The sequence below is a fragment of the Shewanella sp. 0m-8 genome (genome assembly GCF_052977265.1).
Genome location: NZ_JBRIMB010000034.1, coordinates 1 through 47,640, shown reverse-complemented (window position 1 = coordinate 47,640; position 47,640 = coordinate 1). Strand labels below are relative to the sequence as shown.

Below are 47,640 nucleotides of genomic sequence, written 5' to 3'. Positions count from 1 at the left end.
GGCTGTGAAGGATTCGAACCTTCGACCAATTGGTTAAAAGCCAACTGCTCTACCGACTGAGCTAACAGCCCCCTTGGTATAACTAACATCTTAGCTTGAATAACTTACTTACTCGGTAAAGATGCCCTCAAACGACTGTGTCGCTCTGAGGGCGCCTATAATACCTTTTTCATCTTCGCATGCAAGTGCAATTTTACCATTTCACCCTGTTTGCATGAAAAACAATCTAAGAGATTGTTTTCTGAATAAATCAGCATCAAAGTGATGAAAGTTGCTGCACAGCAATTCTTGCAGCTGCGCTATTAGCATATTCCTGAGTAACTTTTTGATAGTAAGCCTTTGCTTTAGCCTTATCGCCAGTTTTCTCTGCAATCATGCCAAGCTTGACTAAACTTTCGCCACGCTTACCCGAATCTTTGTATTTTTCAACAACCGTCGTAAATGCTTTAGCAGCGCCAGCAAACTCACTCTTATTATAGAGAAGCTGCCCTAACCAGTAATTTGCGTTAGGCGCATAGCTCGAATTTGGGTAACTTTCAATAAATTGAGCGAAAGCCGGAATAGCGGCCTCATACTTTTTATCTTTCAATACCAAGTTTACAGCTTGCTCATAGCTCGCTGTTTCACCAAGGCTTGAAGAAACGGTTGATGCAGAGTTGGGAGTATTAACGGCAACTGGCACGGCGGGTTTTGAAGAAAGATTAGCAATATCTTCATATAACTGACGCTGCCTTTGTAGCATCTGTTCTATTTGATAAGACTGCTGTTCACTCAAACCTCGTAGATCCAATACTTCCTGCTGCAAAGTTTCTAAACGCTGCTGCATTTGAAATTCGCTTTGTTGCTTAGCTTTGATGACTCGTTCTAAACGAGCTACTCTATCATCTGTAGAGCCACCAGCAATATCCTCAACAGGAGCAGGCGCTGCATATGCAGAACCTACTACAAGGAATATTGCCGCTGATAAAACGGCGTGTTTCATAGGGTAAGCCTTTTGCCTGTAATATTAATAAACAAGCACAGCGCGACGGTTTTTAGCAAAACCTTCATCGCTACGAGTGAAATCCATTGGCTTCTCTTCACCATAACTTACAATACTCATTTGGCTAGGTTGTACACCCATGCCTTGTAAGTACTTAGCAACGGCTTTCGCTCGGCGCTCACCAAGTGCGATGTTATATTCTGGTGTTCCGCGCTCATCTGCATGACCTTCAATCATCACTCGAACATTTGGGTGTTCAACCAAGTAGTCACCGTGAGCCTCTAACACTTCCGCAAACTGCTGAGAAACTGAACTACGGTCAAAATCAAAATAGATAATGTGTTCTTTTCTCAACTCTTGATACTTAAGGCGTTGCTGCTCTGCAGGAGTCAATACTGGCGCTACACCACCAGTTTCTACACCATTGTTTGCATATTCACTCGATGAAGATGACTCTGTTGAACTCGTTGCATCTGTTTCAGACTCAGAAGTCGAGCTACACGCGCTGATAGCCATAATAGGAAGTACGACTAACATGGCTTTAAATAGCTTATTCAGATCCATTTTTTAAATCCTTAATCTTTTTAGTTAGAGAAATGGTGACCAAGATGGTGATTTAACTTCACCCTGCCCAACTGGCAATCTTGCTTTAAAACGTCCGTCCATAGAAACCGCAGCTAATACCTGCTTACCTTGGTAGGTTGTTCCGTAAATAACCATGGTGCCATTTGGCGCCACGCTTGGTGATTCATCTAATCGCGTGCTGGTTAACACTTGCATAAAGCGAGTTTCTAGATCCATACGGGCAATATTGAACTTACCATTGGTGCGATTAACAAAAATAATGCTACGTCCATCAGGTGAAATTGAACCACCAAGATTCCACTCGCCTTCGAAGGTCAAACGGGAAATCTTACCTGAGTCTAAGAATACACGATATAGCTGAGGACGACCGCCTCGCTCAGAGGTGATAAGTAATGACTTACCATCAGGGAACCAAGATGGCTCAGTGTCAATCGCATAATGGTTAGTAATACGCTTAATGGCTTTAGTGGCGATATCTACCACATAGACTTCAGGTTGACCATCTTTTGAAAGCGTAACCGCTAATTTTTTACCATCAGGTGAAAAAACGGGCGCGCCATTAATACCATCAAAGCTGGTCACCTTAGTCCGCTGCTGAGTATAAATGTTTTGTACATAGATCTCTGCTTTACGGTTTTCAAAGCTAACATACGCAAGACGTTGACCATCTGGAGACCAAGAAGGTGACATTAATGGTTCTGGAGAGCGCAGTAGCATCTGTTCGTTATAACCGTCATAGTCACTAATCATCAACTTATAGGGTGACTTCTCTCCGTGATTAACAACGACATAGGCGATACGAGTTAAGAATGCACCACGAATACCGGTAAGTTTTTCATAAACAACGTCACTAATTCGGTGGCCATATTGACGGAACTGCGCCGCTGTAATAATGGTTTCACGACTATCAATCACTAAATCCTGCTTAGAGATAGAATCTGACTGAAGCTGCGCTTTTACTAAGTCAATTAACTCAAAGCTCACTAAGTACTTATCAGCGCCATAAGGCTTTATCGACCCCATAACAACCGCTTCAGCAGGTTGAGCCATCCAGGCTGACACATTAAATTGTGCCAAAGTACTAATGCCACGCTGCGGCAAGCTCAGCTCATCGGCTGGGCTGAAAGTACCACTTCGAGCTAAGTCAGACATCACAACATCAGAGATCTGTGATGGCATAGGACCTGTGCCCTGCCATACAAAGGGTATGACGGCGATAGGTCTCGCAACATCAACGCCTTCGGTGATGACAATATCTAATGCAGCCTTTACAGGCATGCTGCAGATCAGCAAGCTTGTCAGCAACCATTTTCCCAAATTTTTCATATGGATCCTTTAATTGAACTCAGGTTGAACTGTTAAATTAATTTCTTTTAGCTTGTTATACACGTCAGGCTCATTCGATACTGGCAGCCTGCCTGCTTTATTAATCGCGGCTTTTGCAGCGCGGCAAACAACGCTATCGCCATCGAGTGTTTGGCTTGCAGTAACAAAACCATCATTTGCTAAGCGAATGAAGACTCGGCAACTCTTTCCTCGCATCGACTCATCAACCACTAAATTGCGCTGAATAGTTGCTTTAATCATCGAGGTATAACGCTGCACCTCAGTCATGACTTGCTTATTACGAGTCTGAGAAAGTGCCGCTTGCTCGGCAGCCAATGCTTCTTGCATCATTTGCTCTTGCTCGCGCCTAGCTTGTTCTTCCGCTTTGCGCTTACGCTCGGCTTCAGCTTTACGTTTGCGCTCATCCTCAGCTTTTTTAGCCGCGGCCTCTTCAGTTTTGCGTTTATCCGCTGCTTTTTTTGCGGCTTCCTCAGAGGCTTTACGCTCAGCTTCTTTTTGCTTGCGATCAGCTTCAGCTTTAGCTGCGCGTTCATTCTCTTGCTTTTGCTTTAACTGTGCCGCTTTTGCCGCATCAGCTGCATTTTTAGTTTCAATCTCTTTTTGCTTACGTTCTTGCTCAAGTCGCTTAATTTGTGCCTGCTCGCGTTCACGCTCTTTGCGTGCTTCACGCACACGTCTATCGGCTTCATCTTGGCGCGCCTTTTCTTTACGCTCGGCCTCACGCTTTTCAGCTTTTAGCTTCTCAACATGCTCAGCGACCCTTTTCTGGTCGATAACCACAGCCTGAACCGCCGGCGCACTCGCTTGAGGCTGCACTTTAGGCTTTTCTGAAAAATCCACGCCTAAAATGAGAATAATTATCACGCCAATATGAATTCCAGCTGAAATAGCAACTGGAAGGGTTAAATCTGATTTTGCCGCCACTTATTTATCCTCCGGCGAATCTGTCATTAAACCCACTGACGGCACACCTGCGCCTTGTAGCGTCACCATTAATTGAATGACTTTCTCATAAGGAATTGAACGATCAGCTTTCACAACAACGGGGCGCTCAGGTTCTAGCTGAATAATCGCACCAACACGCACTGCGACTTCATCCAAATCTAGCGCCTCTTTAGTACTAGAACTGCCCACATCTAAATAATACTCGCCCATCGCATCAATGGATGCGACCACAGGCGGTTTACTGTCTGCAGGTAGAGACTCGGCTTGCCCTTGAGGTAAATCAACTTTCACCCCCTGGGTAACAATTGGCGCGGTAACCATAAAGATGATCAACAGTACCAACATCACATCGATATAAGGCACCACGTTAATTTCAGCAACAGGGCGACGGCGCTTCCTTTGGTAGCCTTGATGCATTATGCCTGTTCCTTCTCACTGTATGCTTGGCGATGCAAAATACTTGAGAATTCTTCCATAAAGTTGGCATAAGACATTTCAATCTTTTCAACTTGTGTCGAGAAGCGGTTATAAGCGATAACGGCTGGAATCGCAGCAAAAAGACCCATTGCAGTAGCAATCAAGGCCTCTGCAATACCTGGGGCCACCATAGCAAGCGTCGCATTTTCTACTGCGCCCAGTGCGATAAAGGAGTTCATGATCCCCCAAACGGTACCAAACAGACCGATATAAGGACTCGTTGAACCTATGGTTGCAAGTAAAGGTAAGTGAGTTTCAAGCTTTTCCAATTCTCGTGACAATGACACGCGCATCGCACGGTAGCTACCATCCATCACAGCTTCGGGCACTCGACCATTTAATTTATTTAAACGAGCATATTCTTTAAAGCCGGTAACAAACAATGTTTCAAGACCGGTATTGCTGTCTTGCCTTGCTGATAACTCTTGATAAAGCTTGTTGAGATCGACACCTGACCAAAATTTATCTTCAAACTTCAGCGCATTGTTTTTGGCAGCGGTAAGTAATTTACGGCGCTGAATAATGACCGCCCACGAGGCGATAGAGAGACTAAGCAAAGTCAACATAACAAATTTAACCAGTAGACTTGCTTGTAAAAATAATCCAATAAAAGAAATATCAGCTTCCAACTTTAAACTCCTGCGCAATATTTTGGGGAATAGCTCGAGGTCTCATTCGTGATAGCGCGATACAAGCGACTAAGATTTCTGCTTCGCAGTATACTTCACCTTGCTCGTCTATTAAGCGTTGCTCAAATACCATTGAGACTTTCTTAAGTTGTATGACCTTGGTTTCTACAATAAGGTTCTGTTCAAAACGCGCGGCTTTACAAAAATCTAATGCTGCACGTTTAACGATAAACGCAATGTCATCTTCTAATAAAGCGGTTTGTTTCACTCCCATCGCACGTAACCATTCGGTGCGGGCGCGTTCAAAAAACTTTAGGTAATTTGAATGGTAAACAACACCACCAGCGTCAGTATCTTCATAGTAAACCGAAATAGGCCAACGAAACATAAACGATAATCGCCAATCAATGAGATAAAATAGAGGCCTACTATACCTAGCCAGTATGCAATTGTGAATCGCCATATGTGATATGCGATGCGCTTCTTCATAAAATTTTGTTAATCATCTTAAACGATTGTTGCATAAGCGCCCAAGCCGGCTGTACACGGAACAGGCAGCAAAGCGTGACCCAATAAAAAAAGGAAGCCGAAGCTTCCTTTTTAATGACAATAAAAAGACTTATTTGCCTATCTGCGCCGGAACCTGAAGGCCAAAGTTATGCCAAAGGAAACTATAGATATCGGCGAACTCATCAATCTTCATCGAGGTCGGTTTACCTGCGCCATGACCCGCCTTTGATTCAATGCGCATAATCACTGGCGCATCGCCTTGCTGCTTGTCCTGCATTAAGGCACCAAACTTAAAGCTATGAAGTGGCACTACGCGATCGTCATGATCGGCGGTCATTACCATAGTGGCTGGATAAGCTTGCTCTTTAAGATTGTGATATGGAGAATAAGCATAAAGTGCCGGGAACTGATCAGCATTATCAGCACTTCCGTATTCACTGGTCCACGCCCACCCAATGGTGAATTTTTGGAAACGCAGCATATCGAGAACGCCGACAGCTGGCAGTACAGCAGCAAATAGCTCTGGGCGCTGCGTTAGGGTTGCGCCCATCAATAAGCCTCCATTACTGCGACCATAAGCGCCTAGCTTAGAAGAATTAGTATAATCTTGATCAATCAAGTACTCAGCAGCGGCGTAGTAGTCATCAAATACGTTTTGCTTTTTATCGAACATACCCGCCTGGTGCCAACTTTCGCCGTATTCTGCCCCACCTCGCAAGTTTGGCACAGCATAAACCCCGCCCATATCCATCCATGCAATATTGGCCGGACTAAAGCGCGGCGTCAACGAGATAGCAAACCCACCATAGGCATACAGCAGAGTTGGGTTTTGGCCATCTTTTTTCAACCCGTTCTTATAAGAGATCATCATCGGCACTTTAGTACCGTCTTTGCTGGTGTAAAAAACCTGCTCAGAGGTATAGTCACTCGGGTTAAAAGAAACTTGAGGCTTAGAGTAAACAGTTGACTCCCCAGTGTTAAAATCAAACTTGTAGGTTGTTTGAGGCTGGGTGTAACTATTGAAAACATAGTAGAAGTAATCTTTACTACGCTTGCCGTAAGGGCCTGCGATTTTACCTTTACCCGGTAGCATAACATCTTGGCGCTTATCACCATTCATGCTGTAAATAGTCAGTTTGCCCAACACGTCGTGCAGGTAACTCACCACCATATGGTCATTAATAATCGCGATGTTGCTAATCGGGTCGCTAAGTTCAGGAATAATCGTCTTCCAATTATCTTTAGCGCTATTATTCACATCAATGGCAATCACTTTACCGTTCGGAGCGTTGTAATCAGTTTTGAAATAGAACACTGACTTATCGTTACCGATAAAGCTATATTCAGCCTCTAAGTCAGGAATAAGCTCAATAACTTCCGCTTGAGGTTCTTTCAGTGACTTATAGAAAAAGCGATTTCGGCTATCTGTACCTTGTGAGATATACAGTAGTAGGTAATCGCCGTTTTCAGAGACTTCGATACCAAAACCCCAATCTTTATTCTGCGGTCTTTCGTAAACTAGCGTATCTTCACTTTGCGGCGTACCAATTTTATGAAAGTACACTTTCTGATTAAAATTCACATCAGCCAGTGCATTACCGCCCGCAGGCGCATCATAGCGTGCATAATAAACTCCAGTGTTATCGTGATCCCACACCGCACTAGAGAACTTTATCCAATCAAGCTCATCTGTAAGCTTCTTTCCAGTGGCAACATCAACAAAGTGCCATGCCTGCCAATCAGAACCTGACTTAGATACACCGTAGGCTAATGTTTTACCGTCATCGCTTACCGATACGCCTGACAATGCAATAGTACCGTCGTCAGAAAAAGCGTTAGGATCGAGCGCAACCTTAGACTTACCATTCGCATCAGTGACATACAGCACTGACTGCGCCTGTAATCCATCATTGCGGTAATAAAAAGTATTACTGCCTTTTTCGAATGGCGCTGAAATTTTCTCATAATTCCAAAGCTCAGTGATACGATCTACAATCGCTTGCTTATTTTCAATATTTGCTAGGTATTCTTTACCTGCTTGTTGCTGCTCGCTCACCCACTTTGTGGTTTTCTCAGACTCAACCTCTAAGTACCGATAAGGATCGGCAACTTGAACGCCATGGATCGTTTCTACAACACTGTCTTGGTTTGCAGTATTGGCACTAGCTGTATTGTCTGGTGTAGGTTGTGACTGGCAACCGACGATGGCTATCCCTAAACCTATAGCCAACAAATGCTTTTTAGTTAAAATTGAATGAATTCGCATTTTGTATCCCTGATTAACTGACTCTTTTAAAATGAGACTTTGTTGTTGTCGTTATGCTTTCTTTACTTCGCTTTTAATTAGCCTATTTTTAATAGACTGATTAATTAGAAAGTCTGACTTTATCTTTTTACTTAACGCCCTTTTCTCTGCGCACTATACAAACTAAAAAAATACATCGCAAAGTTTGTTTAACCATTATTGACCGCTCACGAACAATTCCATTGTTAATAATTTAGCAACATTGATGAATTAAATATCATGCGAAACTGACAGGAAATTGTGACCAATCACTCAGTATTGCTGCTATACGTACCTTTTAGCAGCAATCGCACACACCACCAGCATTACTAAAACTAATGAGTAACTCTAATTATTCTAGTTTGTCACTCTACATGTCTGGCTCTATAATTCGTCTCGTTTCCAGGAAGTGTCTGCCTAGCAGATTCGGAAACAAAGAACTCTTAAACTTTGGTGGTTATCCACGGAAGTTATATCCCTGGTTCTTATGCTTGACTTCCTTCCTTCAATTTGTTGATTGCAATGATTTATTTTTGCGGCCCGCTTACATGTAAGCGGGCTTTTTTTTATGCAAAATTTGGCGCAAACAACCTTGTTCCTCAAATATTGTCCATAAAAAAGCCCAGCAATTAAGCTAGGCTATTGTCCAACGTCAATGACGTTATAGCGGTTTACTTATTCTAATCACAACCCGGCGATTGCGAGAACGTTCATCTATCGTTTGATTCGACGCTACATGTCTTCTTTCACCATGCCCCATTGTATGGATCCGGCTTTGTCGAATGCCGCTAGCGACAAACAACTCTTTCACAGAATCGGCACGCTGCTCAGACACGTTTTGGTTAGCACTGCGTCCGCCATAACTATCGGTATAAGCATCAATCAGTACTAAGTCTACATTCTTATCATAAGCTAAATACTCTTGCACTCTAGCTATCTGTGACTTGGCATAACGAGTGAGTTCGGTGCCACCTGACTCATAGGTTAATACCGTAAATGCAATATCTTCAAATGAATAAGGTAATAAAGAAGATAAGCACGACTTAAACTCTGAGTACTGACGTCTAAAATTCACCGCTGATAGTCCTACCGCTATTTTGTTTGACTCGTTATACCAATCGGCATAGTAAAATGTCGGCTGCATGCCACTTTCAAGTTCGGCCAGCATTGACCAAGCAGCATTGCGCGGTACTTCACCACTGAAGTATTTTTGATAGGTTAGCTCAGTGATCTCTTTCGACAATACGCCAGGACGCCAAGCTGGCGCCATACTCACTAATTTAGCCTGAGTCACTTGATCTGGTTTAACCCACATATCGAGGCTGAAATTTAAGTTATGATCTTTGCCAGCGTAACTGGTAAATACTGCTTTGCCATAAGAGGGGATATCGTGTTCAAGACGACACATCACCGGATTATTGCCGCTCAGACGCCACTGCGACTCTTCTAAAGAAGCCACATATTGCCTTAAATCTGCATTGGCAGAAAAAGGGAGTAACAATAATGATGTCAAAATTACCCAAAGCCGCATAAATTAACTCTCTAAATTCGTATCACTATTCTCTATCGGCAAAGATTTATCTTTCTTTAGCCTATAAAACAAGCAAACGAACATGACAGTGATCCTCACTTGCAGCATAATAGCCACTTGCACATTTTTGGGAAATTTTAATGACAGACGCTTTCGACCCTAATTTATTGAAAAACCGCTTTCGAGGGTATTTCCCAGTGGTCATTGATGTTGAAACCGCAGGTTTTAACGCAAAAACTGATGCGCTATTAGAAATCGCAGTCAGTATGCTAAAGATGGACGATGAAGGTGTTCTCAGTCTTGATAAGACATTACATTTTAATATTGAGCCATTCGAAGGGTCAAACCTTGAGCCTGAGGCATTAGCATTTACCGGTATTGATCCAACTAACCCACTGCGTGGTGCGGTCAGTGAAAAAGAAGCATTCTTAGAGATCTTTAAAGAAGTTAAAAAAGCACAAAAAGCTGCGGGTTGCCATCGCAGTATTATTGTTGCTCACAATGCAGCCTTCGACCATGGTTTTGTAACCCAAGCAATTGAGCGAAATGCGCTTAAACGCACTCCGTTTCATCCATTTGCCACGTTTGATACAGCAGCTCTTGCGGGGTTAGCGATTGGTCACACTGTACTAGCAAAAGCCTGCACTATGGCAGGGATAGCTTTCGATAATCGTGAAGCTCACTCGGCTTTATATGATACAGAGCGCACTGCAGAACTATTTTGCTTAATCGTAAACCGCTGGAAATCTTTGGGTGGTTGGCCTTTTATAGCTGATGAAACAGAAGTAGAAGCCGAACCTCAGGAAACAGTTGAGCCTTAAGGTTTCATTATACGAAACGCTGAGTACCACTCAACATGGTTCTGATAAAATAAAAAAGCTGCGATAATCGCAGCTTTTTTTATGCTTTAACAACTTACAATTTCGTTATAAATTAACGTTATAAGTTATAGTGAATCAGCATTGTCTGTTAGGTAAGAAGCTACGCCCGCAGGGCTTGCGTCCATACCTTTGTCACCCTTTTCCCAACCCGCTGGACACACGTCACCGTGCTCTTCGTGGAAGTGAAGTGCATCAACCATACGGATCATTTCATCAACGTTACGACCTAGTGGTAGATCGTTAACCACTTGGTGGCGAACTTGACCTTCTTTGTCGATAAGGAAAGAACCACGGAATGCAACACCCGCTTCTGGATGCTCAACATCGTATGCTTTACAGATCTCATGCTTAACGTCAGCAACTAGCGTGTATTGAACTTGGCCAATACCACCCTTGTCTACTGGCGTGTTACGCCATGCGTTGTGAGTGAACTGAGAATCGATTGAAACACCGATTACTTCAACGCCACGCTTCTTGAATTCATCCATGCGGTGATCAAAAGCAATTAGCTCTGATGGGCACACGAAAGTGAAATCTAGTGGGTAGAAGAATACTACGGCAGTCTTTCCTTTAATTGCTTCAGATAGGTTAAAGGTATCAACAATTTCACCATTACCTAGTACTGCAGCAGCAGTAAAATCAGGGGCCGGACGGCCGACTAATACGCTCATTTTATTTCTCCATCTATGGATTGCTAAAAACGCTTTTCGTTTTAAATCTAAAGGCATTATAGGCAGTGTTTTGCTGCAGACAAGCTATTTGAGAGCAATATCACTTTTTTAAATGATTATTCCGTTAACTCGGTACTACCCGGTCATCTTAACCTTATATTTAACGCTGATATTCACACTTTGTTTGCATATTAAGCTACAGCTAATTCACAACTACGTTTGAATTCAAGATATCCGGCATAGATACTGGACATAATGCGTGTTAACAGGCAAAAATGGACGCAACTTCAAATATAAGAAATAGATTAATCATATTATGAATGCTGTTGTCATCGCTGTATGCCTAATGTTAGGCCTCAGCTTAGCTAGAGTTAATATCGTCATTGCACTCACAATCTCAGCACTCGTTGCAGGACTTGTTGGGGGCATGGATCTTCATCAAACGGTCGCAGCTTTTAATACTGGTCTTGGTGGAGGCGCACAAATAGCCTTAAGCTATGCTCTGCTCGGTGCTTTTGCCGTTGCCTTGTCGCATTCAGGTCTTACAACGTTAATTTCAAATAAGGTCATTAGTTTATTAGGCAAAGAGCAAAATAGTACCAACAACAACCGAGTTCGTTGGGTGTTACTATTAACGATTCTATCGATGGCTATCGCCTCGCAGAACATTTTGCCGATCCACATCGCGTTTATTCCTATTTTAATCCCGCCGTTACTGCATGTAATGTCTAAGTTAAAAATGGACCGTCGTTTAGTAGCCTGTGTGCTCACCTTCGGTTTAGTGACAACCTACATGGTATTACCTGTTGGCTTTGGCGGCATCTTTCTCTACGATATTTTGCTCACAAACTTAAATAGCAATAACCTGCTGGCGGTGAGAGAGCAAGTGGCTCCTGCCATGATTATTCCTGCACTCGGAATGGTGTTTGGTTTATTGGTAGCCGTCTTTATAAGCTACCGTAAGCCTCGCGAATATCAAGAAGAGCAAATTCTAGCTGCTGAACCAGAAGAGGGTCTAAATAAACGCAATATAGTGATTGCTGTGATTGCTGTTGTATCAACCTTAGTTGTGCAGCTATATACAGGTTCGATGATTTTTGGTGCCTTGGTCGGCTTTATCGTGTTTAGTTTTTCTGGTGCACTTAAGCATGTCGCAGATCAAGATATCTTCAATCAAGGCGTACGCATGATGGCCAACATTGGCTTTATCATGATATCTGCTGCTGGTTTTGCCGCTGTGATTAAGGGGACTGGTGATGTTGCTAGTTTAGTTGAGATTATGAATACGGCGATTGGTGATAATAAAGCCTTAGCTGCATTCCTAATGCTACTGGTTGGTTTGCTTATTACAATGGGAATTGGTTCATCGTTTTCAACCATTCCTATTATTGCCGCTATCTATGTGCCTTTAGCGATGAGTTTTGGTTTCTCTATTGAAGCAACGATTGCCCTTGTGGGTACAGCGGCTGCTCTTGGTGATGCAGGCTCACCAGCATCGGAGTCAACCTTAGGCCCAACAGCAGGTCTTAATGCCGATGGTCAGCATGACCATATGAAAGACAGCGTTATTCCAACCTTTATTCATTACAACATTCCATTGTTAGTGTTTGGCTGGGTAGCGGCAATGGTGCTGTAATTTCAACGAAAACTTTAGCACTCAGTAAAAGATAAAAACAAAAAAGGAGCCATTCGGCTCCTTTTTATTGTTCGCTGATTTAGTTAGGTGATACTCAGACCATCTTAACTGGTGACGATATTAATACTTATTTAGTACCAAAAATCTTATCACCCGCATCACCAAGACCTGGCAAGATATAACCTTGCTCGTTTAGGCAATCATCGATAGAGGCAGTATAAAGCTCAATATCTGGATGTGCTTTCTCAAGCGCTGCAATACCTTCAGGCGCAGCAACAAGAACTAATGCTTTAATCGCTGTACAGCCGCGCTCTTTTAGTAGGTCGATTGTTGAAATCATCGAGCCACCAGTTGCAAGCATTGGATCAACAACAAGCGCAATACGTGAAGGCATGTCGCTAGCTAGCTTTTCAAAGTACGGCACAGGCTCTAGTGTCTCTTCGTCACGGTAAATACCCACAACAGAAATACGTGCACTTGGTACGTGCTCAAGAACGCCATCCATCATACCAAGACCAGCACGTAAAATAGGTACTACAGTAACCTTCTTACCTTTAATCTGATCAATTTCAACTGGACCATTCCAACCATCAATCGTTACTTTTTCAGTTTCAAAATCAGCCGTTGCTTCATATGTTAGTAGACTGCCTACTTCTGCCGCTAATTCGCGAAAACGCTTAGTGCTAATATCACCTTCGCGCATTAATCCAATTTTATGACGGACTAAAGGGTGCTTAACTTCAACGACTTTCATCTTGTTCTCCTGATTTTCTAACGTATTTGTCACGGTAAATTTTATCGATTCTAGTAGATTTGTTCATATAGGAAAACTTAAAGTTTCAAAAAGGCGGTAAATCGTGACCTCTGTCGCTAAGTTAATTGAAAAACTTACCTTTCGACGCTACTCACAAGCTGATAGAATAGCGCCGCGTAAAATCCAATAATAATCGATACCCGTACCCGAGAGGATCTCCGTGAGCACTCCTACTACCCCACTAAGCTATAAAGATGCAGGCGTTGATATTGATGCCGGAAATGCACTAGTTAACAACATCAAGTCAGCAGTAAAACGTACCCGCCGTCCAGAAGTTATGGGCAATCTAGGTGGTTTTGGTGCACTTTGTGAGCTACCAACTAAGTATAAGCATCCAGTACTGGTTTCTGGTACTGATGGTGTTGGCACTAAGTTACGTCTTGCTATCGACTTTAAAAAGCACGATAACGTCGGTATCGACTTAGTCGCCATGTGTTCAAACGATCTTATCGTTTCAGGTGCAGAGCCACTGTTTTTCCTTGACTACTATGCAACGGGCAAACTTGATGTTGAAGTTGCTACAGCAGTAGTTAAAGGTATTGCAGAAGGCTGTGTCCAATCAGGCTGTGCACTTATCGGCGGTGAAACTGCTGAAATGCCAGGCATGTATGAAGGCGATGACTACGACCTAGCAGGATTCTGCGTTGGCGTTGTAGAGAAAGAAGAGATCATCGATGGCACTAAGGTGCAAGACGGTGACGCTCTTATCGCGCTAGCTTCAAGCGGTCCTCATTCAAATGGTTTCTCACTAATCCGTAAGGTATTAGAAGTGAGCAAGGCTGATCCAGAACTTGAACTTGCTGGTAAGCCACTAATAGACCATTTATTAGAGCCGACTAAAATTTATGTAAAATCACTGCTTAAATTGCTTGAACAACATGATGTTCATGCAATGTCGCACATTACAGGTGGTGGATTCTGGGAAAATATCCCACGCGTATTGCCTGATGACTGTAAAGCAGTGGTTAACAGCGACTCTTGGCAGTGGCCTGTTGTATTTAACTGGTTGATGGAAAACGGCAACATTTCTGAATTTGAAATGTACCGCACCTTCAACTGCGGCGTTGGTATGGTTATCGCCCTACCAGCAGATAAAGTCGATTCAGCCTTAGATTTGCTAAAAGCAGAAGGCGAGAACGCATGGTTAATCGGAAACATTGCCAAGCGTAACGGCGAAGAAGAGCAAGTGGAGATCCTGTAATGCCCCAGAGTTGTCGCGTTTTAGTATTAGTTTCAGGTAATGGCAGTAATTTACAAGCTATTATTGATGGCTGTGATGATAATCTGCAAGCCGACGTGATTGGTGTGATAAGTAATAAGCCCGACGCCTATGGATTGGTTCGCGCCCATCAAAATGAGATTGATACCAGCTGCGTGATAGCTCACACAGGCGAAACAAGACAAGAGTATGACGCAAGGCTACTAAATGCGATTGAAAAGTACCAACCCGACCTCATCGTGTTGGCTGGCTTTATGCGTATTTTAAGTGATGAATTCGTTCAGCGTTTTGAAGGCAAGATGGTTAACATCCACCCTTCTCTCCTGCCTAAATATACAGGTTTACACACTCATCAACGTGCGATTGATGCTAAAGATTCAGAGCACGGCGCTAGCGTACACTTTGTGACGCCAGAGCTTGATGCTGGCCCTGTGATCTTACAAGCTAAAGTGCCTGTTTACGAAGACGACACAGCAGATACTTTAGCTGAACGTGTTCATGAACAAGAGCATGCCATTTACCCGTTAGTGGTTAAATGGTTCAGTCAAAACCGACTCGCAATGGTCGATGGCTCAGCGCAACTTGATGGTCAAACATTAGCTATCAACGGCTACGCTGCCGACTAGTCAGTATCGATAATTGAACGTCGTAGAAAAAGGTACCGAGAGGTGCCTTTTTTATTAACTGTGTCTTGTCTTAGAATGTTTTTTCTCAAACTTATTAATGCCCTCACTATATCGAGCACGCTCTAGAGTGATAGTGAGACTTTTGCAAGCACCTTTACACCAACTCATTCCACACCTCGGTTACATCGACCTTAAATCAAATATGTATATGTTCATCAACATGCCCTCAAATATCATAGAATTGGTATCTGACTCACCCGCCTTGCTAGCTTTTCTGTCTCGTGAACTAGCCGCACTAAAATTTTTCAGTTCCATTTTAAACGACGCAAACATCTGTTACTCTGGTTCGCTCAATAAAGGTAGGCAACTAAACCTACAAATTCAGATATTTAATCTATAATCGTTACACAAAGTTATTTCGTTAAAATTATATGTAACACCTACATATAGCTTACACATTAAACCACTATCATATAGACAACCTAGGCTGAGTTCGTTTTGATAACATTCAATGAGTGGCGTCATAAAAGTCTGCTGATATGGCAGCATCAGCGTTATAAGCTCAGTGCAATCACTGTACTGCTTAATAGCTTGTTAATATTTAGCACTGTTTACGGCATGTCAGATCAGCTCTTTAACCCGCAGCAGATCTCACACCTTGCAGATATTAACTTTACAGTACTCACTAACGCACCTTGGTTTATGCTTGGGGTGTTTTTACTGCTAAATTCTATTGGTTTATTATTTCGCGCGCGCGTCGCCTGGGTAATGAGCCTTGTACTGCTACTAACAACCTTAGTTTTCACTTTACATTACTACTCTCACCTCCAATTCAATATTGCTTTTTGTTGCTTCAGCATAATCTTATTATTGCTCTTGAGTCGGGATTTTAATCGCAGTAGTGCAACCGCCGCAGGTATTGTCTCTGTCATTAGTTTTGTCATTTTGATCATCTATTCGACTTACGGTAGCTTGTATTTTGGTGATGGATTTTCGCCCAAAATAACAGACTTAAGTACGGCATTTTATTTTGCTATGGTAACCATGACCACTGTAGGTTATGGCGATATCTTACCCGTAACGGAAACCGCACGACTCTTTACTATTTCGATGATTATTGCCGGGATTGCCGTATTTGCAACGTCAGTGAGTACGATTTTTGGCCCTTTCATTAGCAATGGTTTAAACAAACTTATACAAGGGAAAAAACACACCATGAAAAGAGAGGATCACTTTATTGTATGTGGCACTTCCGCCATGGCGACCAATACCATTATTAAGCTGCATCAGCGAGGCTTGGCGGTCACCATTATCACTGTAAGACCCAGTGATGAGTTTGAAATAATTGAGCAAAGCCTTGAAGGTAAGTTTGATATTATCTCTGGAGATAGCAGCGATACAGCCGTGCTTAAACAAGCTGGGTTAGAACAATGTCGTGCCATTTTGGCCCTAACGGATAATGATGCCGACAATGCCTTTATCGTTTTATCGGCGAAAGACTTAAGTGCCAAAGCTAAAACAGTCATCATAGTCAATGACAGTAAGAATCTAACTAAAATTCAAAGAGTTCAACCAGACGTATTACTGTCACCACAACTATTTGGTAGTGAAGTACTAGCGCGAATGCTAAATGGTGAAGCGATGGATAATAATGATTTGGCAGAACTGTTACTCAATTCTGCACACGGTATACCCTCTAAGAATGATTTATAGCACTGTGCTAAGCAGTAAGGTTTGTGACTCGCCACTGTAGCTTTCAGCCTCACTCTTTTGTGTTATCAATACAGTATATAACTAAAAAACCCCAAGTAGAGGCTCAACTTGGGGTGCTATCCTGGGGGCTAGGCTTTACCTCATTTATAACCTTTAGCAAGCGTTTAGTAATTGATACTGTACTCCAGCGCCAAGCGGCGTCCGTAACCTGAAAACTGACTTCGGTACTGCTGCCAAACAACCTCTTTGTTCATTTGTGAAACCAACGGCTGGTAGTCGGTATTGAGCAAGTTATCAATACCGAAGGTAAAGCGCCCAAAGTCAGTATCAAGAGTTGAAATAAAATCAACCAAGGTATATCCCTCGTATGGTGATTCGTAGTAACTGTATCCCGCATCACTTTCTTGGTTGTTTTTGTTCCTATCGCCGACATAATTGGCCTGTAAACGCATTGATGCCATATCGTTGAAACGGTAATCCCCATAAATCGAGGCCTTAATCGGTGTAATTCTGGTGCCATTCATCCAGTAATCAATGCCCGTTTCACTATTGGTACGTTTACCTTCAGACATGGACACTGTAGTACCAAGCTTAATTGCTTGGTTAATTTGGTGATCGAGTGTCGCTTCAAAGCCCCAAATTTTTTCATCGGCAACAATCACCGCCGCGACTCGCTTAACGGCTAGTGCATCGACATTATAATCATACGCATATCCATCTTTTATATCTGAATAGAAAAATGACAAACTTCCTTGCACGCGTTCACTGTCATAACGTAAACCGGTTTCATAGTAGTTAGTTTGCGTTGCTGGAATTTCATCTGAAAACTCGGCCACACTGTCTACCGGCATGTCTCTAAGCATACGCATATCGGCATGAGAATAACCTTGCGAGAAACTAGCAAAAATATCGGTGCTATCGGCAATACTATAGACTAGACCGAGATTAATCAGAGGCTTGTCATAAGTTAAGGTGTCGCCCTGTTTATCTGACAACACACCTTTTTTGTAACGCTGATAATCTGGCACTTCAATTTCAAAGTTTTCGTAACGCAAACCAAGCTGCAAGGTGACATCATCAGTTAATTGCTGCCAGTACTGAGCAAATGGGCTTAGTTTAGTCTCGGTTAAATCACAAATGGAACAAACATATTGTGATTGCATTAGTACACTACCTTCGACATTGGTCTCTGTCATCACATCACGGTCTCTGCCCTGCTCCGTATTGTCACGGCCATATTCAATACCGTAGGCCAAACGACTTCTATCGTTAATTGTCCACTGCATCGCCGCTTTAAAGCCACTGCGCTTAGACACTATTTCAGACGCGGATTCATAGCCAACATTCACCTTACTGTAATAAGTAGAGAGACTGAGTTGTTGATCTAGAAAATCATCATGCTCATAGGTGAGTTGCACTGTGCTAAGTTTAGTTTTTGGGTTCGCACCGCTATATGGGCCACTTTTATCAATCTCTACTAGGCCATTTTCATCATTTACACTGCGTTTATAATGCAGCTTATTTTCGATATTATAATGATGTGCCAACAAGGCTAAACGGCTTGAATCGAATTCTTGCTCAAGCTTAAATAACAGATCATATTCATCTGCATCCCCCATGCCGCCTTGGCTATTAGGTGCGCCGGGTAATTGATCCCCATCAGCATCATACAGATTACCGCGATCTTTACCTGATAGGTTAAGTAAGTAGCCCAGATCTGAATCTGTTGTGCCCGAAAAGCGTTGTGAAATGCTATAACCTGCATCAGATAATTCATCAGCAAAAGCCTCGACCCCAACACGAGTTTGCATCTCAAAATTCAAAGTAGGTTTTTTGGTGTTCACATTGATTATCGCGCCAGCCTCACCGTTACCGTACATGGCACTTGCGCCTTTTATCACCTCAATGCTTTCAATAACGTCAACCGAAATTGATTGTAGATCTCGACCACCTGCACGCAATGTCGTTGAAATCAGCACTCCGTCAATCATCACTATCGCTTTACCGCCGCGAAAGTTCTGGCCGAAAGTCGACATTGTTTCTGTGCTTGGTGAAAAACCTGGGACGAGGTTTGAGATCATTTCAGACAGGTTACGCGCAACAACACGCTGCATGTCCAACTCTTGCTCTGTGACAATAAAAACAGAATTAGGTGTATCACTTAACTTTTGTGCAAATGGTGATGCGGTTACAACAATATGCTCCATATCCTCAGATTGATTTGATCCCTCTTTACTCTGCTCAGCCCAAACCGAAGTGGCTGCCAAAGTACTCAATACTGCTAACCCTAAAATACTTAATTTCACATGTCTCTCCATAATTAAATGCGAATGAATACTATTAACATTTAATTGCAGGTGACAACGAACTTACACAATATTTACAAAGGTATCAGGCTGGTCCAAAACTAACTAAAGATGAGGTGAGATGTTATTTCGATAACTTTAGTCTATGAACTATGAACTATGAACTATGAACTATGAACTATGAACTATGAACTATGAACTGCAGCAAATCGCTTTTATGCTGGGGGCGATATTGAAAAGTAACATATCGCGTTAGGGGGATTACCCAACGCTGATATGCTACTTACTCGTTGATTGAGTCTATAAAACCTTTTTGATACTGTTACTTAACTTCAACAATATCACCAGGCTGCCAACTTTTATCAAACCAAGGTTCCAGCGGGCCATAGAGGCGCAATAAGATAAACCAACCTTTATTCGGTACAGTCTGGATCCAATTGTTCTCTTGGCCTTTGGGAGCCTCTGGCGCAAAATAAATATCAACCGAACCATCTGCATTTTGTTTTAAATTATCACGCTGATTATTCCGACTAGGAAATGGCTGTCCAGTCTGTAATTCTGAGCGGGTTTGAGTATCGTATGCCACCACCGACCAGAAGTTTTTCGCGGGTACATTCGCGGGAATGGTTAACTTATAAGTCTTACTGCCGTGTAAATATGCAGCATCTTTTGACTTATCTAACATGGCATATTGTGAGCCTTTACCAATCAACTTTAATGCCATTGCAGGCGTATTCACTGTCGCCATATAGAAGAAATAAGTACGCGCATCAAGATTACGCCCCCCCTCTCCATCATCAATTAACCAGCGATAATCACCGCCAATAAAAGCAGTTTTCCAAAGTCTATTAGGGTAAATATAAGTTGCCTCATCCCTTGGCTGGAACATCAAAGCTCTTGCTGTTGCATTACCGATGGCGACACCATCAGTGAGTAGCGCAGTCATGTGATCATCAGGTGCAAAAGGCTTGCCTTTTTGTATACCAATACTGGCCATCAACCCTCGTAGCTGTGGCTCTATAAACGAGACTGGCTCCTTTTCTAATACAGGATGGATCTCTTTAAAAAAGTGGAAAGTGTTAGCATGAATGGTATTAAATACCAGGCCACTACCTGATTTAAAAACCATTTTTGGAGGCTGGTTTTTCTTAGCAAGTGGATAAATTTTAAGGTACTGCTCAAATGACTCAACAGCAGAGTCCGTCTTGTCGTCTTTTAGAAAGCCTCGCGCAATAAACCAGTTGGTATAACTCGTTGACTCAGATACAAAATACCCCTTTGGCACGTCACCTTTATAGCCTGGTGGTAAAATAAGGTATTTTCCCCCTTTGCCTTTGTCAGGACCTACAATCCCCATATCCGTAACGTACCTAAAAAAAGCGTCATTGACCGTTGTTGGCCCCATTCCTGCGGGAACCTCCACCACAGTCGGCCCATCGCGCTCAAGATCTAAAAACGCAGAGGCATAAACGGTGTCAGTATTACCCGTTAAGAAAAGCGAATTTGAGTCCATCAACTTATTAAACAGTAATACTTGATTAGATTGCGTTATTCCAAGATCCATATGACCAATTCTTAACGCTTCTAGAGAAGCCATCGGGATCGCATTTAAAAATGTTTCCGTCGCGCGAATGGTATTAAGATTATCATAGACTTTACGGCTAGTTTCCACTGTCGGTGCACCATCATGAAACTCTAAAGTACCTATGCTCGTTTCGACCTTGTTAGGCGTCATAATGCTTTGGGGGATCTTGTGGTTATAGCCTGGAGTCGGTGTTTCTGCTGCAGCTAAACGGGTTGACCCCCCTAGCAGTAACGCTATAGACACTGCCACCTTGACTGACCTGAATATATTACTCGCTTTCATTGGCTTCCTTATTTATACGTCATCATATTCCTTTACCTACCAGCCTAATATGTGTTCAAGATTTGGTCAACATAAGCAGCGTTAGTTTCTTTTATGTCAGTGCGTTACTGACATAATCTCTTCGGCTACAGTCAAATAAACCAAAGCATATAATCGCAATAAATCAGTGGAATTCTACAAAGCTCACTAAAAGTTTGGTAAAAGCATTGTTTTTCAACTCCATTTAGCATTAGATAAAGCTCAGTTATTCGGCAAACTAATATGAAGTAAGAGAGTCAAATGAAAAATGTTATTTGCGATATCGATGGAGTGTTACTGCACAACAATCAGCTTATTCCTGGTAGTGATAAGTTTATTCACCGCATAGTCGAACAAGGTAACCCTCTCGTAGTGCTGACCAACTACCCAGTACAAACAGGTAAAGATCTGCAAAATCGCCTTGGCGCCGCAGGAATTCAAATACCTGAAGAGTGCTTTTACACCGCTGCCATGGCGACCGCTGACTTTCTCAAACATCAACAAGGTACTAAAGCCTTTGTGATTGGCGAGGGGGCATTAACCCACGAGCTGTATAAAGCAGGCTTTACCATCACCGACATCAATCCAGACTTTGTGATCGTTGGCGAAACGCGCTCCTACAACTGGGATATGATCCATAAGGCGGCTAAGTTTGTTAGCGAAGGCGCACGTTTTATTGCGACGAATCCCGATACCCATGGCCCAGATTTTAGTCCTGCTTGCGGTGCATTATGTGCCCCCATAGAGCGGATCAGCGGCAAAAAGCCATTTTATGTTGGTAAACCCAGCTCTTGGATCATTCGCTCAGCACTAAACCATATAGGTGGGCATTCAGAAAACACCGTGATCATCGGTGACAATATGCGCACCGATATACTTGCAGGCTTTCAAGCGGGACTTGAAACCATCCTGGTAACGAGTGGTGTTAGCTCTTTAAGCGATATCGATAAAGAACCATTTAGACCCAATCATATCTTTAATTGCGCTGGGGACATCGACGTTATCTAACTGTGTAAGCACCTAAGCGCAGGGCGATTAACCGGTTTTGACTGGTTTAGCGGCCCAGCGCGCTACTCATCTAAAGTTGAATCTAAAGTTGAATCTAAAGTTGAATCTAAAGTTGAATCTAAAGTTGAATCTAAAGTTGAATCTAAAGTTGAATCAACTTATAACACCGGCGTTTATAGCGCAATATTAAGTAACATTTTAGCGAATAGATTATCACTTAGCCCTCTTGCCATTGAGGGCTAATTTCCTCCATCATGCCTCTCATTAACGAAAAAAGTCTAAAACAACAATAATAGGACCACTTCATGCGTTCAATTTTCTCAGTCTGCGCACTCTCGATGCTCAGTGCCTGTAGTCAACACCCAGCTAACGTCAATAATCCAGCCGACGTCACTTTCGACGAAAGCCGTTTCCGCCAAGATATCAAAACCCTCGCCTCCGATGAATTCGAAGGTCGCGCGCCCACCACTAAAGGTGAACAGCTAACTTTAGATTACTTAAGTGATGCCTTTGCTGAAATGGGGCTTAAAAAACCTAACGGAAAAGATTATCTACAAGCCGTGCCTATGGTGACCTACACAGCATCTGAGCAACAATCCATTCGTTTAGGTGACTTACCACTGAAGTATCGACAAGACGTTGTACTGGGTAGCCGTCACGATGTTGCAAACATCGATATCAATAATGCGCCGCTGGTTTTTGTCGGCTATGGCATTCATGCTCCCGAATATCAATGGAACGATTATCAAGATTTGGATATGAACGGGAAAATTGCGGTGATCTTAGTTAATGATCCCGGCTTTGCTCTGCCAGACTCAGATCTGTTTAATGGTAAGGCCATGACCTACTATGGTCGCTGGAGTTACAAGTTTGAAGAAGCGAGCCGCCAAGGTGCGTTAGGCGCTATCATCATCCATGATACAAAACCGGCCTCTTATCCTTGGTCAGTGGTAGAAAATAGCTGGACCGGAGCTCAGCAAGATCTTGTTCGTAGTAAACAAGAACAAAAGCAACGAATAAAGGTTGAAGGCTGGATCACCTATCGCGTTGCCAGCCAGCTATTTGAAAACGCGGGGTTGTCACTGAACACTGTGTCAGAACGTGCAGCCGCAAGCCCTATTAACCTGCCACTTAACCAAACTGCATCAATTGCGTTTGAAAACAAAGCGCAATATGCCAATAGTTACAATGTGGTGGCAACGTTACCGGGTAACAGCCGCCCAAATGAGCATATTTTGTTTAGCGCTCACTGGGATCATATTGGTATCGATACCAGCAAAGATGGTGACCAGATCTATAACGGCGCACTTGATAACGCCTCTGGCACGGCAGGGATCCTTGAAATTGCACGGCAGTTTGCCAAGCAAGCTAATAGCGGCAACCCCCTTGCCCGCTCCGTGACATTTGTGGCGACAACGGGTGAAGAGCAAGGTCTACTCGGTTCACGATATTACGCATCAAATCCCGTTTATCCACTCGATAAAACCGTTGCTGTATTTAATCTAGACAGCACCAATATCTATGGCCGTACCAGTGATTACACTATCATTGGCAAAGGGAAATCTGAGTTAGAGAACTATCTTGTTGATGCCTTAAAAACCCAAAACCGGATTGCGATAAGAGAAAAATATCCGGAGTCTGGCGGTTTTTTCCGCTCTGATCACTTCAGCTTTGCCAAAGAAGGGGTACCCGCTGTATTCGCTGGCGGCGGCAGTCAGCCAATAGATGAGGCCACTGCACAATATAAAGCGGCCATGAAACTAAAAATGAAAGGCTGTTATCACAATGTCTGTGATGAATATCGTGAAGACTGGGATCTATCTGGCGCCCTCGAAGATTTAGCCATCTATTACCAAGCAGCAACTGAGTTAGGCAACAACAATGACTGGCCAGGGTATTTTAAGGGCACAGAATTTAATGCGCTGCGCCCAGCCAACGATACCTTAGAGCAAGCCAGTAAATAAATTAAATATCGATTGAGTGAATTGAGCGATTAGACACAAAATCTTTAATCACTTTAATTAAGGCAGTACCAATTAACATTTTACCCATTTGAAGGTTTTCAACCAGCCGACTTGCCACCCACTTGTCGGTTTTTTTTGCCTACCTAGGAGTGATTTTTATCAAACCTAAATTTAAGCTTTTAACCACATCATGCTAAAACTGAGCAGATAATCCCCAAAAATGCCGGATTTTCCAATTAATTTGCTCAATTCACTTTAATTTAAATGGCATTACCGTATATCCAATCAAGCTTAACAATGCCCCATTCAAATTGCGGATAAAACAAGCCAAAAGCCTTTAAAATATCGACTCATCATTTCAGCTATTTAAAAATAAGACTTTAGATAGCTAAGAAGCCACTTTTAACGATGATTATTCAAAAGCAGATTTGTATTCTTCAATTTTCAATGGCAGATTAATACTCAATTGAGTTTAAGACCGAAATTTTTTGGAGTGACCTATGTGTTCAATTTTTGCAATTTTAGATATTCAATCCGACGCGACTCCACTGCGTCAAGTCGCTCTAGAGATGTCCAAATTATTGCGTCATCGTGGTCCAGATTGGTCTGGCATTTACAGCAGTGATAAAGCCATTTTAGCCCATGAGCGTTTAGCCATTGTTGACATCGAACATGGTGCGCAGCCACTACTTAGTCAGGATGAGTCAATCGTATTAGCCGTTAACGGTGAGATCTACAACCACAAAGAATTGAAAGCTGAATTAGGCGATAAATATAGCTACCAAACCAACTCCGATTGCGAAGTCATTTTGGCATTATACCAAGAATACGGCACTGAGTTTTTAGACAAGCTAAACGGTATTTTTGCTTTTGTACTTTACGACAAAACTAAAGACACTTATCTAGTAGGTCGTGATCATATGGGGATCATTCCGCTATACACTGGGCGCGATGCTGAAGGTAACTTTTATGTTGCCTCAGAAATGAAAGCGTTAATGCCAGTGTGTAAAACGGTAGAAACCTTTAGCCCAGGACATTACCTTTCAAGTGAACAAGGCGAGCTGACTCAGTATTACCAGCGTGACTGGCGTGATTTTGCCGCTGTGCAAGACAACCCTGCCAGCGCAGAAGATGTACGTGATGCCCTAGAAGCAGCCGTAAAGCGTCAATTAATGTCAGATGTGCCTTATGGCGTATTACTGTCGGGTGGTCTTGATTCATCGGTGATTTCAGCAATCACCCAAACCTTTGCTAAGCGCCGTATTGAAGATGACGGAGAAAGCAGCGCATGGTGGCCACAACTGCACTCGTTCGCTGTCGGGCTTGAAGGTGCACCCGATTTAATTGCAGCCAAGAAGGTCGCCGATGCGATCGGCACGATTCACCACGAAATCACTTTTACTTTTCAAGATGGTATCGATGCAATTAAAGATGTGATTTACCACTTAGAAACCTACGATGTCACCACTATCCGCGCGGCAACGCCAATGTACTTGATGGCGCGCAAGATTAAAGCCATGGGCATTAAAATGGTATTGTCGGGTGAAGGTGCTGACGAATTGTTTGGTGGCTACTTGTACTTCCACAAAGCGCCTAACGCACAAGCATTCCACGAAGAGCTAGTACGTAAGCTGGACAAGTTACACCTCTTCGATTGTCTTCGCGCTAACAAAGCCATGGCAGCTTGGGGTCTTGAGGCTCGCGTGCCTTTCTTAGACAAAGAGTTTATGGACGTGGCAATGCGCACTAACCCTGATGCTAAGATGTCGAAAAACGGTAAGATTGAAAAACACATTTTGCGTGAAGCCTTTGAGCACAAGTTACCGAAAGAAGTCGCTTGGCGTCAAAAAGAGCAGTTCAGTGATGGTGTAGGTTACTCATGGATTGATGGCCTTAAAGATCATGCTGCAGACAAAGTGGACGATCTTCAACTGGCAAACGCCAAGTTTAGATTCCCATACAACACACCTGAAACCAAAGAGGCATACTTCTACCGCACCTTCTTTGAAGAGTTATTCCCACTGCCAAGTGCGGCAGAAACTGTGCCAGGTGGTAAGTCTGTTGCTTGTTCAACACCTGAAGCGCTGGCTTGGGACGAAAGCTTACAAGGGATCATAGATCCGTCAGGCCGTGCAGTGCAATCTGTACACGACAGCGCTTACTAAGCTTTACTCAACACAATAAAGCCACTCATATGAGTGGCTTTTTGCTTTGCACTTTAGATTAATCAGTCATGCTAAAATCAGTTTAACGCTTTAAAGTAATGCTGCTTAATATCGACCACTTCTAAAGTCACACTACTCACCGTTGCAGTAATGAGTGCAATTGCATCATAAACCCGCTCAATCAGTAAAGCCTTCTGCTCATCGGTGCGCCCCGGCATGATAGCAATGTTGAGGTGAATAAAACTGCTCTGCTCTTCCTCGCCTATTTGGAAATAATCACAAGCATAGGCCCGCGTCTTAATCGCTTTTGGCTCAAACAACTCTGACTCAGTAAGACCTCTATGACTGGCGGCAACTAAAGCGTCAATGGATAGCACTTCGGCTAATGGTGCGGAATACTCTATGGTGCAATGTGGCATAGTCTGCTCTTTTTATTCTTAGGGTATGGGGAATAAGGGGATAAAGCCTTACTCAGACCAAACAGCATATTCATTGCCATTCGTGTCCAGAAAGTGAAAACGACGTCCGCCAGGAAAAGTAAAAACTTGCTGGCTTATTTGCCCACCAGCATCAATGACTTTAGTTTGTGATTCTTCAAGCTGATTGGAGTACAGCACGATAAGAGGTGAACCGGAGGCGATAGTGAATGCCTTCTCACTGACAAAAAAACCGCCTGCGATACCCGCATCGACAAAACAGCTATATTCGGGGCCGTAATCAATAAACTCCCAACCGAACACTTGATTAAAGAAAGCCTTAGTCTTATTGATCTCTTTTACTGGGATCTCAAGATAGTTAATACTATGGTGCTGCATATGCCACTCCTGTGAATGCTTAACCCATGATGACTCGCTCTGTGCTTACTAACAAAAGACTTTTTAATAAACACGTTCCTAGATAAAAGCTTAACTCAGCAAATAACGCCTCAGTGATTAAAGCATATTCTGGTTAAAATCACAGCAGCTAAAGCGAGCAATACACGCTTACAAATACCCCATAAAAAAGGGAGCCTAATACCAATCAGTATCAGCTCCCTACTTTAGAACTTTAATTTAGAGCTTTAATCTAAAATTCAATTTAACGCTTTGCTAATGATGTTAGCTTATTTAGCTCTGGATAAGCGCCGCGGCTAAACCGATTAAGCCACCAAATACACCGCCCCACACCACTAACCAACCTAAGTGTTCACGGATCATCTCTTGTATGATCTCTTTAACCAGTTGTGGCGTTAACTCATCGAGCCTTTGGGTCACAATCTCTTCCACCTTGACGCGCATATCCGCAATCATATCGGGCTGCTCTAACTCTTCTTTTACTAATGCGTAAAAGTCATCGCTTTGGGCAATATCACTCAACGAGCTTTTCATTTTCTCAATAAAAGGCTCACGCAGCGGCGTTATCGCATCTGTACCACCAAACATGGCTAGCATACCGCCTAAAGACGATTGCGCCACAGTACTCACCAACGCATCAAATGCCGGAGACAGATCAATTTTATCAATAACAGGTTGCAGATTTAGTTGCTTTTCAATCCCGCCCTCACCTGATAGAAAACGATCGATATTTTCGATCGTAAAAAACTGATTCATCATTAAGTGTGCAATTGCAGCTTTAAATTCTTCAAAACGCGAGGGTATAACCCCTGAGCCGTATAACCCAGGTACCTTCTCAAACAACATATGGATAGCTAACCAATTGGTCACAGCACCAGATAGTGCAAACAAGCCAACAGTTAACACAATCGGTAAAGCAAACAGATAGCCGACAGCAACAAAGATAGCTGCAATCAAATTGGTGATAACACTCTTATTCAAGCTAATTCCCCAAAGCAAGATAAAAAACGCGCTATGGTATCAACCAAGAAAGACCTGAAGCAATAGGTTTAATCACGCTTATTTGATCTGCTTCCCATACACGTGCCCATAGTCAAGACTCATGCAACATCAATGAACATAAGTTGCACTGCTAGCTAAAGCGCAGAAACTGGCTCCTGTAACATATTTATTCGTACGTTAATAAAAACGTTACATTTTAAAAAAAACATTATGATACCAGAATCATTTACACGATAATGAAGCTAAAATTAGTAGTGTGAGTATCGACCATTAACAACTTATGCTACGTATGATTTTTGTTAGTGAAATAAACACTCTGCCACAAAATCAAATCGACAAAGGTCTGTATGTCTTTTATCAAAACATCATTTCAAGCTGTGCTGAATGGCTACCTTCAGCGTCCAAAGTATCAGCGTTTACTCATCATAGTGACCGCCATTTATTTTACTTTTACTGCAATACTAGGCTTATTGGTACCCTATATTGTGGTTAAGCAAGTACCCGAGCAGTTATCTTCGTTGCTACAGCGCCCGGTTACTCTTGAAAACGTCAAGGTCAACCCGTTCACTCTTGAAGTCGCCATCGATAAATTCGAATTACAAGAGACAGATAGCAAACCCTTTGTTGGCTTTTCACAATTAAACTTTGAGTACCAATTTTGGGACTCGGTTTTTAATACCGCCTTCAGCATCGCTAATGTCACGTTAACAGCGCCAGTAATCAACGTTGAGCGACTCAATACGCCGCAAACATTACGCTTTAATTTTTCAGATATTATTGAGACATTAGCAAATCGCCCTAAAGATAAAAGCGACGAGGAGCCGACAAAGTCAGCTGGGATCCCGCACTTTATCGTCACAAACTTAGCGATTGTGAATGCTGATCTGAACTTTACAGATAAGCTTACCCATAGCCAATTGCACTACCCAGCATTAAACCTCAATATCAAGTATTTTGACTCTAATCATGCGATTACATCGTCACTTAACAATCTTGAACTTGAACAAAAAACCAACCACTATGCAATTCATGTTGTCGGCCGTAACGGCGGTGAAATTACCACTCAAGGGCTAGTACAATTATCACCCTTGAATATTGTTGGAGATGTGCAACTGACCAATATCCAACTGCCACAATTTTGGTCTTTTATCTCGGCGCAGTTTGCCCCTCAACTAACCTCTGGACAATTTAGTTTATCGAGTCATTATCAGCTGCAAATGCAAGAGAATAAACTTCAGTTTACCACCGACCAGGGCATGCTAGAATTAGCTGACATCAACTTTGATTATCAAAAGCAATCAATTATAAAGCTCCCCATCATCGCTCTTAAAGGTATCGAGTTTAACCTTAAGCAGAGATCGGTAACGGCAGAAACGCTCGATACCGAGGGGCTTGTGCTCAATGCTAAATTGAACAAAGATGGCATTAATCTGGCGACAATCTTTACCCCTATCAATACAACACCAAACGACTCTTCAGCAGTAAAAACCAATAATGATAAGGCTGTCATATCTGCCAATCAGGCTCAAACCGCTAAGAGCAGTTGGACTGCAATACTCAAAGGCATCAACCTTAAAGATTACCAAGTGAATCTAAGCGAGCAATTAGTCACTCAAAATACCTTATGGCAAATAGAGGATATTGAACTGACGACTGGAGCCATAAACGCCGATCTCGCCTCGCCAATTGACTACCAATTATCACTCAACGTGAATCAACAGGGTCTATTGGCATCAAACGGTCATATCGACGCATTAAAACAATTAGTGAACGCCAAAGTGTCAGTCACCAAGTTTGCACTGCCACAAATACAAAACTACCTGAAACCTTATGTCAATATTGAGCTCAAGCAAGGTGATTTTAGCACTGAGGGAGACTTTGCCTTTAATGCCCAAACTCAACAGTTAAGCTATACCGGCAGCTTAGGCGTCAATGACTTACTGATTAAAGATACGCTACAGAAAAAAGACTTAATAAAATGGAAAAACTTAGAGGTCAATCGCTTAGCATTCGATAAAAATGCCAACAGTATCAATATCGATCATGTCGCGCTAAATCAGCCTTATGGCCGGATAATGATCGCTAAAGATAAGAGCACCAACATAGGTGATCTGTTTATAGTACCAACGGCTGCAGCTCCTAAAACCACAACTGAAACCACAACTCAGCATAAAGCCGTCACAGCCAATGTTGTAACTAAGCAAGAGCATCAACAGGAAACAGCTAGCAAGCCACTGGCCTTGACCATCAACAAAATCAGCTTTAAAGAGGGTTCTACCTTTTTCGCCGATAACTCGTTGACACCTAATTTTGCTGCCAGTATCGAATATTTAGATGGCAATATAAGCAAATTGTCTTCAAACAGTGAGCAAACAGCCACCGTAGATATTAAAGGTAAGATTGATCGCTACGCCCCCGTTAGCTTAAAGGGAGATATCAACCCACTGCTTAAGCAGCCTTATTTAGATCTTGCCCTTAGCTTCAAACATGTCGAGCTTACCTCGATAAGCCCCTACGCTGGTACCTACGCAGGTTATTACATTGATAAAGGGCTATTGTCATTAGCGCTTAACTACCGACTCGATAATAGCCAATTAATTGGGGAGAACCATTTAGTCATCGACCAATTAAAGCTGGGACAACCTAGCGATAGTAGTCTTGCTACCACCTTGCCTGTGACTTTAGCCATTGCACTCTTGCAAAATAGACACGGCGTGATTGATTTAGGCCTTAAAGTATCTGGTGATGTAGACGACCCAAGCTTTAGTATTGGCAGCATCGTCATGACCGCCTTTACTAATGTGATCACCAAAGCAGTAACCGCTCCCTTTACTTTGCTTGCGGGGCTACTTGGTTCTGATGAAGAACAACTCGATAAAGTCAGTTTCGCAGCCGGTATCGCGAGCCTCGATGACAGCCAACAAACTAAACTTAACAAGCTGGCCACGGGCTTAGTTGATAGACCCATGCTAACCCTCAGCGTTAAAGGCAGTGTTAACATGCAAGAAGATAGCAAAGCGCTCAGAGAGCAACAGCTTAACGCTAAGCTCGCTCAAACAGCCAAACTGGATATCACATCACTGCCTGTTGATTTATCACCTAGCAGTTACCCAACAACTGGTGCATTGTCTGATGCGCTAATAACGCTCTATGAAACAGAGCTTGCTAGCCCAGCTAAAAAGGTGAAAGAGAAAATCGAAGCAGAACATCAAGGAGAGAACAAACTTACCGTTCTCCAGCTTACACAGCGCTGGCATATCGCACTGTATAACTTTCTGCTGCGTGCACAACGACTCCCAGAGGCTGCACTTGGGCATCTAGCACAACAACGTGCGACTGCGGTTAAAACCTATTTAATTGAACAAGAGAAAATTGAACCACAAAGAATATTCCTACTCGATAGCCAAGTGGAGCTCAATACAGGTTCAAGCCAGGCCTTACTGACCTTGGGTGCGAATTAACGTCAATTCAATTACCTCCTGCCTAATAAAAAGCACGCATCTTTGCGTGCTTTTTATTGGGCAGCTGATCGCAAATCATTCATCGCCATCAAAGAGCTATTGAAAAGAGCTATTACTTATCAACCTTGTGATTAACTGCCTTGTACTTAGCAGGCTTGTACTAGACTACCTTTTGTTTGACAGCCTTGTGCTTGGCTGTCTCCTGCTGAGCTCGCTTGTATTTAGCTGGCTTGTGCTTGGCTAGTAGGCTTTAAACTCAATGTAAGATCGGCTAAAGTCGAGTCATAATCCACATCATAGCAATGCTGATACACTGGCATCATCTAAGGACAGAACCGATGAAACTCGCCCTACTGAGTGATCCTAATACTGAAAATGGCCAAGCCGCAATTAAAGCAGTGCTTACATCCATAGCAACAACCAACAAACATCCCCAGCTAACAATTGGCTATATCGCCTCTGAGCCCGCCCCTCAAAGAGAGTACTTTTTGCAAACTCAGCAGATGTATCAAACACTCGATGCAACGCTATCTGTTTATCTTGAGTTAGAATCAGGCTTTTCACCGAGCAGTCTCGAGGCGCTGTTAAACTGCGATGCCATTCATCTCTCTGGCGGTGATACCTATCGTTTCTTAAAAGCAATGCAACAGCAAAAACTATTACCCATTTTGCGCCAATATGCAGTCAATGGTGGTGCACTCATTGGCGTTAGCGCAGGTGCGATGCTCATAACCTCAAGTATTGAAAGCGCTGCACTTTGCGGCGACATCAATCATTGTCAGCTTACAGATTTTACAGCGCTCAACTTAGTGGACTTTATGTTTGCGCCCCACATCAGCCCTGTGCGGCTTGAAAGCAAGTCATTTAAACAACAGCTTTCAGCATTTAGTCAGCAGATCTGTTTATGTCCGGACAATGCCAGCCTAGTAATGATTTCTGGAGCGATAGAAGAGATAGGCCATTGTCATTGGTCAAAGTCATAAAGATGAAAGCAGATCTTTAATCATTACTTTCAACCCTGTAACGCTTGAGTTAAAATCTGCGCGAATAACAATACATCAGAGGTAGTTAATGTTTATCATTCGTTGGGTATTAGGACGTATCATCCTGTTTTTAAACTTTGTTTTTTCACCTAAAAAACTAAAGCGTCCACAAGAAGAACAACAACAAATCGACAACGCAACCAGCAATATGACTATTTACGAATATAAGGCGTGCCCATTTTGCGTTAAAGTTCGTCGTTCTTTGCGTCGCCAAGGCTTAAATATCGTCACTCTCGATGCCAAGCAAGAACCACATAAGAGCACATTGCTAAACGAAGGTGGAAAGCTACAGGTTCCTTGCATGAAAATTGTAGAAAATGGTCAATCAACTTGGATGTATGAGTCTTCAGAGATCATTGGCTTTCTCGATAAAAAATTTGCTTAACCCGCAGGCCTGCTTTCTCGCCCTAAAAGTGTCAACTTAACTCAAGTCGATGTATTTCGGGAGGAGCTGTAAATAAGTAAAAGCAACCAGATAAAACAAAAGGCAGCATATCAATGCTGCCTTTTTCATAGCGGTTACTCAAACGATAATTTAACCCAAGTTACTAATACGTACCGGTTACTATTATTTATCCGTAACTAATACCTGCTAATACCAACTACTTAAGTCTACTACCTTGCATTTGTCGGTGCAGTCAGCACCGCCTTGCCCAGAAGATGTTGATAAATATTATACCCAGCCAGCGCAGCTGTGCCACTCTCTGGTAATTCAAGATGAGCAACATCTAGCGCATAAACAGTGATTTGGTAATTATGTGGCGCAGCACCTTCAGGAGGACAGCCACCGCCAAATCCTTTGAAGCCAAAATCATTAGAAACCATACTTGCCCCTTTAGGGAGATTAGCCCCTCCCTTTAGACCCGAGTTAGCCGGCAAACTCTGAGTACTTGCTGGTAAATTAACAACCATCCAATGCCACCAGCCGCTCCCAGTAGGTGCATCAGGGTCGTACATTGTCACAGCAAAACTTTTAGTGCCTTCTGGAACATCGCTCCAACTGAGCTCTGGAGAGATATTTTCTCCACTGCAGCCCCATTGATTAAATAGCTGGGCATTTTTAAGGCTCTGACCTTCAGTGACATTTGTACTCTTTAACTCTATCGCCTGACTAGAAAGTGCAAATAAACTACATGCAGCTAATAACAAGACTTTATTGAATCTCATATATCCTACCTATATTGATTTGATTTGATTTGATTTGATTTGATTTATCTCTACGTCACAATCAAATAAGCATAGTCGAAAAAAGTCGACTTGCCATTAATCTAAGTTTCGGGGGGCCAACAGATATAATTAAAATTCGATAGCTGCTTGGTTAATCAGTAATACTGATGCCTTCAAAGCTCATCATCAGGGCTCATGGCCTCTTTTATTTCGTCACGGCTAAAACCTTTACGGGATAGATACGCATAAGCTTTCGACTTCTCTTTATAGTCTGATAAGTCATAGCGCTTTTTTGCTAGCTCTTTTTTACAGCTCTGATAAAAATCAATATTTCCAGCAAGCGTCAATTGATACAAGGTATCGACAAAATCACTCACATCAATCAATCGCTGTTTTAACTCCTGCAAGATAAGAGTTTCACCTTTGCCTTTATTATATAACTTGATGATTTCGGCGGTTAAGTCGGCTTTATCCGCTTTTACGGCGAGTTTACTGCGCAAGGTTTCACGCATCGGGTGTTGTGCTAATGCGTGATCAGTTTCTACCCGAGAAAAACCTTTTGTGGTCATCATGGCATAGACTTTCTCTTTGTTGGTCCCGTAAAAGTTATCATATCTGTCCAGTAGCCTAGAGGTTGCCATCGCATAGCTATCGACTGTTTGCTCTTGCATCACTTGTTCTATTGCACTATCAACGTCAGCCACTGATACACCGCGCTGCTGTAACTTACGCCTAATCGCGCCAGCACCGAGTTCATGACTAAAGGCTAGCTCGCAATAACGCAGTGCAAAGTCAAAATCGCTTTTTAGATACCCACCCTCGATGAGCCTAGCGAGTACGGTATCAATCCATTCTTGATTTTCGGTTTTACGCTCAAGCTTGGTACGAATTTCATTAATGGTGAAATCCTGCTGACTAAGATGCCAATAGGCACTATTAAAAACATTATCGATGGTTTTGGCTTGACGTAATGGTGGGCGCTGCATAACAAATTGAACTTAAATTAAAAAGTAACCAAAGCCAGTGTAGCAGATCCCAGTATTGTTGAGGAATAGCCCTGTGACCGGATCCCACGCTACCGAACAAGCAGCCACTATGTCCTCATAAACTTTAAAACTATGCTTAACATAATGATGTGGCCGCAGCACTCCGGTATTTATTGGACAATAACAGTCCTTCATTAAAGAGAAGCACTTCGTGGTGAGGTTTGTTTAATTCATATATAAATCGCGGCTAATCTTAGTGACAGTATTAGCGACTGTGAGACTGTATTAGCCACGATAACAGCCGCATATTAGCCACGATTAATCATGCCTTTAAGCACAATATCGTGGTAACTCACAAGTCCTGCTATTTTGTTATCCTCAATCACTGGCGCCTTGGTAATACCGAAACGGTCAAACAAACGTGCGCTATAGCGAACATCCATCCGCCCAGGTACCGTCAGCACAGGTTTAACCATAATCTCATACACATTCACTCGCTCTGGCGATCTATCTTGTGCTAAAACCTTTTTAGCGATGTCACTCATCAACACCATACCAAACTCATCATCATCGTGACGTTTATTAACAAACAATACGTTCACCTTATTGTTAACTGCATGTTCAATAGCTTCTGCTACGGTTTGCAGTCCATCAATCATGGCGTAGTCTTGACTCATCACATCATGATTTCTTACAGGGTTTTCGGTCTTCATATTTGGTCCTCAATATCACGACTTAATTTTTGTACTTGGTGCGCAACACCTACCGCATCTTCCACATCGATTTGAATAGCGATACCTTTACCGGAATCGCTATCAAACTCACCCACTTCACTTACGGTTTCTAAAATGGTTCGACATAAATGCTCTTCAACTAATAACAACACCACATCTCGCTGAACATCTAACGTTAAGCCCATAAAGGTTTTCTGTTTCTTAAGACCTTCACCGCGAGCGTGATTAATGACTGTAGCGCCTGTCGCACCTTTACTACGAGCCGCATCTAAAACCGAGTCTGTACAGGCATCATCAATAAACACCAGAATAAGTTTAAAGCGCATTATCTCGCTCCTTTTGGGTTCTATTCTTAAATTCCACCAATTGGGCATAGCCCATCACAGTGATCATGGGAAACAAGCTGGCAAAGGCAATAAGGCCAAAGCCATCAATAAGGGGATTACGTCCCTCAACATTGGTCGCTAAGCCTAAACCTAAAGCAGCAACTAACGGAACGGTGACCGTAGAGGTCGTCACACCGCCAGAATCATAAGCCAGTGGTACTATCATTTTAGGTGCATAAAAGGTTTGAATAACCACCAGCACATAACCCGCCATAATGTAGTAGTGAATAGGATCCCCAACGACAATTCGAAAGCACCCTAATGCAATACCAAAGGCTACGCCGATAGCCACTGAAATACGTAAGCCTTGAATACCGATAGTGCCACCGGAAACCTGATTGGCTTTAATCGCCACCGCAATCAAAGAAGGCTCAGCAATAGTCGTACTAAAACCAATTGCTGCGGCAAAAATGTAAACCCAATAATAGTCCTGCCAAGCATTAACTGTATTTTGCAAATCGCCTTCATGGATAAACTCATGGGAGGTAAGCTGTTCTGCCATACTCTCGCCAATGGGGAACAGCGCCATCTCTAGACCGACTAAGAAAAAGCTTAGCCCTAAAATGACATACACAAACCCCGCAACCACTCGTCGCCAATTGGCAACAGGCCTTTTTAATACGCCGAGCTGAAAACCAAAAAGAATAATCGCTATCGGCACCACATCGCGTATGGTGACCAGTAAGGTATCAAGCACTTGGTGCAACATATCCATTAAAGCACTCCCATTAAAGCACCACTATTAAAGCACCACCATTCCGTAAATAAGCACGAAGATCATTGGCATTAAACTGGCAAAAGCAATCAGGCCAAAGCCATCTAACATCGGGTTTCGGCCCTTAATCACTGTGGCAAGCCCCACACCTAGAGCTGTCACTAAAGGCACGGTAATTGTTGATGTTGTCACCCCGCCAGAATCATAGGCGATACCAATAATGTTTTCAGGCGCAAATGAGGTCAAAATCATCACTATGATGTAGCCTGAAATAATCAGGTAATGGATAGGCCAGCCTTTTAAAATTCTGACCACACCAAGCAAAATTGCCAGGCCCACTGATAAGGCCACGGTTAATCTCAGCCCCATAGCGTAGCTATCCATTGACGCTTCACTCGACTTTATCGCCCCGACCTCAGCTGCTACCTCCGCCGCTTCATTAGCCACAGCGGTTAACGCAGGCTCTGCCAATGTGGTGCCAAAGCCGAGCGAAAAAGAAAATACCACTAACCAAAACACGCTGCCCTTGCGAGCCAGTGCCTGCGCAAGCGATTCACCGATGGGAAACAGTCCCATTTCGAGACCAAATACAAAGAAAGTTAACCCGACGATAATGAAAACAAGACCGATTAAAATCGAAAAAAGGTTATCGGGTGCTTGTTGTAAGACAAATATCTCAAAGAAGCAGACCACCAAAATAATAGGGATCAAATCTTTGAAACTATTAAACAACGCCTTTAACAGCTGATTGATTGAAGCCATATTCACTCCTTTGGGGCCACATTTTCAGTGTGCCAAAACGAGCGCGGATCACAACAAATATTTAACAGGCGTTACACCAAGTTTGCGCTAGATCAAATATCGAGGCTATCGAAACAAAAATTAAGCTGTTAGGCAGCAAAACAAATCAAGAGATCCAGCAAGAAATCATTGCCCGCGCTTTTACATACTGGTTGTAGGTCTCTTTGTTGATGCATTATTGTGCGCAATGTTCATTTAACGGCTTACAAGCTACAAACAATCAAATTCGACAATGACAGTTTTTAGCAAAATCCACTCAAAAAACACCAAAATCACCCTATAAAAATAAAATTAGACAAATTTATACACTCAATTAGTGAAAATCAGTCAAAAATAGAAATATTCAATTGACAGCTTTCACCCGCAAATGTTTTTATATAGTCACTGAAACAAACAAGATGAATTTTAAATGACACAGTTTAATACTTTCCAAAACATTAATTGGTGGTGGCACTTCCCAACTTAGCGGGTGGTGTGAAACTGTGTGCTCATAGAACTGAGCCAAGATTCAACAAGAAAGCCCGCACACTCTGCGGGCTTTCTTGTATTTAAGCGATAATAAAACAGCGAGAAACAAGAAAGCCAAGGCAGCGGGCAATGAGCAATGACGTGTAATAGGCATCGTGATTGATATAAGATAAAGTGAGATAAAACAATGAATAATGCATTACCCTACAAGGCAGGAGCAGGAGCATGAGCATGACACAGCATACTATCGCTAAAGTTGTCACTCAAAAAGAGGCGTTGGCATATCACGATGACCCGCTTCGCTTATACCAGCATGTGACTCAAGATGCCCCTCATACCATGTTGCTTGAATCGGCTGAAATTGACAGCAAAGATCACTTAAAGAGTATCGTCCTGACACACTCAGCCATGAAGATCCGCTGCGACGGTTACCAGTTACAATTTCAAGCGTTAACTGACAATGGTAAGGCATTGCTAGCCCCTATCCGCACATTCTTTCAGCAAGCTTTTCCAAGTAGCCAATACCAAGTAACTTCCGAATCGAGCCTCATTGTTACCCTACAAAAAGAGCGTAATCAACTCGATGAAGATGCCCGCTTAAAGTCGACCTCCCCGCTCGATGGTCTCAGAATGCTGGTTAAACACATTCGCTGTGATGAAAGCCCTGAGTTTGAAGATCTGTTTCTGGGCGGCGTACTCTCTTATGACTTAATTGATACCGTAGAACCGCTACCAAGTGTGCCAGAGGGGGATAACACCTGCCCAGACTACTTGTTTTACCTCGCCGAAACGTTAATTCTTGTGGATCATCAGCAGCAAAGCGCTGAAATTGTTACTCATCAATTTATTGAGCCCACACACGTTACCTCAAGCCACGTAAGCCAACAGCTCAATGAGCGTATGGCCCAATTACAGCAAGCCTGTCACTCACTCGCTCCCATTGCAAAATTGCAAACAGTTGACGCCAAAACCCAAGTCAATATTTGTGATGAAGACTTCAAAGGTACCGTCAATGCTCTCAAAGAGCACATTATTGCCGGCGATATTTTCCAAGTGGTGCCATCTCGTAGTTTTAGCTTACCTTGCCCAAATACATTAGGTGCATACCGTGCGTTAAGGCTGACGAATCCAAGCCCTTACATGTTTTATTTTCGCGGTGACGACTTTACTTTGTTTGGTGCATCACCTGAAAGTGCACTCAAATATGAAGCTAAGAGCAATCAAGTTGAGATCTACCCGATTGCTGGTACTCGTAAACGGGGTAAAACCGCCAGTGGCGAAATCGACTTTGATCTAGATAGCCGCAACGAGCTTGAACTGCGCTTAGATAAAAAAGAGCTGTCTGAACACATTATGTTAGTTGATTTAGCCCGCAACGATATTGCCCGTATTAGCCAAAGCGGTACCCGTAAAGTACCTGAACTACTAAAGGTAGACAGATATTCCCACGTGATGCATTTAGTCAGCCGAGTAACAGGTCAGTTAAGAACTGACTTAGATGCCCTTCATGCTTATCAAGCTTGCATGAACATGGGTACATTAACAGGTGCCCCGAAGGTCAGCGCGGCCCAACTTATTCGCGGCGCTGAAAAAACACGCCGTGGCAGCTACGGCGGCGCCGTAGGTTACTTAAATGGCCTTGGTGATATGGATACCTGTATTGTGATCCGCTCAGCCTTTGTAAAAGATGGCACCGCCTATATTCAAGCAGGTGCAGGCGTAGTGTTTGACTCCGATCCGCAAGCCGAAGCCGATGAGACTCGCCAAAAAGCACAAGCGGTAATTTCAGCCATAAAGATGGGAGGTGGACGATGAAAATCTATCTACTCGATAATTTCGACTCGTTCACTTACAACCTAGTGGATCAGTTTAGAAGCCTTGGTTATAAAGTCGTGATCTACCGTAACGATGTTGACGCTAACTTTATCGCCAACAAACTGTTAAACGAAACCGTGCCAGCGGCTCTGGTATTATCACCTGGGCCTGGCGCGCCCCATGAAGCTGGCTCGCTGATGGCATTAATTGAAAGTGTAGCGGGAAAAGTCCCAATGCTGGGCATTTGTCTTGGCCACCAAGCATTAGTTGAGCATTACGGCGGTAAAGTTGAGCGCGCCAAACAAGTCGTTCATGGTAAAGCGAGCCCAACCTTTCATAACGGCCAAGGGATCTTTGTAGGTTTGCCATCACCGCTTCCTGTGGCTCGTTATCACAGCTTAGTGGCAACGAAAGTGCCAGATTGCTTAGAGGTTATCGCCACCACAGAAGAGATGCCAATGGCGATTATTCATAGACAAGACAAGGCGGTGGGTTTTCAGTTTCACCCTGAATCGATTTTAACCACCTTAGGCAGCCAATTATTAGTGCAAAGCTTAGATTATCTTGCCCGCTCTTTAGCTGATGGAAACCAGAACCTAACTAGCCTAAGCCCAACTGAAGTAAAAGGATAAGATTATGAGCCAAACTCAAGTTAAACCAATTGAAATCAAGCCTACTGAAGCTCTTATCGAAGCCCTTTATCGCGGTGAGAGCCTAACTCGACAAGAAGCTAAGGTGCTCTTTAGCCAAATCATTCAAGGCAAAATGGACCCCGTCAGCATGGGGGGTATGCTGGTTGCTATGAAAATGCGCGGCGAAACCATAGATGAAATATCCGGTGCAGCAGATGCACTGCGCGCGGCAGCGAAAGCCTTTCCGACCCCAAGTGAAACAACCGTTAATAAAGGTATCCTTGATATCGTCGGCACTGGTGGCGACGGCCATAACACTATCAATATCTCAACCACTGCCGCCTTTGTCGCTGCAGCGGCGGGCGCCAATGTAGCTAAACACGGTAACCGTAGTGTGTCGAGTAAATCAGGCTCTTCAGACTTACTGGCGCAATTTGGCATCGATTTGACCATGGCACCAGAAACTGCGCGTGATTGTTTAGACGAGCTAGGTTTATGCTTCTTGTTTGCCCCACACTATCATGGCGGTGTCGCCCACGCAGTACCTGTGCGCCAAGCACTAAAAACCCGCACTTTATTTAACGTATTGGGGCCTTTGATTAACCCGTCCCACCCAAACTTTATGCTGCTTGGCGTGTATAGCCCTGAACTGGTAGCGCCTATTGCCCAGGTCGTTAAAGCCCTTGGGATCAAGCGCGCTATGGTGGTTCATGGTAGCGGCCTTGATGAAGTGGCACTACACGGCGATACCTTAGTACATGAGTTAAAAGATGGCGAGATCAGCGAGTACCGCATTACGCCTGCCATGTTAGGCGTACCAAACGCTGAACTAACAGATTTAGAAGGCGGCGCGCCTGAAGAAAATGCAGAGCACACCCGTGCTATTTTACAAGGCGCAGGCCAAAGCGCCCACATGAATGCCGTTGCTATCAATGCTGGCTGCGCGCTGTATGTTGCAGGTGTGTGTGATGATGTAAGAGCTGGTACTGCCTTAGCGTTAGAGACAATTAAAAGCGGTAAAGCCTACGAGTTATTGACCCAGCTGGCTAACGCTAGCCAAGCTGCGAAAGGAGCCTAATGTGAGCATGGATCTAACAAAGCCAACAGCAGCTAAAGAAAGCAACGTATTAACTAAGATTGTTGATACAAAAGCGGCGCATATTATCGAATTAAAGCAACGCTTTGCTGAAGCAAGCTTAACGCCTAAAACCTCTGATAGAAGCTTATTTGATGCGTTAAACGCCCCCAATGCTGGCTTTATTTTAGAGTGTAAAAAGGCCAGTCCATCAAAAGGCTTGATTCGTGATGTATTCGATGTCGATGCGATTAGCGACGTCTATAACCACTACGCTGCTGGTATTTCTGTATTAACGGATGAGCAGTTCTTTCAAGGCGATATGGACTATATTCCGCGTGTACGCGCGCGCGTTAGTCAGCCCATTTTATGCAAAGACTTTTTCGTAGACGAATATCAAGTCAAACTTGCCGCTCACCAAGGCGCTGATGCCATCTTGCTCATGTTGTCGGTGCTCGATGACGAACGTTATCAAGCGCTTGCTGCAGAAGCGAAAAAATACCAACTCGATATTTTAACTGAAGTCAGCAACCAGGTTGAATTAACTCGCGCCATTGATCTTAATGCTGCGATTATCGGTATTAATAATCGTAATCTTCGCGACTTATCGACCGACCTTGCAACCACAGAAGAGCTTGCACCGCATATTCCGGCAGACAGAGTAGTGATCAGTGAATCAGGTATTTATAACCAAGCACAAGTTCGCCGTTTAGCCCCATTAGTTGATGGCTTCTTGGTTGGCAGCTCATTGATGGCAGAAGACGATCTGGACCTTGCCTGCCGAAAACTCACGCTTGGCCACAACAAAGTATGTGGGTTAACCCGTATCGAAGACATACTTGCCGTGGCTAAAGCTGGCGCAGTCTATGGCGGCCTGATCTTTGCTAAAAAATCACCGCGTGCCGTGACTGCACAGCAAGCACAGGATTTAGTCGAACAGCTCAAGCAAACTGGCATCAAGCTGAGCCTGGTTGGGGTATTTGTGAACGAAGCGGTCGATGTTATCGCTAAGCTGGCTATCGATTTAGGCCTATTTGCAGTGCAGTTACACGGTAAAGAAACCGAGCTTGAAATCGCTGAGTTAACAGCAATATTTGCCAAGCAGAACTGCCAAACACAAATTTGGAAAGCCATTGCGGTAAATACTGATGTTGAAGGTAATAACGGTGATGAGCTTGTAATTCCAGAAGGTATCGACCGCGTAGTATTTGATAGTAAATCAGACGGCCAATTTGGCGGTACCGGTCAATGCTTTGACTGGCAAAAGGTTCTTCCGAGTAAAGAGCTCGCGCTACTGGCTGGCGGTTTAAGCCCTGATAACGCAGTGCAAGCGGCAAACCAAGGATTTTATGGCTTAGATTTTAACTCTGGTCTTGAGCAAATCCCTGGAATTAAAGATGCCAACAAAATTACTGAAACATTTGCGCGACTGCGCCAGTACTAATTAAATTGAAAATAAGTACCAAATAGATTCAAAGCAACAGCCTAAACAAGATTATGCCATTGGCTCAACCAGCCAGTGGCAACAAATTGAAAAGATAAAGGACAAGATTATGAGCAAGTTAAATCCCTACTTTGGGGAATACGGCGGTATGTACGTACCACAGATTTTAATGCCAGCCCTTAAGCAGTTAGAAACCGCCTTTATCGAAGCGCAAGAAGATGAGGCGTTTCAACAAGAGTTCACTGAATTATTGAAAAATTATGCGGGCCGCCCAACAGCGTTAACACTGACCCGTAACTTAAGCCCTAACCCGTTAGCCAAAATTTACCTAAAGCGTGAAGATCTACTGCATGGCGGTGCCCATAAAACCAACCAGGTTTTAGGTCAGGCGCTACTGGCTAAACGTATGGGTAAGAAAGAGATCATCGCCGAAACCGGCGCTGGCCAACATGGCGTTGCTACCGCCCTTGCCTGCGCCTTACTCGGTCTTAAGTGTAAAGTGTATATGGGCGCTAAAGATGTTGAGCGTCAGTCACCTAACGTATTTAGAATGAAGTTAATGGGCGCTGAAGTTATTCCTGTTACCTCTGGTTCTGCCACGTTGAAAGATGCTTGCAACGAGGCGATGCGTGACTGGTCTGGCAGCTATGACAAAGCCCACTATCTACTTGGCACAGCAGCGGGCCCACACCCATTCCCAACAATTGTACGTGAGTTCCAACGCATGATTGGCGAAGAAACCAAAGCGCAGATCCTTGAACGTGAAGGTCGTTTGCCTGATGCCGTTATCGCCTGTGTCGGCGGTGGCTCAAACGCGATTGGTATGTTTGCAGATTTTATCGACGAGAAAGAAGTGGCACTGATTGGTGTAGAGCCAGCAGGAAAAGGCATCGATACCCCAATGCACGGCGCGCCACTTAAGCACGGTAAAACCGGTATTTTCTTCGGTATGAAAGCGCCATTAATGCAAGACAGCGAAGGCCAAATTGAGGAGTCTTACTCTGTTTCTGCAGGACTTGATTTCCCATCGGTTGGCCCACAGCATGCGCACCTTGCAGCCACGGGGCGCGCTACGTATGAGTCTGCGACCGATGATGAAGCGCTTGAAGCCTTTCAGCTACTCGCTCGTTCAGAGGGCATTATTCCGGCACTGGAGTCTGCTCACGCGATTGCTTATGCGGTAAAACTGGCAAAAGAAGCCACCAAAGAAACCCTGCTTGTGGTTAACCTATCAGGTCGCGGCGATAAAGATATCTTCACCGTTGCGGACATTCTTGAGAAACAGGAAGTTGAAGAGAAAAAAGCTGAGCAACAAAAAGTTGAACAGCAAAGCTCAGAACAAAACCAAACAACTGCAGCACAAAACAGCTAGGAGAGTGGCAATGAGTCAACGTTATCAGGCAGCCTTTGCCGCCCTAAATGAAAAAAAACAAGGCGCATTTGTGCCATTCGTGACCTTAGGTGATCCGTCACCTGAGATATCACTAAAAATTATCGACACCCTAGTTAAAAATGGTGCCGATGCACTAGAACTTGGCTTTCCATTTTCTGATCCATTAGCCGACGGTCCGGTAATACAAGGAGCCAACCTACGCTCATTAGCGGCAGGCACTACGCCAACACAGTGCTTTGAGATGCTAAGCAGTATTCGAGCTAAATACCCTGAACTGCCGATTGGCCTGCTTCTATATGCCAACCTGGTCTTTGCCAACGGTGTCGACACCTTCTACGCAAAATGCCAAGCCGCGGGTGTAGATTCAGTATTGATTGCCGATGTGCCAGTTGAAGAAGCGACCCCGTTTATCGAGTCTGCAAAAGCTCACGGTATTGCACCAATTTTTATCGCGCCGCCCAATGCGGATAGTGACACTCTCAAGCTTGTGAGTGAAAAAGGCCAAGGCTATACCTACCTACTCTCGCGCGCAGGTGTCACTGGAACAGAATCCAAAGCCGGTATGCCAATTACCGATATCCTCAACCGTTTAAAAGAGTTTAATGGCGCGCCGCCTTTGCTAGGCTTTGGTATTGCCGAGCCGAGCCAGGTAAAAGCAGCTATTGATGCTGGCGCAGCGGGCGCAATTTCAGGCTCTGCCGTGGTGAAAATCATTGACGCGAATAAAGACAACGAGGCAGCGCTCCTTAGCGCCCTTGCTGAATTTACTCGCAATATGAAAGCCGCAACCGCTCGCTAATTTGCTATTACTACAAACAAAAAAATAGCGCCTTAATGGCGCTATTTTTATTAGTAGACTCTTTGCCTATAAGCTTAAATAAGCAACTCAAGCAACTCAAGCAACTCAAGCAATAAGCTTATTTTAGCATCTCGTTAATACGAATAACTTGAGCGCGATAGCCAGTGGCAAACATATCGTGGCTGTCGATATTGATGCGCACTGCAGGCTTTGTTTCACCATAACGGTGTTCGACCAAAATGGATTTTACCTTACCCGTGGTGTCATCCATCTTCATGTTACCGTAACCGCCACCTAAACCGAATAAGCCCGCAGAAGCAAAGTAACTCATCATGCTGTCTTTATCGGCTTGGTATTTAACGATAGAGGTAATTGGCGAGTATCCCGCGTAGCCAAGTTCATCCTTGCCATACTGCCAAACTTGTTGCACCGTCATGTTTTGCTCATCGATTTTATACTCCACAGAGCGAGAGTACTTTTCATTGGCAAACATTGGCTGACCTAAATCGCGGCCGTCACCGTTGTCAAATACGGTTAAGGTACCCTTTTCAGGGACTAAATAAGCCGTGTGCGATGTCCAGCTAAAGTCAAAATCCTTGTCCTGACAAGCGCCCTTCTCGTTGCACCAAATAGGCTCACCTTCTGCAGTGATTGGCTTTAATAGCTTATCTTGGTATTTTTCACTCCAGCCCTTACTGGCACTTAAAATCCACTTTACTTGCTTATCGCGGCCAATTTTAATCACCGCCGATTGATGACGTGAGCTGATAATAATGCTGTCATCGGTTGGATCGTACTCGATAGAGTTAACGTGGATCCAATTGCGACCGGTTGCCACACCGTGAATATCGCCATAAGGCGCATTGGCTAAGTCTTCTTCAGTGGTTTGGTGACCCGCATCTTTAATATTGATATTAAGACACACCGCGCCCGCATCGAGTGACAACAGCGCCGCGTCTCGCATTGGATCTAAAATCGTATTGAGGTCCCAATAATCGACCAGCTTGCCCGTGTTATCCACTTCTACGATTTGATCGCGAATAGTATTGACTAAGCGGCCGTCGCTAGTGCGATAATCTTTCGCGGCAGCACGGATAAACACGTTACCGTTCGCGCCTTCAATCCCCTCATGGGAGGCATCAATAAAATTACCCGGCAGATTATGCTCTGAAATCATCCGCCCCATAATCGACATTTTCTTCCAGCCCTGGCCCTGCACCCACACCATATTGCCATCTTTAGTGATGTTCATCCCCATGGCGTAACCTGCGTTATCGTAGGTTTTCGCATCATGAGTAGTATAAGGGTTCATATACCAACGGATATCACCTGCGGTATCTATGATAAAGAAGCCAGGTTTGCCATCCCACGAAAAGGCCCCGGGCGCCTCAACATTGTTATGCATCAGCGGCGAGGATTTACCGTCTGGATTACTCCAATTAACAAAGTACAATCGGTCCTTAAAGTCAGCGTCCACATGCTCAACTTCAACAATTGGCGCTTTAGCCCACTGACTTTCTGAAAAACCCATATCAATATCCGGCGTCAGCATCTGATACTCATGAGATTTACGCTCACCATTCTCCAACCACTTAACGGTAAAGCGATTAATAAATGCAGGGTAAAGACCAAAAATCGGCACACCGCCTTCATCCATCACGCGCATATCATCGACTTGATAAGTTAGACTCACACCATCTTCATCGTTAGCATGAACCGTCACCTCTACGGCTGAAATAGCGTGACCCGCCAATGTCACCAAGGCGGTGAGAGGCGCATTTTCATAAGGATTATGAATGATATAACCAAGAGGAGCCCCTTCAACAGGAATGGGCTTCATGCCATCAATTGAAGCAAAAGCCTGTGTGCTACAAAGACTAAGAGACAAGGCTAACGCCGACAGAAGTAAAGACGGTTTAGACATTTAAAGATCATACTCAGCGAATCGGAAACTGAGGCGGATTATAATCAGCAAATACAATAAAAAATGTCAGCTAATTAACACTATAGCGAGTATATTTCGACTTTGATGGCAGGATCACGGTTTCAAAATTAGTAAATAAATAGAGAAACTTACAATCGATTAAGCTGTCAGTCGTAGCTTATAGAAATCACGCTTTAGTTATCATGATTATTCATTGAAATATTGTGCTTTTTTCCATACCACATTGCGGCAGGCACCTCGATTGCCAGGTACAGTATCAAGGTGAACCAAAACCAATTTGTATCAAACATTAGCAAGCTAAATTCATGACCTGAACCCCAATATTTGAGTCCTACCAGCAGTAGCACAAATGCTGAAACCCCAATGTCACACCAAAACAATCGATTGATATGACTTCCCGCCACTTTGGGGTAGATAGACAGATAACTCATCGCGATAACGATGGCAATAAGCGCGATAATCGATAATTCAGGCATTGCCATATATAGACTCGGAAATCATAAAGTTAGGCGGTAAATTTGTCTGCCGCCATGATCTGTTGAGCACCAAAGTCTATTTCCTTTTCGATTCAGTGCATATCACCACTTGCCCTCACATCGTTTATATCGCTAGTACTAAACTTAAGATAGCGTCAATAATCTTTAAGTACTGGTTTAGGCCTAAAAATAAAAACGCAGCCAAAAGGCTAATGCCGTTCACTTAAGGTGAACGGCATTTTTATTTTTGGCATACCGTTGAGGCCTTGGTTTTACTGTTCTGGGGA

Annotated in this window: 41 protein-coding genes; 17 read left to right on the top strand and 24 right to left on the bottom strand. The window is 43.5% G+C overall.

Going from position 1 to position 47,640, the window contains the following annotated elements:
* Positions 1–256: 256 nt before the first annotated feature.
* The 9 genes from ybgF to ACVBIO_RS15130 all read right to left on the bottom strand — a co-directional run bounded on the left by ybgF (position 257) and on the right by ACVBIO_RS15130 (position 9,290).
* Positions 257–982 (bottom strand): tol-pal system protein YbgF, encoded by a 726-nt coding sequence (gene ybgF, locus ACVBIO_RS15170; protein WP_447162605.1) that lies wholly within the window; start codon positions 980–982, stop codon positions 257–259.
* Positions 983–1,006: 24 nt separating this feature from the next.
* Positions 1,007–1,546, bottom strand: coding sequence for a peptidoglycan-associated lipoprotein Pal (gene pal, locus ACVBIO_RS15165; protein ID WP_447162606.1), 540 nt, complete (start codon positions 1,544–1,546; stop codon positions 1,007–1,009).
* A gap of 24 nt (positions 1,547–1,570) precedes the next feature.
* Entirely contained in the window at positions 1,571–2,893 is a 1,323-nt protein-coding gene (gene tolB, locus ACVBIO_RS15160; RefSeq protein ID WP_447162607.1) for a Tol-Pal system beta propeller repeat protein TolB, read from the bottom strand.
* A gap of 9 nt (positions 2,894–2,902) precedes the next feature.
* Positions 2,903–3,838, bottom strand: a complete 936-nt coding sequence (gene tolA / locus ACVBIO_RS15155) for a cell envelope integrity protein TolA (protein WP_447162608.1) — start codon at positions 3,836–3,838, stop codon at positions 2,903–2,905.
* Positions 3,839–4,276, bottom strand: a complete 438-nt coding sequence (gene tolR / locus ACVBIO_RS15150) for a protein TolR (RefSeq protein WP_447162609.1) — start codon at positions 4,274–4,276, stop codon at positions 3,839–3,841. It lies immediately after the preceding gene.
* Positions 4,276–4,965 carry a protein TolQ gene (tolQ, locus tag ACVBIO_RS15145; RefSeq protein ID WP_447162610.1) on the bottom strand — a complete coding sequence of 230 codons (690 nt, stop codon included), beginning with the start codon at positions 4,963–4,965 and terminating at the stop codon, positions 4,276–4,278. Before tolQ ends, tolR begins: the two co-directional genes overlap by 1 nt.
* On the bottom strand, positions 4,955–5,353 hold the full coding sequence (gene ybgC, locus ACVBIO_RS15140; protein ID WP_447162611.1) for a tol-pal system-associated acyl-CoA thioesterase: 399 nt from the start codon (positions 5,351–5,353) through the stop codon (positions 4,955–4,957). The genes tolQ and ybgC overlap by 11 nt, the downstream gene beginning before the upstream one ends.
* Positions 5,354–5,584: 231 nt before the next feature.
* Complete coding sequence (locus tag ACVBIO_RS15135; protein ID WP_447162612.1) at positions 5,585–7,741, bottom strand: prolyl oligopeptidase family serine peptidase; 2,157 nt, start codon at positions 7,739–7,741, stop codon at positions 5,585–5,587.
* 679 nt (positions 7,742–8,420) lie between these two features.
* Positions 8,421–9,290: a flagellar protein MotY gene (locus ACVBIO_RS15130; RefSeq protein ID WP_447162613.1), complete on the bottom strand. Its 870-nt coding sequence runs from the start codon at positions 9,288–9,290 to the stop codon at positions 8,421–8,423.
* A gap of 140 nt (positions 9,291–9,430) precedes the next feature.
* On the opposite strand from ACVBIO_RS15130, the gene rnt reads away from it, so the two are divergent.
* Positions 9,431–10,111: a ribonuclease T gene (rnt, locus tag ACVBIO_RS15125; RefSeq protein WP_447163374.1), complete on the top strand. Its 681-nt coding sequence runs from the start codon at positions 9,431–9,433 to the stop codon at positions 10,109–10,111.
* 125 nt (positions 10,112–10,236) lie between these two features.
* Here rnt and ACVBIO_RS15120 read toward each other — a convergent pair whose 3' ends face one another.
* Positions 10,237–10,842, bottom strand: a complete 606-nt coding sequence (locus tag ACVBIO_RS15120; RefSeq protein ID WP_012155800.1) for a peroxiredoxin — start codon at positions 10,840–10,842, stop codon at positions 10,237–10,239.
* 316 nt (positions 10,843–11,158) lie between these two features.
* On the opposite strand from ACVBIO_RS15120, the gene ACVBIO_RS15115 reads away from it, so the two are divergent.
* Complete coding sequence (locus tag ACVBIO_RS15115; protein WP_447163375.1) at positions 11,159–12,478, top strand: Na+/H+ antiporter family protein; 1,320 nt, start codon at positions 11,159–11,161, stop codon at positions 12,476–12,478.
* Positions 12,479–12,605: 127 nt separating this feature from the next.
* Here the strand turns inward: ACVBIO_RS15115 and upp are convergent, their stop codons facing one another.
* On the bottom strand, positions 12,606–13,232 hold the full coding sequence (upp, locus tag ACVBIO_RS15110; RefSeq protein ID WP_447162616.1) for a uracil phosphoribosyltransferase: 627 nt from the start codon (positions 13,230–13,232) through the stop codon (positions 12,606–12,608).
* 220 nt (positions 13,233–13,452) lie between these two features.
* Here upp and purM point away from each other — a divergent pair, with 220 nt between their 5' ends.
* From purM to kch, 3 genes are all read left to right on the top strand, one after another.
* On the top strand, positions 13,453–14,493 hold the full coding sequence (gene purM, locus ACVBIO_RS15105; RefSeq protein WP_447162617.1) for a phosphoribosylformylglycinamidine cyclo-ligase: 1,041 nt from the start codon (positions 13,453–13,455) through the stop codon (positions 14,491–14,493).
* Positions 14,493–15,137, top strand: coding sequence for a phosphoribosylglycinamide formyltransferase (purN, locus tag ACVBIO_RS15100; protein ID WP_447162618.1), 645 nt, complete (start codon positions 14,493–14,495; stop codon positions 15,135–15,137). The genes purM and purN overlap by 1 nt, the downstream gene beginning before the upstream one ends.
* 498 nt (positions 15,138–15,635) lie before the next feature.
* Positions 15,636–16,850, top strand: coding sequence for a voltage-gated potassium channel protein (gene kch, locus ACVBIO_RS15095; protein ID WP_447162459.1), 1,215 nt, complete (start codon positions 15,636–15,638; stop codon positions 16,848–16,850).
* 164 nt (positions 16,851–17,014) lie between these two features.
* Here kch and ACVBIO_RS15090 read toward each other — a convergent pair whose 3' ends face one another.
* Both ACVBIO_RS15090 and ACVBIO_RS15085 read right to left on the bottom strand, forming a co-directional pair.
* Positions 17,015–19,156: a TonB-dependent receptor gene (locus tag ACVBIO_RS15090; protein ID WP_447172928.1), complete on the bottom strand. Its 2,142-nt coding sequence runs from the start codon at positions 19,154–19,156 to the stop codon at positions 17,015–17,017.
* 322 nt (positions 19,157–19,478) lie between these two features.
* A complete protein-coding gene (locus tag ACVBIO_RS15085) occupies positions 19,479–20,990 on the bottom strand; it encodes a DUF1254 domain-containing protein (protein ID WP_447172927.1) in 1,512 nt (503 codons plus the stop codon).
* Between the two features lie 312 nt (positions 20,991–21,302).
* On the opposite strand from ACVBIO_RS15085, the gene ACVBIO_RS15080 reads away from it, so the two are divergent.
* The 3 genes from ACVBIO_RS15080 to asnB all read left to right on the top strand — a co-directional run bounded on the left by ACVBIO_RS15080 (position 21,303) and on the right by asnB (position 26,178).
* On the top strand, positions 21,303–22,049 hold the full coding sequence (locus tag ACVBIO_RS15080) for an HAD-IIA family hydrolase (protein WP_447162456.1): 747 nt from the start codon (positions 21,303–21,305) through the stop codon (positions 22,047–22,049).
* A gap of 305 nt (positions 22,050–22,354) precedes the next feature.
* Positions 22,355–24,013 carry a M28 family metallopeptidase gene (locus ACVBIO_RS15075; RefSeq protein WP_447172926.1) on the top strand — a complete coding sequence of 553 codons (1,659 nt, stop codon included), beginning with the start codon at positions 22,355–22,357 and terminating at the stop codon, positions 24,011–24,013.
* 500 nt (positions 24,014–24,513) lie between these two features.
* The gene (gene asnB / locus ACVBIO_RS15070; RefSeq protein ID WP_447162454.1) at positions 24,514–26,178 is read left to right on the top strand and encodes an asparagine synthase B; all 1,665 of its coding nucleotides are present in this window, start codon (positions 24,514–24,516) and stop codon (positions 26,176–26,178) included.
* 77 nt (positions 26,179–26,255) lie between these two features.
* Here the strand turns inward: asnB and ACVBIO_RS15065 are convergent, their stop codons facing one another.
* The 3 genes from ACVBIO_RS15065 to ACVBIO_RS15055 all read right to left on the bottom strand — a co-directional run bounded on the left by ACVBIO_RS15065 (position 26,256) and on the right by ACVBIO_RS15055 (position 27,992).
* Entirely contained in the window at positions 26,256–26,597 is a 342-nt protein-coding gene (locus ACVBIO_RS15065; RefSeq protein WP_447172925.1) for a 5-carboxymethyl-2-hydroxymuconate Delta-isomerase, read from the bottom strand.
* Between the two features lie 48 nt (positions 26,598–26,645).
* The gene (locus ACVBIO_RS15060; RefSeq protein WP_447162452.1) at positions 26,646–26,993 is read right to left on the bottom strand and encodes a VOC family protein; all 348 of its coding nucleotides are present in this window, start codon (positions 26,991–26,993) and stop codon (positions 26,646–26,648) included.
* A gap of 291 nt (positions 26,994–27,284) precedes the next feature.
* Positions 27,285–27,992, bottom strand: coding sequence for a DUF445 domain-containing protein (locus ACVBIO_RS15055; protein ID WP_447162451.1), 708 nt, complete (start codon positions 27,990–27,992; stop codon positions 27,285–27,287).
* 368 nt (positions 27,993–28,360) lie between these two features.
* Between ACVBIO_RS15055 and ACVBIO_RS15050 the strand changes: the two genes are divergently transcribed.
* From ACVBIO_RS15050 to ACVBIO_RS15040, 3 genes are all read left to right on the top strand, one after another.
* Positions 28,361–31,474 (top strand): DUF748 domain-containing protein, encoded by a 3,114-nt coding sequence (locus ACVBIO_RS15050; RefSeq protein ID WP_447172924.1) that lies wholly within the window; start codon positions 28,361–28,363, stop codon positions 31,472–31,474.
* Between the two features lie 338 nt (positions 31,475–31,812).
* Positions 31,813–32,457: a Type 1 glutamine amidotransferase-like domain-containing protein gene (locus tag ACVBIO_RS15045; RefSeq protein ID WP_447172923.1), complete on the top strand. Its 645-nt coding sequence runs from the start codon at positions 31,813–31,815 to the stop codon at positions 32,455–32,457.
* A gap of 88 nt (positions 32,458–32,545) precedes the next feature.
* A complete protein-coding gene (locus ACVBIO_RS15040) occupies positions 32,546–32,902 on the top strand; it encodes a glutathione S-transferase N-terminal domain-containing protein (protein WP_447162448.1) in 357 nt (118 codons plus the stop codon).
* 230 nt (positions 32,903–33,132) lie between these two features.
* On the opposite strand, the gene ACVBIO_RS15035 is transcribed toward ACVBIO_RS15040, so the two are convergent.
* From ACVBIO_RS15035 to ACVBIO_RS15010, 6 genes are all read right to left on the bottom strand, one after another.
* Positions 33,133–33,684 (bottom strand): YbhB/YbcL family Raf kinase inhibitor-like protein, encoded by a 552-nt coding sequence (locus tag ACVBIO_RS15035; RefSeq protein ID WP_447162447.1) that lies wholly within the window; start codon positions 33,682–33,684, stop codon positions 33,133–33,135.
* Positions 33,685–33,857: 173 nt separating this feature from the next.
* Positions 33,858–34,670: a RecX family transcriptional regulator gene (locus tag ACVBIO_RS15030; protein ID WP_447172922.1), complete on the bottom strand. Its 813-nt coding sequence runs from the start codon at positions 34,668–34,670 to the stop codon at positions 33,858–33,860.
* Positions 34,671–34,978: 308 nt separating this feature from the next.
* On the bottom strand, positions 34,979–35,383 hold the full coding sequence (locus tag ACVBIO_RS15025) for a CBS domain-containing protein (protein WP_447162445.1): 405 nt from the start codon (positions 35,381–35,383) through the stop codon (positions 34,979–34,981).
* Complete coding sequence (locus ACVBIO_RS15020; protein WP_447162444.1) at positions 35,380–35,730, bottom strand: P-II family nitrogen regulator; 351 nt, start codon at positions 35,728–35,730, stop codon at positions 35,380–35,382. Before ACVBIO_RS15020 ends, ACVBIO_RS15025 begins: the two co-directional genes overlap by 4 nt.
* Positions 35,720–36,505, bottom strand: coding sequence for a DUF1538 domain-containing protein (locus ACVBIO_RS15015; RefSeq protein WP_447162443.1), 786 nt, complete (start codon positions 36,503–36,505; stop codon positions 35,720–35,722). Before ACVBIO_RS15015 ends, ACVBIO_RS15020 begins: the two co-directional genes overlap by 11 nt.
* A gap of 27 nt (positions 36,506–36,532) precedes the next feature.
* Positions 36,533–37,267 (bottom strand): DUF1538 family protein, encoded by a 735-nt coding sequence (locus tag ACVBIO_RS15010; RefSeq protein WP_447162442.1) that lies wholly within the window; start codon positions 37,265–37,267, stop codon positions 36,533–36,535.
* Between the two features lie 738 nt (positions 37,268–38,005).
* Between ACVBIO_RS15010 and ACVBIO_RS15005 the strand changes: the two genes are divergently transcribed.
* From ACVBIO_RS15005 to trpA, 6 genes are all read left to right on the top strand, one after another.
* Positions 38,006–39,589, top strand: coding sequence for an anthranilate synthase component 1 (locus tag ACVBIO_RS15005; protein WP_447172921.1), 1,584 nt, complete (start codon positions 38,006–38,008; stop codon positions 39,587–39,589).
* A complete protein-coding gene (locus tag ACVBIO_RS15000; protein WP_447163386.1) occupies positions 39,586–40,221 on the top strand; it encodes an aminodeoxychorismate/anthranilate synthase component II in 636 nt (211 codons plus the stop codon). Before ACVBIO_RS15005 ends, ACVBIO_RS15000 begins: the two co-directional genes overlap by 4 nt.
* 28 nt (positions 40,222–40,249) lie before the next feature.
* A complete protein-coding gene (gene trpD / locus ACVBIO_RS14995) occupies positions 40,250–41,299 on the top strand; it encodes an anthranilate phosphoribosyltransferase (RefSeq protein ID WP_447162461.1) in 1,050 nt (349 codons plus the stop codon).
* A gap of 7 nt (positions 41,300–41,306) precedes the next feature.
* Positions 41,307–42,740: a bifunctional indole-3-glycerol-phosphate synthase TrpC/phosphoribosylanthranilate isomerase TrpF gene (trpCF, locus tag ACVBIO_RS14990; protein ID WP_447172920.1), complete on the top strand. Its 1,434-nt coding sequence runs from the start codon at positions 41,307–41,309 to the stop codon at positions 42,738–42,740.
* A 109-nt stretch (positions 42,741–42,849) separates the two neighbouring features.
* Positions 42,850–44,112: a tryptophan synthase subunit beta gene (trpB, locus tag ACVBIO_RS14985; RefSeq protein WP_447162439.1), complete on the top strand. Its 1,263-nt coding sequence runs from the start codon at positions 42,850–42,852 to the stop codon at positions 44,110–44,112.
* A gap of 10 nt (positions 44,113–44,122) precedes the next feature.
* A complete protein-coding gene (gene trpA, locus ACVBIO_RS14980; protein ID WP_447162438.1) occupies positions 44,123–44,932 on the top strand; it encodes a tryptophan synthase subunit alpha in 810 nt (269 codons plus the stop codon).
* A gap of 118 nt (positions 44,933–45,050) precedes the next feature.
* On the opposite strand, the gene ACVBIO_RS14975 is transcribed toward trpA, so the two are convergent.
* Positions 45,051–46,856: an aryl-sulfate sulfotransferase gene (locus tag ACVBIO_RS14975; RefSeq protein ID WP_447172919.1), complete on the bottom strand. Its 1,806-nt coding sequence runs from the start codon at positions 46,854–46,856 to the stop codon at positions 45,051–45,053.
* A gap of 194 nt (positions 46,857–47,050) precedes the next feature.
* Complete coding sequence (locus ACVBIO_RS14970; RefSeq protein WP_447172918.1) at positions 47,051–47,359, bottom strand: hypothetical protein; 309 nt, start codon at positions 47,357–47,359, stop codon at positions 47,051–47,053.
* Positions 47,360–47,640: the final 281 nt, after the last annotated feature.

Excerpts from the sequence above, each read along its gene's own strand:
- upp (WP_447162616.1), bottom strand. The coding sequence starts at position 13,232 with ATGAAAGTCGTTGAAGTTAAGCACCCTTTAGTCCGTCATAAAATTGGA.
- ACVBIO_RS15000 (WP_447163386.1), top strand. The coding sequence starts at position 39,586 with ATGAAAATCTATCTACTCGATAATTTCGACTCGTTCACTTACAACCTA.
- ACVBIO_RS14975 (WP_447172919.1), bottom strand. The coding sequence starts at position 46,856 with ATGTCTAAACCGTCTTTACTTCTGTCGGCGTTAGCCTTGTCTCTTAGT.
- trpB (WP_447162439.1), top strand. The coding sequence starts at position 42,850 with ATGAGCAAGTTAAATCCCTACTTTGGGGAATACGGCGGTATGTACGTA.
- ACVBIO_RS15040 (WP_447162448.1), top strand. The coding sequence starts at position 32,546 with ATGTTTATCATTCGTTGGGTATTAGGACGTATCATCCTGTTTTTAAAC.
- ACVBIO_RS15080 (WP_447162456.1), top strand. The coding sequence starts at position 21,303 with ATGAAAAATGTTATTTGCGATATCGATGGAGTGTTACTGCACAACAAT.
- ACVBIO_RS15045 (WP_447172923.1), top strand. The coding sequence starts at position 31,813 with ATGAAACTCGCCCTACTGAGTGATCCTAATACTGAAAATGGCCAAGCC.
- ybgF (WP_447162605.1), bottom strand. The coding sequence starts at position 982 with ATGAAACACGCCGTTTTATCAGCGGCAATATTCCTTGTAGTAGGTTCT.
- ACVBIO_RS15050 (WP_447172924.1), top strand. The coding sequence starts at position 28,361 with ATGTCTTTTATCAAAACATCATTTCAAGCTGTGCTGAATGGCTACCTT.
- pal (WP_447162606.1), bottom strand. The coding sequence starts at position 1,546 with ATGGATCTGAATAAGCTATTTAAAGCCATGTTAGTCGTACTTCCTATT.
- tolB (WP_447162607.1), bottom strand. The coding sequence starts at position 2,893 with ATGAAAAATTTGGGAAAATGGTTGCTGACAAGCTTGCTGATCTGCAGC.
- ACVBIO_RS15065 (WP_447172925.1), bottom strand. The coding sequence starts at position 26,597 with ATGCCACATTGCACCATAGAGTATTCCGCACCATTAGCCGAAGTGCTA.
- ACVBIO_RS15015 (WP_447162443.1), bottom strand. The coding sequence starts at position 36,505 with ATGGATATGTTGCACCAAGTGCTTGATACCTTACTGGTCACCATACGC.
- ACVBIO_RS15060 (WP_447162452.1), bottom strand. The coding sequence starts at position 26,993 with ATGCAGCACCATAGTATTAACTATCTTGAGATCCCAGTAAAAGAGATC.
- ACVBIO_RS15035 (WP_447162447.1), bottom strand. The coding sequence starts at position 33,684 with ATGAGATTCAATAAAGTCTTGTTATTAGCTGCATGTAGTTTATTTGCA.
- purN (WP_447162618.1), top strand. The coding sequence starts at position 14,493 with ATGCCCCAGAGTTGTCGCGTTTTAGTATTAGTTTCAGGTAATGGCAGT.
- asnB (WP_447162454.1), top strand. The coding sequence starts at position 24,514 with ATGTGTTCAATTTTTGCAATTTTAGATATTCAATCCGACGCGACTCCA.
- ACVBIO_RS15115 (WP_447163375.1), top strand. The coding sequence starts at position 11,159 with ATGAATGCTGTTGTCATCGCTGTATGCCTAATGTTAGGCCTCAGCTTA.
- ACVBIO_RS15135 (WP_447162612.1), bottom strand. The coding sequence starts at position 7,741 with ATGCGAATTCATTCAATTTTAACTAAAAAGCATTTGTTGGCTATAGGT.
- ACVBIO_RS15020 (WP_447162444.1), bottom strand. The coding sequence starts at position 35,730 with ATGCGCTTTAAACTTATTCTGGTGTTTATTGATGATGCCTGTACAGAC.
- tolR (WP_447162609.1), bottom strand. The coding sequence starts at position 4,276 with ATGCATCAAGGCTACCAAAGGAAGCGCCGTCGCCCTGTTGCTGAAATT.
- ACVBIO_RS15130 (WP_447162613.1), bottom strand. The coding sequence starts at position 9,290 with ATGCGGCTTTGGGTAATTTTGACATCATTATTGTTACTCCCTTTTTCT.
- trpA (WP_447162438.1), top strand. The coding sequence starts at position 44,123 with ATGAGTCAACGTTATCAGGCAGCCTTTGCCGCCCTAAATGAAAAAAAA.
- trpCF (WP_447172920.1), top strand. The coding sequence starts at position 41,307 with ATGGATCTAACAAAGCCAACAGCAGCTAAAGAAAGCAACGTATTAACT.
- ACVBIO_RS15075 (WP_447172926.1), top strand. The coding sequence starts at position 22,355 with ATGCGTTCAATTTTCTCAGTCTGCGCACTCTCGATGCTCAGTGCCTGT.
- ACVBIO_RS14970 (WP_447172918.1), bottom strand. The coding sequence starts at position 47,359 with ATGGCAATGCCTGAATTATCGATTATCGCGCTTATTGCCATCGTTATC.
- ACVBIO_RS15030 (WP_447172922.1), bottom strand. The coding sequence starts at position 34,670 with ATGCAGCGCCCACCATTACGTCAAGCCAAAACCATCGATAATGTTTTT.
- ACVBIO_RS15005 (WP_447172921.1), top strand. The coding sequence starts at position 38,006 with ATGACACAGCATACTATCGCTAAAGTTGTCACTCAAAAAGAGGCGTTG.
- ybgC (WP_447162611.1), bottom strand. The coding sequence starts at position 5,353 with ATGTTTCGTTGGCCTATTTCGGTTTACTATGAAGATACTGACGCTGGT.
- ACVBIO_RS15120 (WP_012155800.1), bottom strand. The coding sequence starts at position 10,842 with ATGAGCGTATTAGTCGGCCGTCCGGCCCCTGATTTTACTGCTGCTGCA.
- ACVBIO_RS15025 (WP_447162445.1), bottom strand. The coding sequence starts at position 35,383 with ATGAAGACCGAAAACCCTGTAAGAAATCATGATGTGATGAGTCAAGAC.
- rnt (WP_447163374.1), top strand. The coding sequence starts at position 9,431 with ATGACAGACGCTTTCGACCCTAATTTATTGAAAAACCGCTTTCGAGGG.
- ACVBIO_RS15010 (WP_447162442.1), bottom strand. The coding sequence starts at position 37,267 with ATGGCTTCAATCAATCAGCTGTTAAAGGCGTTGTTTAATAGTTTCAAA.